The organism is Microbacterium indicum DSM 19969 (genome assembly GCF_000422385.1).
In the GTDB taxonomy this organism is placed as follows: Bacteria; Actinomycetota; Actinomycetes; order Actinomycetales; family Microbacteriaceae; genus Microbacterium; species Microbacterium indicum.
In genome coordinates this window covers 399,853-456,021 of the sequence record NZ_AULR01000001.1, presented here as the reverse complement: position 1 = coordinate 456,021, position 56,169 = coordinate 399,853, and the positions used below count along the sequence as shown (strand labels likewise).

52 protein-coding genes and 2 riboswitches (1 of these 54 only partly in view) are annotated in these 56,169 nt (G+C 72.2%); of the genes, 38 read left to right on the top strand and 14 right to left on the bottom strand.

The features are described from left to right. Window positions 1-218: 218 nt before the first annotated feature. Together H576_RS0102110 and H576_RS0102105 are read right to left on the bottom strand one after the other, a co-directional pair. Complete coding sequence (locus tag H576_RS0102110) at window positions 219-1,964, bottom strand: glycoside hydrolase family 3 protein (protein WP_036318664.1); 1,746 nt, start codon at window positions 1,962-1,964, stop codon at window positions 219-221. Further along, window positions 1,964-3,262: an MFS transporter gene (locus H576_RS0102105; protein ID WP_211215757.1), complete on the bottom strand. Its 1,299-nt coding sequence runs from the start codon at window positions 3,260-3,262 to the stop codon at window positions 1,964-1,966. Before H576_RS0102105 ends, H576_RS0102110 begins: the two co-directional genes overlap by 1 nt. A 115-nt stretch (window positions 3,263-3,377) precedes the next feature. Here H576_RS0102105 and H576_RS14025 point away from each other — a divergent pair, with 115 nt between their 5' ends. Genes H576_RS14025 through ccsB form a run of 5 tightly spaced genes read left to right on the top strand, consistent with a single transcriptional unit; the run spans window position 3,378 to window position 8,053 of the window. After that, window positions 3,378-4,019: a TetR/AcrR family transcriptional regulator gene (locus H576_RS14025; protein WP_051172037.1), complete on the top strand. Its 642-nt coding sequence runs from the start codon at window positions 3,378-3,380 to the stop codon at window positions 4,017-4,019. A 4-nt stretch (window positions 4,020-4,023) separates the two neighbouring features. Next, on the top strand, window positions 4,024-4,632 hold the full coding sequence (locus tag H576_RS0102095) for a TlpA family protein disulfide reductase (RefSeq protein WP_029149541.1): 609 nt from the start codon (window positions 4,024-4,026) through the stop codon (window positions 4,630-4,632). Then, a complete protein-coding gene (locus H576_RS0102090; RefSeq protein WP_029149540.1) occupies window positions 4,629-5,381 on the top strand; it encodes a cytochrome c biogenesis CcdA family protein in 753 nt (250 codons plus the stop codon). The genes H576_RS0102095 and H576_RS0102090 overlap by 4 nt, the downstream gene beginning before the upstream one ends. Further along, complete coding sequence (gene resB / locus H576_RS14020; RefSeq protein WP_036318659.1) at window positions 5,362-7,035, top strand: cytochrome c biogenesis protein ResB; 1,674 nt, start codon at window positions 5,362-5,364, stop codon at window positions 7,033-7,035. The genes H576_RS0102090 and resB overlap by 20 nt, the downstream gene beginning before the upstream one ends. 25 nt (window positions 7,036-7,060) lie before the next feature. Continuing rightward, on the top strand, window positions 7,061-8,053 hold the full coding sequence (gene ccsB / locus H576_RS0102080) for a c-type cytochrome biogenesis protein CcsB (protein ID WP_029149539.1): 993 nt from the start codon (window positions 7,061-7,063) through the stop codon (window positions 8,051-8,053). Between the two features lie 9 nt (window positions 8,054-8,062). Here ccsB and H576_RS14015 read toward each other — a convergent pair whose 3' ends face one another. Beyond that, a complete protein-coding gene (locus tag H576_RS14015) occupies window positions 8,063-9,424 on the bottom strand; it encodes an HNH endonuclease (protein WP_051172035.1) in 1,362 nt (453 codons plus the stop codon). A gap of 240 nt (window positions 9,425-9,664) precedes the next feature. Between H576_RS14015 and H576_RS0102070 the strand changes: the two genes are divergently transcribed. After that, a complete protein-coding gene (locus H576_RS0102070) occupies window positions 9,665-10,291 on the top strand; it encodes a superoxide dismutase (protein ID WP_029149538.1) in 627 nt (208 codons plus the stop codon). A gap of 611 nt (window positions 10,292-10,902) precedes the next feature. On the opposite strand, the gene H576_RS14010 is transcribed toward H576_RS0102070, so the two are convergent. Together H576_RS14010 and H576_RS14005 are read right to left on the bottom strand one after the other, a co-directional pair. Beyond that, the gene (locus H576_RS14010) at window positions 10,903-13,647 is read right to left on the bottom strand and encodes a YhgE/Pip domain-containing protein (RefSeq protein WP_036318655.1); all 2,745 of its coding nucleotides are present in this window, start codon (window positions 13,645-13,647) and stop codon (window positions 10,903-10,905) included. After that, window positions 13,644-16,385 (bottom strand): MMPL family transporter, encoded by a 2,742-nt coding sequence (locus H576_RS14005; protein WP_051172032.1) that lies wholly within the window; start codon window positions 16,383-16,385, stop codon window positions 13,644-13,646. The genes H576_RS14010 and H576_RS14005 overlap by 4 nt, the downstream gene beginning before the upstream one ends. 71 nt (window positions 16,386-16,456) lie before the next feature. On the opposite strand from H576_RS14005, the gene H576_RS0102055 reads away from it, so the two are divergent. After that, window positions 16,457-17,095, top strand: coding sequence for a TetR family transcriptional regulator (locus tag H576_RS0102055; RefSeq protein ID WP_029149537.1), 639 nt, complete (start codon window positions 16,457-16,459; stop codon window positions 17,093-17,095). 88 nt (window positions 17,096-17,183) lie between these two features. Next, on the top strand, window positions 17,184-17,693 hold the full coding sequence (locus H576_RS0102050) for a hypothetical protein (protein WP_029149536.1): 510 nt from the start codon (window positions 17,184-17,186) through the stop codon (window positions 17,691-17,693). Here H576_RS0102050 and H576_RS0102045 read toward each other — a convergent pair. Both H576_RS0102045 and H576_RS0102035 read right to left on the bottom strand, forming a co-directional pair. Next, the gene (locus tag H576_RS0102045; RefSeq protein ID WP_029149535.1) at window positions 17,673-17,894 is read right to left on the bottom strand and encodes a hypothetical protein; all 222 of its coding nucleotides are present in this window, start codon (window positions 17,892-17,894) and stop codon (window positions 17,673-17,675) included. The genes H576_RS0102050 and H576_RS0102045 overlap by 21 nt on opposite strands. 139 nt (window positions 17,895-18,033) lie before the next feature. Beyond that, window positions 18,034-19,014: an o-succinylbenzoate synthase gene (locus H576_RS0102035; RefSeq protein ID WP_029149534.1), complete on the bottom strand. Its 981-nt coding sequence runs from the start codon at window positions 19,012-19,014 to the stop codon at window positions 18,034-18,036. 66 nt (window positions 19,015-19,080) lie between these two features. Between H576_RS0102035 and H576_RS0102030 the strand changes: the two genes are divergently transcribed. From H576_RS0102030 to H576_RS0102005, 6 genes are all read left to right on the top strand, one after another. Then, a complete protein-coding gene (locus H576_RS0102030) occupies window positions 19,081-19,875 on the top strand; it encodes an LLM class F420-dependent oxidoreductase (RefSeq protein WP_029149533.1) in 795 nt (264 codons plus the stop codon). Window positions 19,876-19,945: 70 nt separating this feature from the next. Then, window positions 19,946-20,857, top strand: a complete 912-nt coding sequence (locus H576_RS0102025; RefSeq protein ID WP_029149532.1) for a 1,4-dihydroxy-2-naphthoyl-CoA synthase — start codon at window positions 19,946-19,948, stop codon at window positions 20,855-20,857. A gap of 52 nt (window positions 20,858-20,909) precedes the next feature. Then, a complete protein-coding gene (locus H576_RS0102020) occupies window positions 20,910-22,865 on the top strand; it encodes a UvrD-helicase domain-containing protein (protein WP_169564289.1) in 1,956 nt (651 codons plus the stop codon). Continuing rightward, a complete protein-coding gene (locus H576_RS0102015) occupies window positions 22,862-23,989 on the top strand; it encodes an AMP-binding protein (RefSeq protein ID WP_029149530.1) in 1,128 nt (375 codons plus the stop codon). The genes H576_RS0102020 and H576_RS0102015 overlap by 4 nt, the downstream gene beginning before the upstream one ends. 24 nt (window positions 23,990-24,013) lie before the next feature. Beyond that, on the top strand, window positions 24,014-24,973 hold the full coding sequence (locus H576_RS0102010) for a 1,4-dihydroxy-2-naphthoate polyprenyltransferase (protein ID WP_029149529.1): 960 nt from the start codon (window positions 24,014-24,016) through the stop codon (window positions 24,971-24,973). Between the two features lie 32 nt (window positions 24,974-25,005). After that, window positions 25,006-25,806, top strand: a complete 801-nt coding sequence (locus tag H576_RS0102005; RefSeq protein ID WP_029149528.1) for a siderophore-interacting protein — start codon at window positions 25,006-25,008, stop codon at window positions 25,804-25,806. 9 nt (window positions 25,807-25,815) lie between these two features. On the opposite strand, the gene H576_RS0102000 is transcribed toward H576_RS0102005, so the two are convergent. Then, on the bottom strand, window positions 25,816-26,124 hold the full coding sequence (locus tag H576_RS0102000; RefSeq protein WP_029149527.1) for a DUF4229 domain-containing protein: 309 nt from the start codon (window positions 26,122-26,124) through the stop codon (window positions 25,816-25,818). 49 nt (window positions 26,125-26,173) lie between these two features. On the opposite strand from H576_RS0102000, the gene H576_RS0101995 reads away from it, so the two are divergent. The 4 genes from H576_RS0101995 (at window position 26,174) to H576_RS0101975 (ending at window position 31,197) form a co-directional block, all read left to right on the top strand. After that, window positions 26,174-26,569 carry a PLD nuclease N-terminal domain-containing protein gene (locus tag H576_RS0101995; protein ID WP_029149526.1) on the top strand — a complete coding sequence of 132 codons (396 nt, stop codon included), beginning with the start codon at window positions 26,174-26,176 and terminating at the stop codon, window positions 26,567-26,569. After that, entirely contained in the window at window positions 26,566-28,245 is a 1,680-nt protein-coding gene (gene menD / locus H576_RS0101990) for a 2-succinyl-5-enolpyruvyl-6-hydroxy-3-cyclohexene-1-carboxylic-acid synthase (RefSeq protein WP_029149525.1), read from the top strand. Before H576_RS0101995 ends, menD begins: the two co-directional genes overlap by 4 nt. Window positions 28,246-29,212: 967 nt before the next feature. After that, window positions 29,213-30,085 (top strand): polyphosphate kinase 2 family protein, encoded by an 873-nt coding sequence (locus tag H576_RS14000; RefSeq protein ID WP_036318650.1) that lies wholly within the window; start codon window positions 29,213-29,215, stop codon window positions 30,083-30,085. After that, a complete protein-coding gene (locus H576_RS0101975; protein WP_036318647.1) occupies window positions 30,082-31,197 on the top strand; it encodes a glycerate kinase in 1,116 nt (371 codons plus the stop codon). The genes H576_RS14000 and H576_RS0101975 overlap by 4 nt, the downstream gene beginning before the upstream one ends. On the opposite strand, the gene H576_RS16035 is transcribed toward H576_RS0101975, so the two are convergent. Then, entirely contained in the window at window positions 31,194-31,730 is a 537-nt protein-coding gene (locus H576_RS16035) for a TetR/AcrR family transcriptional regulator (protein WP_029149522.1), read from the bottom strand. The two genes, H576_RS0101975 and H576_RS16035, sit on opposite strands and share 4 nt — an antisense overlap. A gap of 74 nt (window positions 31,731-31,804) precedes the next feature. Between H576_RS16035 and H576_RS0101965 the strand changes: the two genes are divergently transcribed. Next, window positions 31,805-33,304: an MFS transporter gene (locus H576_RS0101965; protein WP_029149521.1), complete on the top strand. Its 1,500-nt coding sequence runs from the start codon at window positions 31,805-31,807 to the stop codon at window positions 33,302-33,304. Here the strand turns inward: H576_RS0101965 and H576_RS0101960 are convergent, their stop codons facing one another. Both H576_RS0101960 and H576_RS0101955 read right to left on the bottom strand, forming a co-directional pair. Next, the gene (locus tag H576_RS0101960; RefSeq protein WP_211215756.1) at window positions 33,305-33,940 is read right to left on the bottom strand and encodes a YitT family protein; all 636 of its coding nucleotides are present in this window, start codon (window positions 33,938-33,940) and stop codon (window positions 33,305-33,307) included. An 86-nt stretch (window positions 33,941-34,026) separates the two neighbouring features. Then, complete coding sequence (locus H576_RS0101955; RefSeq protein WP_029149519.1) at window positions 34,027-34,578, bottom strand: DUF402 domain-containing protein; 552 nt, start codon at window positions 34,576-34,578, stop codon at window positions 34,027-34,029. A gap of 67 nt (window positions 34,579-34,645) precedes the next feature. Here H576_RS0101955 and H576_RS0101950 point away from each other — a divergent pair, with 67 nt between their 5' ends. From H576_RS0101950 to H576_RS0101935, 4 genes are all read left to right on the top strand, one after another. Continuing rightward, window positions 34,646-35,902, top strand: a complete 1,257-nt coding sequence (locus H576_RS0101950; RefSeq protein ID WP_245559091.1) for an isochorismate synthase — start codon at window positions 34,646-34,648, stop codon at window positions 35,900-35,902. A gap of 28 nt (window positions 35,903-35,930) precedes the next feature. After that, complete coding sequence (locus H576_RS0101945; RefSeq protein WP_029149517.1) at window positions 35,931-36,641, top strand: class I SAM-dependent methyltransferase; 711 nt, start codon at window positions 35,931-35,933, stop codon at window positions 36,639-36,641. Between the two features lie 49 nt (window positions 36,642-36,690). Beyond that, on the top strand, window positions 36,691-37,749 hold the full coding sequence (locus tag H576_RS0101940; protein ID WP_029149516.1) for a polyprenyl synthetase family protein: 1,059 nt from the start codon (window positions 36,691-36,693) through the stop codon (window positions 37,747-37,749). 62 nt (window positions 37,750-37,811) lie between these two features. After that, complete coding sequence (locus H576_RS0101935; protein ID WP_029149515.1) at window positions 37,812-39,188, top strand: FAD-dependent oxidoreductase; 1,377 nt, start codon at window positions 37,812-37,814, stop codon at window positions 39,186-39,188. 133 nt (window positions 39,189-39,321) lie between these two features. Here the strand turns inward: H576_RS0101935 and H576_RS13990 are convergent, their stop codons facing one another. Both H576_RS13990 and H576_RS0101925 read right to left on the bottom strand, forming a co-directional pair. Then, window positions 39,322-40,791, bottom strand: a complete 1,470-nt coding sequence (locus H576_RS13990) for a DEAD/DEAH box helicase (RefSeq protein WP_051172029.1) — start codon at window positions 40,789-40,791, stop codon at window positions 39,322-39,324. Window positions 40,792-40,976: 185 nt separating this feature from the next. Further along, a complete protein-coding gene (locus tag H576_RS0101925) occupies window positions 40,977-41,465 on the bottom strand; it encodes an FBP domain-containing protein (RefSeq protein WP_029149514.1) in 489 nt (162 codons plus the stop codon). Between the two features lie 31 nt (window positions 41,466-41,496). Here H576_RS0101925 and H576_RS0101920 point away from each other — a divergent pair, with 31 nt between their 5' ends. From H576_RS0101920 to H576_RS0101865, 12 genes are all read left to right on the top strand, one after another. Next, window positions 41,497-41,994, top strand: a complete 498-nt coding sequence (locus H576_RS0101920; protein ID WP_029149513.1) for a YajQ family cyclic di-GMP-binding protein — start codon at window positions 41,497-41,499, stop codon at window positions 41,992-41,994. A gap of 107 nt (window positions 41,995-42,101) precedes the next feature. Next, window positions 42,102-42,728, top strand: a complete 627-nt coding sequence (locus H576_RS16030; RefSeq protein ID WP_051172027.1) for a hypothetical protein — start codon at window positions 42,102-42,104, stop codon at window positions 42,726-42,728. A 96-nt stretch (window positions 42,729-42,824) separates the two neighbouring features. Further along, a complete protein-coding gene (locus H576_RS13980) occupies window positions 42,825-43,523 on the top strand; it encodes an HAD family hydrolase (RefSeq protein WP_051172025.1) in 699 nt (232 codons plus the stop codon). An 8-nt stretch (window positions 43,524-43,531) separates the two neighbouring features. Beyond that, window positions 43,532-44,539, top strand: a complete 1,008-nt coding sequence (locus tag H576_RS0101905; protein ID WP_029149512.1) for a phosphate/phosphite/phosphonate ABC transporter substrate-binding protein — start codon at window positions 43,532-43,534, stop codon at window positions 44,537-44,539. A gap of 22 nt (window positions 44,540-44,561) precedes the next feature. Further along, window positions 44,562-45,392, top strand: coding sequence for a phosphonate ABC transporter ATP-binding protein (gene phnC / locus H576_RS0101900; RefSeq protein WP_029149511.1), 831 nt, complete (start codon window positions 44,562-44,564; stop codon window positions 45,390-45,392). Beyond that, a complete protein-coding gene (gene phnE, locus H576_RS0101895) occupies window positions 45,389-46,186 on the top strand; it encodes a phosphonate ABC transporter, permease protein PhnE (protein ID WP_029149510.1) in 798 nt (265 codons plus the stop codon). Before phnC ends, phnE (H576_RS0101895) begins: the two co-directional genes overlap by 4 nt. After that, window positions 46,183-47,016, top strand: a complete 834-nt coding sequence (gene phnE, locus H576_RS0101890) for a phosphonate ABC transporter, permease protein PhnE (protein WP_029149509.1) — start codon at window positions 46,183-46,185, stop codon at window positions 47,014-47,016. Before phnE (H576_RS0101895) ends, phnE (H576_RS0101890) begins: the two co-directional genes overlap by 4 nt. Then, complete coding sequence (locus H576_RS0101885; RefSeq protein ID WP_029149508.1) at window positions 46,994-47,857, top strand: MurR/RpiR family transcriptional regulator; 864 nt, start codon at window positions 46,994-46,996, stop codon at window positions 47,855-47,857. The genes phnE (H576_RS0101890) and H576_RS0101885 overlap by 23 nt, the downstream gene beginning before the upstream one ends. 82 nt (window positions 47,858-47,939) lie before the next feature. Further along, window positions 47,940-48,031, top strand: a riboswitch (glycine riboswitch). Window position 48,032: 1 nt separating this feature from the next. Then, a riboswitch (glycine riboswitch) is annotated at window positions 48,033-48,117 on the top strand. A gap of 41 nt (window positions 48,118-48,158) precedes the next feature. Next, entirely contained in the window at window positions 48,159-49,262 is a 1,104-nt protein-coding gene (gene gcvT / locus H576_RS0101880) for a glycine cleavage system aminomethyltransferase GcvT (protein ID WP_029149507.1), read from the top strand. Continuing rightward, on the top strand, window positions 49,259-49,636 hold the full coding sequence (gene gcvH / locus H576_RS0101875; RefSeq protein ID WP_029149506.1) for a glycine cleavage system protein GcvH: 378 nt from the start codon (window positions 49,259-49,261) through the stop codon (window positions 49,634-49,636). Before gcvT ends, gcvH begins: the two co-directional genes overlap by 4 nt. After that, the gene (gene gcvP, locus H576_RS0101870; protein ID WP_029149505.1) at window positions 49,633-52,458 is read left to right on the top strand and encodes an aminomethyl-transferring glycine dehydrogenase; all 2,826 of its coding nucleotides are present in this window, start codon (window positions 49,633-49,635) and stop codon (window positions 52,456-52,458) included. Before gcvH ends, gcvP begins: the two co-directional genes overlap by 4 nt. A gap of 42 nt (window positions 52,459-52,500) precedes the next feature. Continuing rightward, a complete protein-coding gene (locus H576_RS0101865; RefSeq protein WP_156888090.1) occupies window positions 52,501-53,532 on the top strand; it encodes a type IV toxin-antitoxin system AbiEi family antitoxin domain-containing protein in 1,032 nt (343 codons plus the stop codon). Between the two features lie 59 nt (window positions 53,533-53,591). Here H576_RS0101865 and H576_RS0101860 read toward each other — a convergent pair whose 3' ends face one another. Beyond that, window positions 53,592-55,049 carry a SulP family inorganic anion transporter gene (locus tag H576_RS0101860; protein WP_051172023.1) on the bottom strand — a complete coding sequence of 486 codons (1,458 nt, stop codon included), beginning with the start codon at window positions 55,047-55,049 and terminating at the stop codon, window positions 53,592-53,594. A 58-nt stretch (window positions 55,050-55,107) separates the two neighbouring features. Here H576_RS0101860 and H576_RS0101855 point away from each other — a divergent pair, with 58 nt between their 5' ends. From H576_RS0101855 to mtnN, 3 genes are all read left to right on the top strand, one after another. Continuing rightward, complete coding sequence (locus H576_RS0101855) at window positions 55,108-55,485, top strand: MerR family transcriptional regulator (RefSeq protein WP_084502333.1); 378 nt, start codon at window positions 55,108-55,110, stop codon at window positions 55,483-55,485. Window positions 55,486-55,574: 89 nt separating this feature from the next. After that, window positions 55,575-56,042 (top strand): S-ribosylhomocysteine lyase, encoded by a 468-nt coding sequence (locus tag H576_RS0101850; protein WP_029149501.1) that lies wholly within the window; start codon window positions 55,575-55,577, stop codon window positions 56,040-56,042. Continuing rightward, on the top strand, window positions 56,039-56,169 hold the beginning of the coding sequence (gene mtnN, locus H576_RS0101845; protein ID WP_051172021.1) for a 5'-methylthioadenosine/S-adenosylhomocysteine nucleosidase. Its footprint extends 568 nt past the window's final position; the window shows 131 of its 699 coding nt (coding positions 1-131); its start codon is at window positions 56,039-56,041; its stop codon lies off the right edge, out of view. Before H576_RS0101850 ends, mtnN begins: the two co-directional genes overlap by 4 nt.

Here is a 56,169-nt window from a genome sequence, read left to right as displayed (position 1 = left end):
CCAGTCCTGCTGATGAGGCGTGCCCGCGCGAGGGCCGTCCTTCGCGCGGGGATCTGCCCCCCGCGCGGCCGATCTTCGGCCGAATGGCCGCTGGGCGGCGTGTGGCCGCGGGGCGGATCCGTTCGCGCGGCCGGACATGCGCGAACGACCCCCGGAAGGACGAATGGCCGCGCGAAGGGGATCCCTCGCGCGGCCATTCGCCGTCGTGCGGCGTGGAGTCAGTACTCGAGGCCGGCGCCGAAGCGGTAGAGCGGATCCTCCGTCGCGAAGGGCGCGTCGCTCGGGCTCGCGACGACGGCCTGCATCGAACGCGGCAGGTCGAACGGCAGCCGGCCGTGCGGCGCGGCGGCGCCGGTCAGCACGTCGAGGATCGCGGCGTCCGACGCGCCGAACTCCACCACGAGGCCCGCGGCGACCTCGTCGATCGGGGCGAGGATCGCGGGTCGGTCGAAGTAGACCACCACGACGGTCGGGACCTGCGCCGACACCGCGCGCACGTGCTCCAGGACCTCGGGGGCGAAGTCGAGGGATCCGGCGTGGAACATGCTCTCGAAGCGCCCCGGCCGCGGGTCGAACGGCGCGCGCAGGCGCAGGATCGCGACGTCGGCCTCGGCGGGCGTCGCGGCGACCTCTCCGTACGAAGACGCGCCCTCGAGGCCCTCGACGTACAGCTTCCGCGCCTGCGTCGGCAGGACGGATCCGTCGTTGCGCAGCATCGTGAGCGCTGCGCGCTGTGCGGCCTCGCCCTCGGCGACGAACTCGGCGCTGCCGACGATGCGCACGGCCTCGTCGACGTCGACATACGGCTTCTCGAACAGCCCGAGGCGGAACTTCTCGCGCAGCAGGCGGCGCACCGACTGGTCGATGCGCTCCTCCGAGACGCGGCCCACGCGCACGAGCTCGACGACGAGCTCGGGGCGTGCCTCCCCGCCGAACTGGTCGCAGCCCGCGTCGATGATCCGCTCGACGCGGGTCAGCTCGTCGAGATCCTCGGCGCCCCAGGCGCGAGCGACGGCGGGCTCTCCCATCAGCAGGCCGTCGGTGATCAGGCCCCAGTCGGTGCACACGACGCCGTCGAAGCCGAGCTCCTCGCGCAGCAGACCCGTGATGACCTGCTTGTTGAACGCGAACGCGACCTCCTCGAGGTCGGTCCCGACGGGCATGCCGTAATAGGGCATGATCTGCGAGGCGCCCGCCGCGAGCGCCTTGCGGAACGGCTCGAGGTGGTACTCGAAGCGTCCGGCGGGGTAGACCTGCTCGCGGCCGTACGGGAAGTGCGGGTCCTCGCCGTCGAGCTGTGGCCCGCCGCCCGGGAAGTGCTTCGTCATGGTCGCGACCGACTCGGGGCCCAGATGGGATCCCTCGAATCCCCGGATGTACGCGGCGACGAGATCGCCGGTCAGATCCGCGTCCTCGCCGAATGTGCCGCTGATGCGCGCCCAGCGCGGCTCGGTCGCGAGGTCGATCTGCGGGTGCAGGGCCGAGCGCAGGCCGACCGCGAGGTATTCGCGACGGGCGATGTCGGCGAACCGCTCGACGAGCTCGGGGGAGCGCAGCGCCGCGAGCCCGAGCGTCTCGGGCCACTGCGAGAACGAGCCGGCGGCGGCCGCCGTGCCGAGGTTCTCGGTGAAGTGGTGGCGCGGATCCGTCGAGAACGTCACGGGGATCCCCAGGCGCGTCGCCGCCGCGCGCTCCTGCACGAGGTTCTGCCAGCGTGCGAGGACGGCAGGCTCGGGCGACGGGCCGAGCAGGTTGAAGTGGGTCATGTGCAGCTCGTCGATGGCCTCGGCGGTGCCGGGCAGGTCCATCTCGGCGCTGCGCTCGGCGAGCCCGCCGTCCTCGCCGATGACGATCATGTGCTGGAACATGAGGCCGGCCTTCTCCTCGAGCGTCATGCGCGAGGTGAGGTCGTCGACGCGGTCCTCGAGCGGCGCCTCGGCGTCGCGGTAGAGCGGTTCGGTCATCAGCGGACTCCCTTGATGCGGTAGACGAGGACGGATCCGATCGCCGCGACGACCGCTCCGAGGAGGAACCAGGTCGAGTACCCGCCGATCGGCAGGGCCGACCCGAAGGCGAGGACGGCGGGGGCGATCGCCGGGGCGACGGACTGGGGGAGCGCGTTCGCGATGTTGAGGACGCCGAGGTCCTTCGCGCGATCCGCCTCGTTGGGAAGGACGGAGGTCGCGAGGGCGAGATCGACGGCGAGGTAGGAGCCGAAGCCGAGCCCGACGACGAGCTGCGCCGCGTAGACGACGCCGAGCGACGGGGCGAACGCGAGGACCAGCAGGCCGACGACCATGATGAGGCCCGCGATCGTGACGAACGGGCGGCGCATGTGGAACCGGTCGCTGAGCCAGCCGCCGAGCATGCTCGCGACGACCATCCCCGCGACGCTGAAGACGTTGGCGACGAGCATGACATTCGCGAGCTGGTCGCCCGCGACGCCGAAGTCGTCGGTGAGGTAGTACGCGAGGTAGGTGTTGATGCCCGTGTAGCCGAAGAACATCAGGAAGCGGTTGATCCAGTTCCACCCGAAGTCGGGGTTCCTGCGGGGGTTGAAGACGAAGGATCCGAAGAACTCGCGCCACGTGAACGGCGTGCCCTCGTTCGACTGGGCGCGGCGATCCCGGAGCAGGAGCGCGAAGATCGCGCAGCCCACGAGGGCGACGATCGCCGGGACGCCGAAGCGCAGGAGGTCGGTAGGCAGCAGGGCGACGGCGGTCGATCCGACGAGGATCGCGAGGGGCGTCCCGACGCCGATGATGCCCGACGCGCGGCCGCGCTGGGCGTCGGGGACCTGATCGGGGACCGTCGCCGTGATGGCGGCGAGCGCGGCGTTGAAGCCGGCCTGGGCGAGGCACCAGGCGATCAGCACCATCCACACCTCGGTCGCGAGCCCGATGCCGATGAGTGCGACGAAGCCGACGGCGGCGCCGCCGATGATCCACGGGCGACGGCGCCCGAACCGCGAGCGGGTGCGGTCGGACAGGCGGCCCGCGACGGGGTTCACGACGAGGGCGAAGAGGGCGCCGACCGACGCGACGAGGCTGAGCGCCGTCGCGGCGCCGTCCCCCGCGATGGAGAGGAGCTTGAGCTGCAGGCCGACCAGGGCCGGGGTGAGGGTCGCGAGATAGATCGCGAACGCGCCGATGCCGAGGGAGGGAAGGTATCCGCGGGGCGTCTTCTCGACCGTGCGCGAGACCGTCGTGGTCGCGGCGTCGTAGAGGGGCGCGGGCTTGCGTTGCGGCGGGGTAGCAGTCATCGATGACTCCATTGACTTCGGGTGGGGGATCCGCGTCGTCGGCGGACGCCCTCATGCTACGCCGGTTTTGACCAGATGGTAAATTCTCTCGCAGACAACGGAAGTCTGGTGATCGATGACTGATCAGAACGAGCCCGCATACGGTGCGAAGGGCGCCGCCCGGCGGGCGCACATCCTCGAGACGGCGTCGCGCCTGTTCGGCGAGCACGGGTACGCGGGCGTCTCGCTGCGCGACATCGCGCGCGCGGCCGGCGTGACGCACCCGCTGCTCGTGCACTACTTCGGCGGCAAAGAGGATCTGCTGCGCGCCGTGACCGCCACCTGGATGGAGCGCGCGCAGGGCCTCGGCCTCCTCGACGACGAGCACGAGGAGAACAGGCCCGCCCAGATCGTCCGCCTCGCGGAGGAGAACCTCACGGTGCCGGGATACCTCGAGCTCTTCACCAAGACGGTCGCCGACGCGACGTCGGAGTCGCATCCGCTCCACGAGGAGTTCGTCGACCGCTACGCGATGGTCCCCGCGAACCTCACGCGCACGTTCGAGCGGCTGCGCGCGAGCGGGCTCCTGCGCGAGGGAGTGGATCCCGAGGTCGCGGCGCGCTCCGTCATCGCGCTCGAGGACGGTGCCCAGCTGCAGTGGGTCTACCACCCCGATGAGGTCGACATCCCGCGGCTCGTGAGGGCGTATCTCGATCAGATCCTCGTGCGTCCCGTGGACCTCTCTCCCAGCCCGGACAAAGGCCCCGACGTAGGATGAGCGGGTGCTCTCGACCCCCCTCTTCCGGCGCGCGGCCGCCGGCGTCGCGGCCCTTCTGACGGTCGCCACGCTCGCGTCCTGCAGCCAGGACGCGACCACTCAGCAGTACCTCGAGGGCGACAACAAGGGGTACATCTCGGGCGATTTCCGGGTCGACGAGATCGCCGCCGCCGACCGCGGCGAGCCCGTCGCCTGGGCCGGGTCGACCGAGGACGGCGACGCGCTCTCGAGCGACGACACCGCGGGCGACGTGACGGTCGTGAACTTCTGGTACGCCTCGTGCGGCCCGTGCATCGTGGAGGCCCCCGACCTCGAGCAGGTCTGGGAGGAGTACCAGGATCAGGGCGTGCAGTTCGTGGGCGTCAACATCTACGACAGCGCCGAGACCGCGCAGTCCTTCGCGAAGGACAACGACGTCACGTACCCGAGCATCATCGACGTGAACTCGGGATCCGTGAAGCTCGCGTTCGCCGCCGCGACCCCGATCAGCGCGACGCCGACGACGCTCGTGCTCGACAAGGAGGGGCGCATCGCGGCGCGCATCATCGGCCGCCTCGAGGACGCGTCGATCCTCTCGACCCTCGTGGGTGACGCCCTCGACGAGACCGCGTGAACGTCGAGCAGATCGTCGGCGGCGGGGCCCTCTGGGCGGCGCTGCCGATCGCGCTCGCCGCGGGTCTCCTCTCCTTCCTCTCGCCCTGCGTGCTGCCGCTCGTGCCGGGATACCTCGGGTTCATCTCGGGTGCCGTGTCGCCGAAGGGCATGCCGACCGGCGGTCTCGCGCCGCGCGGGCGCCTCGCCGGCGGGGTGCTGCTCTTCATCGCGGGCTTCACGGTCGTGTTCATGGCGATGAACGTGTTCTCGGGCACGGCCGGCGTCTTCTTCCTGCGCTTCAACGACGTCATCACCCGCGTGATGGGCGCCGTGATCATCCTCCTCGGGCTCGTGTTCCTCGGGTTCTTCGGGCTCATGCAGCGCGAGGTGCGCCCCGAGACGCGCGGCAACCTCGGCCTCGTGGGCGCGCCGCTGCTCGGCGTCGCCCTCGGAATCGGCTGGGCGCCGTGCATCGGCCCGACCCTCGCCGTGATCCTCAGCCTCTCCTACGGCACGGGCGACCCGTGGCGCGGCGCCCTCCTGGGCCTCGTCTACTCGCTCGGCCTCGGGATCCCCTTCCTTCTCGTCGCGCTCGGCTTCGGCTGGGCGACGCGGTCCATCGCGTTCCTCCGGAGGCACATCCGCACGATCAACATCATCGGCGGCGTGCTGCTGATCCTGTTGGGCGTGCTCATGCTGTCGGGCGTGTGGGGTCGCATCATGTCGCAACTACAGGTGGTGATCGGCGGTGTCGTACTCCCGCTCTGACCTCGACGGAACCGACCCGAAGCGGCCGTCCGACCACATCGACGCTGACGAGCGCGGTGAGATCACCTCGCCGAAGCTCGGCGTCGTGGGCTGGCTGCGCTGGGGGTGGCGGCAGCTGACGAGCATGCGCACGGCGATCGTGCTGCTGCTTCTCCTCGCGATCGCGGCGATCCCCGGCTCGATCTTCCCGCAGCGCATGGCGAACCCCAACGGGGTCACGCAGTGGAAGAGCGACAACCCGGATCTGTACCCGCTCGTCGACAACCTCCAGCTGTTCGACGTGTACCAGTCGGTGTGGTTCTCGGCGATCTACCTCCTGCTGTTCGTCTCGCTCATCGGCTGCATCATCCCGCGCATCAAGCACCACGCGAAGGCACTGCGCACGCTCCCGCCGCGGACGCCGGTGCGGCTCAGCAGGCTCGCCGACTACCGCGACGAGCACGTCGCGGAGGGCGATGCCGAGGCCGCCGTCGACGCCGCGCAGGCGCAACTCAAGAAGCAGGGCTATCGCGTGACCCGCTACGACGGGCGGGGCGCGTTCTCGGTCTCGGCGGAGCGCGGTTATGCGCGCGAGACCGGCAATCTCCTCTTCCATATCTCCCTCGTGGGTGTCCTCCTCTCGGTGGGCCTCGGGAACCAGTTCGCCTACACGGGGCAGGCGGTGATCACCGAGGGCGAGACCTTCGTGAACTCCCTCCTCAACTACTCGTCCATGAACCAGGGGCGGCTCGTCGGCGACGATGCGCTCGCGCCGTACGCGATGACGCTCGACTCCTTCGACGTGAATTACGTGCCGTACGGCGAGGCCGGAACGGGTCAGGCGGGCGACTTCTCGGCGAACGTCACGATCACCGAGCCCGACGGATCCACGTCGGAGGACTCGGTGCGCGTCAACCACCCGCTGCACGTGCACAACGATTCGGTCTACCTGCTCGGGAACGGATACGCGCCCAAGATCACGGTCCGCAACGCCGACGGAGACGTGGTCTACAGCCAGGCCGTGCCCTTCCTGCCGCAGGACAGCAACCTCACCTCGCTCGGCGTCGTGAAGGTCACCGACGGCATGCCCGAGCAGCTCGGCATGGTCGGCTTCTTCTACCCGACGCAGAGCGAGCTCGACACGGGCGCGATGACGTCGATCTTCGGCGACCTGCTGAACCCCGTGCTGACGCTCAACGTGTACGAGGGCGACCTCGGCATCGACGACGGCACCCCGCGCTCGGTGTACACGCTCGACCCGACCGGCATGGATCAGCTGACGGGCGGCGACACGGGCATCGACTCGCTCGAGCTCTCGCCCGGCGACACGGTCGACCTGCCGAACGGCCTCGGCACCGTCACGTTCGACGACGTCACGCCGGACGACGCCGACCCGAGCACCGTCGGCTACACCGAATCGGTCGCCCGATTCGCGTCGCTGCAGGTGCACCACGACGTCTCGGCGCTGTGGGTCCTGACCTTCGCCGTGCTCGGCGTCCTCGGGCTCGCCTCGGCGTTCTTCATCCCGCGCCGTCGCATGTGGGTCAAGGCGACCCCCGACGGATCCGGTGGCGTCCGCCTCGAGTACGCGGGCCTCGCGCGCGGGGAGGATCCCGCGATCCGAGACGTCGTCGACAAGCTCGCCGACTCCCATCTCTCATCCCTGTCGCACTGACTTTTACGAATCGTAGAATCGCCTTATGTCCGCGGAAGACACCGTCACCTTCGCCACCTGGTCGCTGATCATGCTGTGGACCGCCATCGCGGTCTACGTTCTGGCGTTCATCTCCTATGCCGTCGACCTCGCGAACCGCTCGCAGGCGTCGGCGAAGGCGAAGGACCGCGAGGCGGCGCTCGTCGGCGCCACGGGTTCGGGATCCGTCGCGGTCGCCGAACGGCCGACCGAGTCCGAGGTGCCGCAGCGCTTCGTCATGGCGCGGATCGGAACGACCCTCACCTGGATCGCGTTCCTCCTGCACCTCGGCGCCGTGATCCTGCGTGGCATCGGAGCGGGCCGCGTGCCGTGGTCGAACATGTTCGAGTTCGCGATGACGTCGACCCTGCTCTTCACCGCGGTGTACCTCGGTGCGCTGTTCTGGAAGGACCTGCGCTACATCGGCGCCTTCATGACGGGCCTCGTGACGGTGCTGCTCGGCGCGGGCGCCATGCCCTCGATCTACGTCGACATCACCCCGCTCTCGGATCCGCTGAAGTCGGTCTGGCTCGTGATCCACGTGTTCGTCGCCTCCCTTGCGACCGGGTTCCTCGCACTCTCGTTCGCGCTGAGCGTCGCGCAGCTCCTGCAGACGCGGCGCGAGCACCGGATCCGCGAAGACGAGTCGCGCGCGAGCAAGCGCAGCATCCTGCGCACGCTGCCGTCGGCCGAGAACCTCGAGGGCCTCGCGTACCGCTTCGCGATCATCGGCTTCATCTTCTGGACCTTCACGCTCATCGCGGGCGCCATCTGGGCGAACGACGCCTGGGGCCGCTACTGGGGCTTCGACACCAAGGAAGTGTGGACGTTCATCATCTGGGTGCTCTACGCGGGTTACATCCACGCCCGCGCGACCCGGGGATGGCGCGGGAACAGGTCGGCCTGGCTGTCGATCGTCGGCTTCGTCGCGGTGCTGTTCAACTTCTCGATCGTCAACATCTTCTTCCAGGGCCTGCACGCGTACAGCGGCCTGGAGTGATCCGAGCCCTCATGCCGCAGGCCTGACGCGGTCGCGCGCTGCGGGGCGCGAGGAGCGGTCGCCGCTCCACCATTCGGGTGGGGTGAACCACACGCGGTCGCCGGCCTCGACGTCGATGCGCCAGCCGTCGTCATGGACCCGGTGGTGACAGGCGGTGCACAGCAGGACGCCGTTGGCGAGGTCGGTCGATCCGCCGTGGGACCACCAGCGGATGTGATGGACGACGGTGCGGCCCGGCGGCGCCCCGCAGAATGCGCAGCCGCCGTCGCGTTGGACGAGTGCGAGCTTCTGCGATCGGGTGAACAGGCGCTCGCGCCGACCGAGATCGATCGTCGCGCTCGATCTGCCGAGCACCTGGGGGATCGCCTCGGCGTCGGCCGCCAGGCGGCGGAGCGCGCCCACCGGGAGCGGGGCCTCGACGCCGTCGATGCGCACGACGGTCTGGCCGGTGCTGATGAGCTCTTCGCCGGTGAGGTTCGCGCCGTCGAGGAGCTGGTCGAGCGTCATGCGCACGACCAACGTGGTCGTGGGCTTGGTGGGGACGGCATCGCACCCGAGAGCGTGCGCCGCGAAGGTGGCCAGCGCGTCGGCGCGGATCTGACCCGGCGTGCGTTCGTCGCGCAGGAGGTCGTCGTCCTGATGCTCGTTCGAGCGGATCACCCGCGTGACCTCGGCCTCGAGGAGCGTGATGATCGGGGCGGCGGTCTCCGCATCGAGCCGTGCGTCGATGCGGGTCATGCCGTCGGCGTCCTGGCGGATGGCGAGTGCGCGGGCGGCGCGGTTGCGTTCGTGGCGTTCGGCGACCGACTCAGGGCGCAGCGCCGCCTCGGTCTCGGTCAGGAGCCGACGCGCGTCTCGAGAGGTGAGCCCGGGGATCCGTGCGGCGAGGTCGCGCTCGGCGCGCTCGAGCCGATCCGGTGGGACGTCGCGCTCGTGGGCGCCCAGGAGGTCGATGATCGACCGGGCCTGCTCGGCCGTCAGTGCGCCGTCGGCGAGCGCGGCCGCCACGTGCGGGTGCCTGGCGGGCTGGGGATCACCGGAGAGATCGGTGCGCGGCGCCGTCGCCCTGCCGACCTCGACGAGCGTCGCGGCCTCGCGCGGGGTCGTGCCGCCGACCGTCGAGATGAACGCGTTGGGGTTCGCGAAGCCGCGCCTGCGGGCGAGGGACTCCCGCCCCGCGCCTCGCGACGATCGGCCGTCGACCTCGGCTGCGATGACCGATCCGAGCGCGTCGAGCGCCTTGCGCGCGCGGCCGACCGCGTAGAGGACGGAGGTCAGCTCTTCGCCGGACATGGACGCGGCGTCGGCCTGCGCACGCGCATCGCCGAACAGGCCGGTCGCCTGGTCGAGGAGGTCGCGCGTCGTGGTCATGGACCCATTCCATCGGGGATCTCTGACAGACGAAGGCCCGGTCAGAAGGTGATCCGAAATCTGTGGACAGATCGTCGGAACCGGTATCTGTGGACGCGCTGACCCCGGGACCGACACGCCCGACTCCGGTCTCGCGTCGTGCGATCGGCGCGTCGAGACGACCGATTCCGACACACCTTGACCTCAACCCTTCTTGAGGTTCTACGGTAGGGAGTACACCCTCACGAAAGGACGCCTTCGATGGCTGTGTACTCTCTCCCCGACCTTCCCTACGACTACTCGGCGCTCGAGCCGCACATCAGCGGCAAGATCATGGAGCTGCACCACGACAAGCACCACGCGACCTACGTGGCGGGTGCCAACACGGCGCTCGAGCAGCTCGAGGCGGCTCGAGCGAACAGCGACTTCGCGAACATCAACAAGCTCGAGAAGGACCTCGCGTTCCACGTCGGCGGCCACACCAACCACACCGTCTTCTGGAACAACCTGTCGCCGGAGGGCGGCGGAGAGCCCGAGGGCGAGCTCGCCGCCGCGATCGCCGACCAGTTCGGTTCCTTCGCCGCGTTCCAGGGCCAGTTCGGCGCCACGGCGAACGGGATCCAGGGCTCCGGCTGGTCGGTCCTCTCGTGGGACTCGATCGCCCAGCGCCTCTCGATCTTCCAGCTGTTCGACCAGCAGGCCAACGTGCCCGTCGGCCAGACGCCCCTCCTCATGCTCGACATGTGGGAGCACGCCTTCTACCTCGACTACCTCAACGTGAAGGCCGAGTACGTCAAGGCGTTCTGGAACATCGCCAACTGGCAGGACGTCGCGGCTCGCTTCGACCGCGCGCGCACGCAGACCCCGGGTCTGATCGTCGCGGCCTGACGCAGGCTTCTCCGAAGGCCGGTGGGATCCGATCCGATCCCGCCGGCCTTCGTCGTGCCTGCGGGTGGTCGCGCGGGGGATGGCCGCGTGGTGGATCCGCTTCGCGCGGGGAAACGGGCAGGAAGCCGCGTGAGGGGTGGCGTTCGCGCGGGGATCGGCGTTCGTGCGGTCGAGTACGCGCGATGGGGCCGCGGGAAGGGCGAGTGGCCGCGCGAGGGTTCCGCTGGCGCGGTGGGGGGTGTAGGGCCGCACCAGGGTGTCTCTGGCGCGGGGATCCAACTGATTAGCCGTGTGATGGATCCGCTCGCGCGGTGAAACGGGCAGGAAGCCGCGTGAGGGGTGGCGTTCGCGCGGGGATCGGCGTTCGTGCGGTCGAACACGCGCGATGGGGCCGCGGGAAGGGCGAATGGCCGCGTGGGGGAGCGCTTCGCGCGGTGAATTTGGCGAATGGCCGCGCGAGGGATCCGCTCGCGCGGTGGGGCGGGTGTAGGGCCGCGCGAGGGTTCCGCTTGCGCGGTGGGGCGGGTGTAGGGCCGCAGGACGGATCCGCTCGCGCGGTGAAACGGGCAGCTGGCCGCGCCGGCAGTCGAACCCCGGCGCGGCCGCTCGGGTCATGCGACGGCGAGGACCGCCTTCGCCGAGGTGGTGCGGCGGGCCTGCGTCGCGACGATCGTGACGATGAACGCGACGACCGCCCACACCAGCATGGCGACGATCGCTCCGCCGACGGATCCGGATCCCGTGATCGCGCCGAGCATCGCCGTGATCGCGGGGGACGTGGGCATCAGGTCCGACGCCCCGAGGATGATCCCCGGCACGGTCGAGACGATGCCCGCCGCGAGCGTGAGGGTTCCGGCGATCGCCGCGATCCACCTGCCGATGCCGCCGAGAGCCGTGATCAGCGCCTGGTGCACGGCCGCGAACGCGATGCCCGCGATCGCCGCGACGCCGATGATCGCGAGCGAGACCTCGGCCTCGTACCCGCCGATCCACGTCGTGATGAGTCCGACGAGGACGCCCTGGATCGCTCCGACGACGGCACCGGGCAGGAGTCCGAAGAACGCGAGGGCGGCCGACGAGCGGCGCGACGTGAGCGTCCGCGTCGTGACGGGGCGCAGCGCGACGAAGGTCGCGAGCCCGCCGAACCAGAGCACGATCGCCGCGAGGAGCGGCAGCGCGATGTCGCCGAAGACCGCGAGGCCGTCGGAGTCGGACGTGACGGGATCCGTGATCGTCGAGGCGAGGGTCTTCGCCTCGTCGTCGGTGAACGACGGCAGCTGGTCGACCGCGGTGTCGAGCCCGTCGCCGAGCTGCGTCGCGCCGTCGCCGAGCTGGCCGATCCCGTCGCCGAGATCGCCCGCACCGTCCTGCAGCTTCACGGCGCCGTCGGAGAGCTGGGCCGTGCCGTCCGCGGCCTCGGCCGCGCCGGTCGACAGGCTGCCGAGCCCGCTCGCGAGCGAGTACGCGCCGACAGCGGCCTGATCCGCCCCCGCGCCGAGCTGCGTCGCGCCGTCGCCGAGCTGCGTCGCCCCGCCCGCGAGCTGGGTCGCGCCGTCGACGAGCGCGGGCGCGTTCGATCCGAGCTGCGCGATCCCGCCCGAGACCTGCGCGGCGCCGGCCGTGAGCTCCGACGTGCCGTCGGCGAGCTGCGAGGATCCCGACGCGAGCTGCGCGGCGCCGGGGGAGAGCTGCTCGAGGCCGTCGCCGACCTGCGAGAGGCCGTCCGAGAGCTGCGTCGCGCCCGCGGAGAGCTGCGTGACGGCGCCCGAGAGGCCGGGGTTCGCGTCGGTTCCGTCGCCCGCGACCCCGAGGAGGACTTGGTTCGCGCCGTCGGCGACGCCGTGCGCGCCGGTCGCGAGCGGATCGATGCCCGCCGACAGGCTCTGCGCGCCGGACGAGAGCTGCTGCGCGCCCTCGTCGACCGTCGACGCGGCGCCCGCGAGTTCGGTCGCGCCGTCGGTCACCTGTCCGGCGCCGGCCTGGAGCTCGGCGATCTGGGCGCAGAGCGCCTCGGTCCCGCCGAGCGCGGCGCAGTTCTCGGCGAGCTGCTGCAGCCCCGTGGACACCTGCGTCGCGCCGGAGACGAGCCCCTCGTCGCCCGAGAGGCCGGCCGAGATCCCGGCGGTCCCCGTCGCGACGCCCGCGGCGCCCTGGACGAGCGCGTCCGAGCCCGACGCCAGCTCGTCGACCCCGTCGGCGACCTGCGTCGCCCCGGAGACGAGGCCCTGATCCCCCTCGAGCCCCGCCTGCAGCTGCTGCACGCCCTGCGCGAGGCCGGCCTGGTCGTCGGTGCCGGAGATCCCCGCCGCCAGCGCCGCCGCGCCCTCCTCGAGGGTGCTCCCGGATCCGTCGGCGACGACTCCGGCGGTCAGCTGCGCGATCCCGTCCGACAGGTCGGACGCCCCGCTCGCGAGCGACTTCTGGTTCTCGCTGACGGTCGCGAGGCCGTCCGACACCTGCGCGGCGCCGTCGACGAGGCCCGCCTGCGAGGAGGTGCCGTTGAGCCCCGCGTCGACCTGCGACAGCCCGCCGGCGAGCGTCGTCGCGCCGTCGGACAGGGTCGATGCGCCGTCGGCGAGCGAGTACGCGCCGTCCGACAGCGCCGCCGTCCCGGAGCCGAGCTCCGTCGCGCCGCTCTGCGCGGATCCCGCGCCCGTCGCGAGCTGAGCGATCCCGTCGCCGAGCGTGATGATCCCGTCGTCGAGCTGCCCTGCGCCGTCGGCCAGCGACGAGGCGCCGTCCTCGGCCGAGGTCGCGCCGTCGGCGAGCTGGGTCGCCCCGTCCGCGGCATCGCCGAGCTGGTCGCCGAGGTCGCTGAAGCTGAGGAACACGTTCTGCAGCGTCGATTCGGACAGCGTCTGGCCCATCGTCGTCGCGGCGATCGACGAGATCTGCTGCGTGATGACGCCGTCGATGACCTTCGCGTCGTCGGCCGCCTGCACCGAGATCGTCGCCTGCGTCGGGTCGTCGTCGCCCTGGATCGCGTTCGCCGACGACATCGCGGCTTCGCTGAACGACGAGGGGATCGTGACGACGGCGTCGTACGTCCCGTCCTCGAGCCCGCTCTTCGCGTCGTCCTCGTTCGAGATCACCCAGTCGACGTTGCTGTCGAACTCGTCGGATCCCTCGACGAGGCCCGCGGCCAGCTGGCGGCCGAGCGGCACCTGCTGCCCGTCGATCTCGGTGCCGTCGTCGTCGTTCACGATCGCGGCGGTCATCTCGTCGAGCCGCGCCGTGGGGTCGTGGAAGGCGCCCACGAGGATCCCCCCGAGAAGGGCCGGCAGGGCGACGATCCCGAGCAGCGTCACCCAGGTGACGGGGCGCCGGGTCGATGCGCGTTCGATGCGCTTGGTCATGCGATCACCTCGCGGGTCGTGGCGGGCGTGACGTCGAGCACGGCGGGGGAGGCCCACCCGGCGTCGGAGAGGAGGGAGAGGGCGTCGGGCGCGTCGGCCGCCGACGCGACGACCGTGAGCGGATCGGATCCGCCCCGCGCCTCGCGGAGCAGGCGCGCGATGTCGTCGCGGGCGTGCGGCGCGACCGAGTCGACGCCGTCGAGGAGGACGAGCCGGGTGTCGCGGCCGAGCGCGTCGCGGGCGGCGGCGACGGGGTCGTCGGCCTCGCGCAGCAGCGCGACGCCCGCGTGCGAGCGCACCCAGGCGGCGTGGCCGGGCAGCAGGCGCCCGCCGACGCGCAGGCGCCCGTCGCCGTCGTCCGGCGTCACGCGCCCGCCGAACGCGAGGAGCAGGGCGCGGGCGGCGTGCGCGTCGTCCGACGACACGACGAGCGCCTCGCCGGGATCCACGCGAGCGTCCACCCGCGAGACGACGGGCTCGCCGTCGACCGTGATGGACAGATCCTGGGCCGCGATCTGCGCCGTGGTGTCGGGCTCGGGCCAGGAGGCGAGCTGCTCCTCGCGCTCGACGGCGGCGCCCTCGATGTCGAGGTGGGGGAGGATCCGGTCGAGCCAGCGCGGCATCCACCAGGCCTTCGTCCCGAGCAGCGCCATGACGGCGGGGACGAGCGTCATGCGCACGAGGAACGCGTCGACCGCGATGCCGACCGCGAGCGCGAGCGCGATGGGCTTGATGTTCGTGTCTCCCTCGGGAACGAACGCCGCGAACACCGCGAACATGATGACGGCCGCGGCCGTGACCACGCGGGCCGACGCCGCGTACCCCGAGCGGATCGAGTCGATCGCGACCTCGTGCGAGGCGCCGCGGGCGCGGGATCCGTGCACGTAGTCCTCGCGCATGCGCGAGACGAGGAAGACCTCGTAGTCCATCGCGAGGCCGAAGAGCACGCCCATGACGACGATCGGCATGAACGCGATCACGGGCCCCGTCCGACCGACGTTGAGGAGATCGGCGCCCCAGCCCATCTCGAACACCATCGCGACGACGCCGAACGCGGCGAGGATCGACAGCAGGTATCCGAGCGCCGCCTTGAGCGGGACCCAGATCGACCGGAACACGATCATGAGCAGGACGAACGACAGGCCCACGACGAAGATCCCGAACGGCAGGAGCGCGTCGCCGAGCTGGTCGGTGATGTCGATCGACACGGCCGTGAAGCCCGTGACCGAGAAGTCGACGCCGAACTCGTCGAGCCACTCGTCGTGGTGCGCGCGCAGCTCGCGGACGAGGTCGGCTGTCGCGGGATCCGAGGGGCCCGTCTCGGGGATGATCTGGACGATGCCGGTGTCGGCCGTCTCGTTGGGCGTCGCGAGGGCGATGCTCGCGACGCCGGGGATCTTCTCGACGGCGTCCTTCACGTCATCCATGAGCCCCAGCGGGTCGTCGGACGTGATGATCGTGCCGGTCAGGATCAGGGGGCCGTTGGTGCCCTCGCCGAAGTACTCGCCCATCAGGTCGTATGCCTGGCGCGCCTCGTTGTCCTCGGGCAGCACGCCGGCGTTGGGGAGCGCGAGCTGGAGCTGCGTCGCGGGGATCGCGACGGCGCCGAGCCCGATCACGACCACGAGCGTCGTGACGACCGGGTGCTTCGTGACGAGGCCGACCCAGCGCTGCGAGAACCCGCGGGTCGACGCGGGCTTCGGCTTTCGGGGCGCGCGTCCCGCGGCGCGGCCCTTCACGAACCCGAGGAACGCGGGGGTGAGCGTCAGTGCGATGAGGACGGCGACGGCCACGGCGACGGCGGCGGCGATGCCCATCGTCGTGAGGAACGGGATGTTCGCGAAGCCGAGGCCGATGAGGGCGATGAGGACGGTGACGCCCGCGAAGACGACGGCGGACCCCGACGTGCCGACGGCGCGCGCCGTCGAGTCCTCGGGATCCATCCCGGCCCGCACCTGATCCTGGTGGCGCGAGGCGATGAAGAGCGCGTAGTCGATCCCGACGGCGAGCCCGAGCATGAGAGCGAGGAGGGGCGTCGTCGAGCTGACCGTCGTGAAGAAGGTCGCCGACACGATGCCGAGCATCGATACGCCGACGCCGAGGAGTGCGACGCCGAGCGGCACTCCGGCCATCGCGACCGAGCGGAAGGCGATGATGAGCACGATGAGGGCGACGAGCACGCCGAACGCCTCGGTGACCGAGATCGCGGGCAGCTCGGTCGCGAAGATCTCGCCGCCGAGACGGGTCTCGGATCCGTCGGGCAGGTCGCCCGCGAGAGCGTGCACGCGGTCGGTGATCGCGTCCTTCGTCGCGTCGCTGATGTCGGTCTGCGACCCGGAGAGCTGGATCTGCGTGAGCGCCGCGTCGTCGTCGTCCGAGATCGTGCCCGCGACCGTGCCGTCGTAGGGGGAGGTGACGGCCTCGACGCCGTCGATGTCGCCGATGTCGTCGACGGCCTGCTCGATCGCGTCCTGATAGGCGCTCGTCTCGACGCTGTCGCCGTCGGCTGCGACGACGATGAACTGCGCGGAGGATCCCGAGACCTGCGGGAAGGTCCGCGCGAGCTGCTCGAGGCCCTTCTGGGACTCGGTGCCGGGGATCTCGAAGGAGTTGTCGAACCCCTTGTTGAGGCCGGCCGCACCGGCGCCCATGACGAGGAGGATCAGGATCCACGAGCCGAGGACCCGCCAGGGGTGGCGGTAGGACCAGCGGCCGAGTGAGGACAGGAGAGTGGACACGCAGGTGCCTCCGTGGTCAGGACAGGGACGATACGAGACTGTATCCGATACATGTGTGTATCCTGAAACGCGTGAGTGAACTTTCGTCCCCCGACGGCGACGCGCACCCCCTGTCGCGGCGCCGGGAGGCCACCCGCACCCGCCTGCTCGACGCGGCGGCCGAGGTGTTCGCGGAGGTCGGCGTCGCCGGCGCGTCTGTCGAGGCGGTGTCGGAGCGCGCGGGCTTCACGCGCGGGGCGTTCTACTCGAACTTCGCGTCGAAGGAGGAGATGTTCCTCGAGCTCGTCGCGCGCTTCTCGAACGCCCGCGTCGAGTCGGTGCGCGAGCGGCTCGCGGCGCTCGACGAGCCGATCGACGTCCGCGAGGTCGACCGCTTCATCCGCGTGATCGGCGGCGACTTCGCCGACGACGGGGTCGGGTTGCGCCTGCTCGCCGAGATCCGGATCCAGGCGATGCGCGACCCCGAGCTCGCGGAGTCGCTGCGGGCCGAGGACGACCGCATGTGCGCCCAGGTGGCCCGGATCATCGACGAGGTCGTGGAGCGCGGCGAGATCTCGCTGCGGGTCGACACGGCAGACGCCGCCCGCATGGTCCTGTCGGTGTGGGGCGACGCGACGCAGCGCGGGCTGCTCGCGCGGCTCCCCGCCGAGGAGCTCGCGTCCGAGTGCTCGGGCGAGGTCGCGCAGCTCATCCGCCTGCTCGTGGCGTGATCCCCGGGGTGATTGGCGGGTGATTCCGCCATCCCCGCCGCGTGTCGCGGGGGCGCGGGGGGCCTTGCGCGCGCGAGGGTGGACGCCGATGATCACCGAGGCCGTCCCCGAGCGCCTGCGCGCCGTTCCGCTCACGGCCCGCCTCGGCGACGTCGTCGCGTTGGGCGGCGTCTTCGTGTTCTTCTCGGTCGTCACGGTCGTCGACCTCTTCGTGGGGGTCGTCCCGCGCCGCATCACGGCCGGCGAGCACGTGTCGGTCCTCAACCCCGTGCTGTGGCCCGTCGGGCTCGGACTGGGGCTCGCGGGGATCCTCGCGGTCGCCGCGATCGCCCTCGCGGCGTGGCGGGCGGGCGGCTGGTCGCGCCGCCGCGCCGCCGCCTTCGCGTGGGTCGCGATGGCGACGAGCACGGTGTCGGCCATGGCTCTCTCGGCGGGCGTCGTCATCAACCCGGCCTTCGTCACCGCGGCGCTCCCCGGCCTCGACCACATCGCCCTGCGGCTGTGGGGGATCGCGATCGGTGCGGCGATCCTGCTGGGCGGCGTCGCGGTCGCGGCGCTTCCCTTCATGCGCCTCGTCTCAGCCGAACGGGTGCGCTAGCAGCAGCTCGACGTTGCGGTCGCCCGCGGATCCGATCCGGTCGGCGTCGGCGTGCAGGTCGTTGGCCGCGAGCTCGCGGTAGAGCGACGCGAGTCCCGCGGGGCTCAGGTCGTCGTAGGACGCGCGGGCGGGTGCGTCCGACTCGATCATGGTCGTGAAGATCGACAGCGTCCCGTCGCGGTTGTCGGCGATCTCGATCACGCGCGCGAGCTGCGGGAAGTCGATGTGCGACGCCGTCGTGATCTCCCAGAACGACTCGCGGCCCGTCGCGCCGCGGCGGGCCGCGGCGGCGTTGCGGTGGGTGTGACCGTTGACCCAGGCGACGACGCCCGCGGAAACGTCAGGCGGACATCACAGAAAAGCAGGCGCGGATCCGCTCGGCCCACCACGTGCGCCGCTCGGCACTCGCCGCGTGCGCGCCCGCGAGATCCGGATCCACGCGGCGCACCGCGATCGAGCCCGATCGGGGGAGGAACGGGTCGCTCGTCACATCGGCTGTGAGGAGCGCCGCCGTCCCGAGGCCGCAGTCGTGATCGAGGCCCGGAAGGCACGCGGCGAGGTGCGCGCCCTGTGCGAGCCCGACCGAGGTGTCGATCGCCGACGAGACGACGGCGGGCAGGCCCGCGCGTTCGACGATGTCGAGCGCCCGGCGCACGCCGCCGAGCGGCTGCGCCTTGACGATGAGGACGTCGGCGGCCTCGGCGCGGGCGACGGCGAGGGGATCCGCCGCCTTCCGCACCGACTCGTCGGCGGCGATGGGGATCCCCCAGTCGCGCACGCGCCGGCGGATCTCGGCGAGCTCCTCGACGGTCGCGCAGGGCTGCTCGGCGTACTCGATGTCGAACTCGGCGAGGGCGTGGAGCGCGCGTTCGGCCTCGTCGACGTTCCATCCCATGTTGGCGTCGATGCGCACGCGGCCTGCGGATCCCATCGCCTCGCGCGCCGCGGCGACGCGGGCGACGTCGTCGTCGAGCGTCTGGCCGCGCTCGGCGACCTTGACCTTCACGGTGCGGCACCCGTCGTAGCGCGCGAGGATCTCGGCCACGCGATCGGCGGGCACGGCGGGCAGGGTCGCGTTGACCCCGATCTCGGTGCGGTGCGGCGCGGGCTGCGGGGAGAAGGCGAAGTCGATCGCGGCGGCGAGCCACGTCGCGGCCTCCGCGTCGTCGTACTCGAGGAAGGGCGAGAACTCGGCCCAGCCCTCGGGCCCCTCGAAGAGCGCGGCCTCGCGGTGCTCGACGCCGCGGAAGCGCGTGGCGAGGGGCAGGGTCACGACCTGCAGCGTGTCGAGGATCTCGTCGAGCGTCGCGAGGGGCTTCATGGATCCATTGTGAGGGGCACCCGCAGGCCCCCGCTCGGCATGCCCACGCGGGTATATGTTGGCGCCATGCCTCGTACAGACATTCCGGCGCGCCTCGGCGTGCAGCTGCAGCCCCAGCAGTGGGCTTCGTACTCGCTCGTCCGCGACGCCGTGCTGAAGCTCGAGGAGCTCGGCGTCGACGTCCTCTTCAACTGGGATCACTTCTACCCCCTGCACGGCGAGCCCGACGGCGAGCACTTCGAGTCGTGGACCGAACTCGCGGCCTGGGCCGAGCAGACCGAGCGCGTCGAGTTCGGCGCCCTCGTGAACTGCAACGCGTACCGCAACCCCGACCTGCAGGCCGACATGGCCCGCACGATCGACCACATCTCGGCGAAGGGCGGCGAGGGCCGCTTCATCTTCGGCACCGGATCGGGCTGGTTCGAGCGCGACTTCGATGAGTACGGCTACGAGTTCGGCACCGTCGGCTCGCGCCTCGACGCCCTGGGCGAGGCGCTCCCGCGCATCGAGGCGCGCTGGGCGAAGCTCAACCCGGCGCCGACCCGGCGGATCCCCGTTCTCATCGGCGGCGCCGGCGAGAAGAAGACGCTGCGCTACGTCGCGCGTCACGCCGACTACTGGCACTCCTTCGTCTCGCCCGAGGAGCTCGTGCGCAAGCTCGACGTCATCAAGAAGTGGGGCGACGTCGACGGCCACGACGTCTCCGACCTGATCCTTTCGACCGACGTCAAGGGCGACACGGAGACGGCCGACGCGCTGTTCGACGCGGGCACGCGCCTCTTCACGCTGGGCGTCGACGCGAACTCGATCGACTACGACGTCATCCAGGGCTGGCTCGACTGGCGCGACAGCAAGAACTGAGCCGCGCGTCGCGAGGGGCGGGCCGGTCTGCGGATCGGGCCGCCCCTCGTCGCGTCCTACCCTGGAACCCATGACCGAGCGCTTCGTCTCCGACATCTTCGACCCGTCGATCTGGACGGAGGCGCCCGGATCCGAGGGGTACCGCGACATCACGTCGCACGTGTCGCTCGACGGCCGCATCGCCCGCGTCGCGTTCGACCGCCCCGAGGTGCGCAACGCGTTCCGCCCGGGAACCGTCGATGAGCTGTATCGCGCGCTCGAGATCGCGCGCACGGATCCGAAGATCGGCGTCGTCCTCCTGACGGGCAACGGGCCGAGCCCCAAGGACGGCGGCTGGGCGTTCTGCTCGGGCGGCGACCAGCGGATCCGCGGACGCGACGGGTACAAGTACTCCGAGGACGAGGCCTCCGTCGACGATCCCGCCCGCGCGGGGCGCCTCCACATCCTCGAGGTTCAGCGGCTGATCCGCTTCATGCCGAAGGTCGTCATCGCCGTCGTCCCCGGCTGGGCCGCGGGCGGCGGGCACTCGCTGCACGCCGTCGCCGACCTGACGATCGCGTCGCGGGAGCACGGCCGGTTCAAGCAGACCGATGCCGACGTGGGGTCCTTCGACGCGGGGTACGGATCCGCGTACTACGCGAAGCAGATCGGCCAGAAGCTCGCCCGCGAGGTGTTCTTCCTCGCAGAGGAGTACTCGGCCGAGCGCGCCTACGAGATGGGCGCCGTCAACCGCGTCGTCGCGCACGCCGACCTCGAGGCCGAGGCGGTCGCGATGGCGCGCACGATCCTGGGCAAGTCGCCGACCGCGATCCGCATGCTCAAGTACGCGTTCAACGCGGCCGACGACGGCATGGTCGGCCTCCAGCTCTTCGCCGGCGAGACGACCCGCCTCGCCTACGGCACGGACGAGGCCGTCGAGGGCCGCGACGCCTTCCTCGAGAAGCGCGACCCCGACTTCGGGCGGTTCCCGTATCACTACTGATCGGCCGGTCTTGCGCCCTCCGCTCCCAGCCGCCGGGGGCAGGATGGATCCGGTGCCTGCTCAAGAAGGATCCCGACGTCTCGGATCGCCCCTGATGCGCGAGGCGGGCCCCTCTCGATGGGCGCGGATCCTCGCGCGGCCGCAGGACTGGGCGGTGCACGTCGATCGCGACGGCATCGCGATGCGGGTCGGCGAGCGGGTTATCCGGCGATCGATCGCCCCCGTCGACCTCGCGTTCGAAACGCGCGGGCTGTGGCACGAGATCGTCGTCCCCGAGACGGGGGAGAACCTGCGCGGCCTGTCGCGCCGCGACCGCGACGAGCTCGAGCGCGCCATCGGAGCGAGCGTCCTCGAGCGCATGTGCGTCGACTGGCTCGGCGCGTTCGGCCGCGCCGTCATCGCCGAGGCCGAGGCGGGGAGGTGGATCCCCGAGCGCTTCGTCGCGGAATGGGACGGGATCCGCGCGGCCGTCGTCGCCGGCAAGGCCCCCGAGTTCGCGCGGCTCGTCGCGGAGGCGCGGCGCGGTGGGCTCGACGACGTCGGGCGCGACGCGGTGCTCGCGGTCGACGCGCAGGGATCCGTCCGCGAGGCGGTCGCCGCCGAGAACGAGCGGACCTTCGCGCGCCTGAAGAAGGCGGAACGGGAGTTCTTCCGGTCGATCGAGGCGCTGCCGCTGACCGACGAACAGCAGCGCGCGGTCGTGGCCTTCGACGACAGGGTCCTCCTCGTCGCGGCGGCCGGATCGGGCAAGACGTCGACGATGATCGCGAAGGCCGCGTGGGCCGTGCACCGGGGCATCGCGGATCCCGACCGGATCCTCATGCTCGCCTTCAACCAGGCCGCGGCGGGCGAGCTGCAGGAGCGCGCCGACGACCGCTTCGAGCGCGCCGGGATCCCCGCGGGCGTCGAGGCGCAGACCTTCCACGCCTTCGGCCTGCGCGTCATCACCGAGGCGACGGGATCCCGCCCCGAGGTCGCCGAGATGGACGACGAGGTCCTCGGCGACGTCGACGGCTTCGACCGCGAGCTCGTCCGCACCGCCGTCGCCCACGCGCGGGCGGGCAGGCTCACGAAGACCGAGCTGTGGCGGCGCGCGAAGGAGGCTGAGGATCCGGATCGCGCCCGCGCGTTCGCCGGGGTCGTCATCCGCGTGCGCGACGCGTGGGACGCGCACCTGAAGGCCACGGGGTCCGTCGACTTCGAGGAGATGCTCGCACGGGCCGCCGACCTCATCGAGCGGGGGAGATGGGCCTCGCCGTACCGCGTGGTCCTCGTCGATGAGTTCCAGGACGCGTCGCGCTCGCGCGCCCGCCTCGTCGCGGCTCTGCAGGGCGACGACACCTTCCTCACGGCCGTCGGCGACGACTGGCAGTCGATCTACCGCTTCGCGGGCAGCGACCTCACGGCCATGACCCGCTTCGACGAGACCTTCGGGCGCGCCGAGACGCTGCGGCTCACCCGCACCTTCCGCGGAGGGCGCGAGCTCGCCCGCATCGCCGGCTGCTTCGTCCAGCGCAACCCCGGCCAGCTGCGCAAGAGCGTGCGCTCGCAGAACAGCCACCCGGATCCCGTGTCGCTCGTCCGCACCGACGACCCGCGGGCGGCGGTGGCCGAGCGGCTCGCGGAGATCGCCCGCGCGGGCGAGCGGCGGAGCGTCGTCGTCATCGGGCGGTTCCGCCGCGACGAGCGGATCGTCCCGGCGCAGATGCCCGAGAACCTCGACGTCTCGTTCCGCACGGCCCACGCGGCGAAGGGCCTCGAGGCCGACCACGCGATCATCGCGAGCGACGGCTTCGGGGCGGGCCGCGGCGACGATCCGCTCCTTTCGCTCGTGCTGCCGGAGGCGGATCCCTTTCCCCTCGCCGAGGAGCGGCGCCTGTTCTACGTCGCCCTCACGCGGGCCCGCCGGGACGTCACGCTCGTGGCGGGCGCGTCGCCCTCGCCGTTCGTCGACGAGCTCGTCGCCGATGGTGCGGTGTCGGATGATCGTGCGATGGTGGCGTCATGAGGCTCGAGCGCGCGACGTCGACAGATCCGCGCGACCTGCTGCGCGCCCTGCGCGGTGCGGTGCTCGGGGCGGGTCCCGCGATCGCGCTCGGCGACGCCGAGGTTCCGGAAGAGGTCCCCGCCGGCACTGCCGTCGTCCTGACGACCTCCGGATCGACCGGGGTGCCGAAGTCGGTCGTCCTCTCGCGCTCGGCCCTCACGGCGTCGGCCCTTGCGACGGCCGAGCAGATCGGCGAGGGGCACTGGCTGCTGCCGCTCGCGGGCGGATACATCGCGGGCGTACAGGTCATGGTGCGCGCCCTCGTCGCGGGCCGCGACCCCGCGATCCTCGCGGGCCGGTTCACGGCCGAGTCCTTCGCGCATGCCGCGGGCGGCATGAACTCCTACGCCGACGGATCCCGCGTGCCCCGGCTCACCTCGCTCGTGCCGGCCCAGCTGCAGACGCTGGTCGACGCGGGCGAGCGAGACCCGCTCATCGCCCGCGCGCTCGCGGGCTTCGACACGATACTCGTCGGCGGGCAGCGCCTGCCCGAAGCGCTGCGCGAACGGGCGATCGCCCTCGGTGCGCGCGTCGTCCGCACCTACGGATCCACCGAGACGAGCGGCGGCTGCGTCTACGACGGGGTCCCGCTCGGCGGCGTGACGGTGCGGTCGGTCGACGGCGAGCTGCGGATCACGGGGCCGAACCTCGCCGACGGCTATCTCGGGGATCCGTCCCGCACGGCTGATGTATTCCCCGAGGAGAATGGGGTGCGCTGGTACCGCACGGGCGACGCCGGGGCCGTCGCCGGAGGCGTCGTCTCGGTCACAGGCCGCATCGACAACGTCATCGTGTCGGGCGGGGTCAACGTGTCGCTCGACCGCGTCGAGGCCGCCGTCCGCGAGATCCCGGGGCTCGGCGACGCGGTCGTCGTGCCGGGCGCGCACGAGCGGTGGGGCCAGACGCCCGTCATCGTCACGACGGGCGCGCCGGATCTGCTCACCGCGGCCCGAGCCGCCGTCGAGCGCGAGATCGGCAAGCCCGCCCGCCCCGACCGCCTCGTCACGATCGCCGAGATCCCGCGCCTCGCGAGCGGCAAGCCCGACAGGCGCGCGCTTCGGGAGCTCGTCTCGGCGAACGCATGACCGGCCCCGATACGATCGACGCTCGTGGCGAAGACCAAGCAGCTCAAGCACGTCAGCGGCAACCCGGCGAAGCGGGGTGGACCGGGCGGCGCGCAGCCGATGAAGAAGATCACCCTCGGCGACTGGATCGGCGCCGCGCGCCTGCGCACCCTGCCCCTCTCGATCACCCCGGTCCTCGTGGGCACGGGCGCCGCGATCTCGGGTGACGAGCAGCACCTCTTCCACTGGGTCATCGCCCTCGCGTGCCTCGTCGTCGCCGTCGCGCTGCAGATCGGCGTGAACTTCGCGAACGACTACTCCGACGGCGTCAAGGGCACCGACGACTTCCGCGTCGGCCCCGCTCGCCTCACGGCATCGGGGCGCGTCTCGTCGCGCTCGGTCCTCGTCGTCGCCCTCGTCTTCTTCGCGATCGCCGCCGTCGCGGGCCTCGCGATCGTGATCCGCACGCAGCAGTGGTGGATGCTCATCGCCGGCGCCGCGTGCATCGTCGCGGCCTGGTTCTACACGGGCGGCAAGCGCCCCTACGGCTACAACGCGCTCGGCGAGGTCTTCGTCTTCGTCTTCTTCGGGCTCGTCGCGACGCTCGGGACCATGTGGGCCCAGGTGCAGTTCCTCACGCAGGAGGGCTGGTTCGGCGCGATCGCCACGGGATTCCTCGCCTGCGCCGTGCTCCTCGCGAACAACCTGCGCGACATCCCCCAGGACCGCCAGGCCGGCAAGCGCACCCTGAGCGTCGTCGTCGGACCGCTCGCGACGAAGATCCTCTACACGGTGTTCGTCGGCCTCGCGTTCGCGATCGCGGCGTGGGTCGCGCTCTTCTACCCGATCGCGTGGCTCGTGTTCTTCGCGCTGGTCCTCGCGGGGCCCGCGATCCTCATCGTCTGGATGGCGAAGACGCCGCGCGAGCTCATCACGGCGCTCGCTCTCACCTCGTTCGCGAGCCCCGTGTTCGGGATCTTCTTCGCCTGGGCGCTGATCGGCTAGGTTAGGGTCTCCTTATCTGAGCGAGGAGTCCCATGAGCAACATCACCGTCACGCACGCCGATTCCGGGCTCGTGCAGGCCGAGGCGCTGCGCCGCGAGCGCGTCACGCCGCACATGATCCGCGTGACGATCGGGGGCGACGACCTCGCGCGCTTCGCGTATCGCGGCTTCGACCAGTGGTTCCGGCTCGCGCTCCCCGTGCACGGCGAAGGCGGGCTCGACCGCATGCCCCAGCGCTTCGGAGTCGGCGGCTACCTGAAGTACCTGCGGGTGCCCAAGGGATCCCGTCCCGTCGTGCGCAACTACACGGTGCGGGCCTTCCGCGCCGAGGAGCGCGAGCTCGACATCGACTTCGTCGTGCACGGCGACGACGGCATCGCCGGCCCCTGGGCCGCGCGCGTCGAACCGGGCGAGCGCGTCGCGTTCATCGACCAGGGCTGCGGCTGGGCGCCGGTGCCCGAGGCGTCGCGCCACCTCATCGTCGCCGACGAGAGCGGCCTGCCTGCCGCGCTCGGCATCCTCCGCGACATGCCGCGCGACAGCGTCGGCGACGCCGTCATCGAGCTCTTCGACGAGCGCGACCGGCAGGACGTCGACGCGCCCGACGGCGTCGCGGTGCACTGGCTCGTCAGGCCGGCCGGATCCGTCCCCGGCGCCGCCGCGCTGCCGCTCACGCGCGCCCTGGAGGTCGATCCCGAGGGCCTCTACGGCTTCGCGGTCGGCGAGCAGGCCCTCGCGTCCGGTGTGCGCCGCCACCTCGTGGGCGAGCGCGGCGTGCCGAAGAAGTCGGTCACCTTCTCGGGCTACTGGCGCCTCGGCCGCAGCGCGCCCTGACCCGGCGGGTCAGTCGATCTTCTCGCCCTGGATCCGCTCGTTGGCGTCGTTCTCGACGTCCTCGTCGAGCTCGCGCGCCGTCTTCGCGTGCGGCTTCTTCGTCTTCTTGGTCCGGCGGCGGTCGTAGATCCCCTCCGAGACCTGCCCGAGCGGGCGCTGGAGCACGAGGATCGACAGGCTCACGCCGATGAGCGCCGCGAAGATCACGGCGAGCCACCACAGCGACTGGAAGACGGGGAAGACCAGCAGGATCGCGAGCGGCACCACGAAGAACAGGATGCGCAGGACCGAGTAGAGGATGACGGAGCGGATCTTCACGCCTCCATCGTAGGAAGAGACCCTGGCCACCGGCTCGTAAGATGGAGACGTGGCCCGACTTCTCATCCTCCTCGCCGTGGCCGCGGCGGTCTTCACCGTGTTCTGCATCGTCGACTGCGCGGTCCAGCCCGAGTCGCGCCATCGCGGGGCGCCGAAGGGCGTGTGGGTCGTCATCACCCTCGTGCCCGTGATCGGCGGCATCCTCTGGCTCACGATCGGCCGCTCGCGCGGCGGCCAGGCGCAGCAGCCCGCCTCGCCGGTGCTCGCGCCCGACGACGACCCGTCGTTCCTCGCTGCCTCCGACGAGCGGATCCGCCGCCTCGAGGAGGAGATCGCGATGCTCGACGCCGAGGAGCGCTTCCAGAGCGAGTCGTTCGACCCCGAGAAGCCGAGCGGCGACGAGCCCGACGACGAGGGCGACGGCCCGCGCGGCGTCGGCGCATGACCTCACCCGCGACCGAGGCGTCCGCGGCCCTGCTGGACGCCCTCGTGGCACTCGGGGTGCGCGACGTCGTCGTGAGCCCCGGATCCCGGTCGCAGGCGCTCGCGCTCGCGGCGGCCGAGCTCGAGAGGCAGGGTCGGATCGCGCTGCACGTGCGCATCGACGAGCGCGGGGCGGGGTTCACGGCGCTCGGCATCGGCCGCGAGACGCGCGTGCCCGCCGCCGTGATCTGCACCTCCGGAACCGCCGTCGCGAACCTCCTTCCGGCCGCGCTCGAGGCGCACCACGCGGGCGTCCCGATGATCCTGCTCACCGCCGACCGGCCGCCCGAGCTGCGCGGCGTCGGCGCCAACCAGGCCACCCGCCAGCCGGGGATCTTCGGATCCGCGGCGCGCTTCGCCGAGGACGCCGCGACTCCCGACGGACACGACGGCGAGGCGGGGGAGTTCCGTCGCCTCGCGGCGCGCGCCTTCGTCGCGTCGGCCGCCGAGAGCGTGCAGGGCGTCGCGCACCTCAACCTTCCGTTCCGGGAGCCGCTCGCGGGCGAGCTGCCCGCGTGGTTCCGCGACGGATCCGCCTCCGACACCGTCGCGTACGCGCAGACGCTGATCCCGGATCCGCCCGAGCCGACGGTCCTCGAGCGCGGGCCGCGCACGGTCGTCGTCGCGGGCGCCGACGCGGGGGAAGACGCCGAGATCGTCGCGGCGCAGGGAGCATGGCCGCTGCTGGCCGAGATCGTCAGCGGGTCGCGCTACGGGCGCCACGCCGTGAACGGGTTCCGGGCGGCGCTGCGCGACGAGTCGCTCGGCGGACGGATCGAGCGGGTCGTCGTCGTGGGGCACCCCACGCTGCACCGCGAGATCACGGCGCTCCTGAAGCGCGGCGACCTCGACGTCGTGGCGCTCACGGCGACCGACGAGCCGCTCGACCTCAACGGGCGCACCCGCGCGGCCGACGCCGTCGCCATCGCGCCGGGCGACGCGGATCGCGCCTGGATGCGGGCGTGGAGCGACTGGTCGCACGCGCACGCCGTCGATCTCGAGCCCGCCGCTCCCGACAGCGACGGGCTCGCGTCGCGGGATCCGAAGCTCCGCCTCGCCGCCGTGAAGGCCGAGATGGCGGCTGTGCGGACGCCGCTCGACCGCGAGCAGCTCGTCGCCGGCGTCTGGCGCGCGACGTGGCCGCACGACCGCCTCGTCTTCGCGTCGAGCCGGCTCGTGCGCGTCGCGGACGACGTCCTCGTGGGGAAGAAGGTGCCCGTGCACGCGAACCGCGGGCTCGCGGGGATCGACGGCACGATCGCGACGGCGATCGGCATCGCCGCGGCGAGCCAGCGTGGCGGCCGGCCCGGCGTCACGCGCGTGCTCATCGGCGACCTCGCGCTGCTGCACGACGCGGGATCCCTCCTGCTCCCGCCGGGCGAGACGGCGCCGCGGATCCAGCTCGTCGTCGGCAACGACGGCGGGGGCACGATCTTCGACGGCCTCGAGGTGGCATCGGTCGCGGGGGCCGACGCGATGGACCGCGTGCAGTTCACTCCGCACGCCGTCGACATCGCGCAGCTCGCGGCGGCGTACGGGTGGCAGCACATCCGCGCCACGACCCGGTCCGAGCTCGACGTCGCCCTGACGTCGCCCGTCGCGGGCCCGCAGATCGTCGAGATCCCACTCGCCCGCTGACCCGCCGCCCGTCCGTCTGTCCGCGCACCCGCGGCGCAGGACTACGGCAGATTCCGCCCGTCCGGCCTCCCACTCGGCGTGTCGGGGCCTCGCGGCTGGTTTCTGCCGTGGTCGTGCCCGCCCGCGGAGTGCTGTCCCGCGGCCGGGCCCTCCCGCGACGACGTGCTCTCCGCCGCCGCCCGGACGGCGGCGGCTGCTGCCACCCCGCGGTGCACGAATACGGCGGAAATCGCGCTCTCGGGGGCCGAGGTCGGCGTGTCGGGGGAGGGCGACGCGATCCTGCCGTCGTCGTGCCCGGGCGGTGCCTCGGGCGGCGGCTGCTCGGCGGGCGCGGCCGGCGGCGAAGGGCGCCGGCTGGGCCGGAATCCGGGGCGCCCGCGGTCCGGGTCAGCCGGGCGTCGTCGTGGCAGCCCCGGCCACGGCCCGCCGCCCACCCGGCTGCACGACTACGGCGGAAAGCCGCGGACTCCCGGGGACACGCCGCTCCGCGGCCCGTGGCGGCGAGATCTGCCGTCGTCGTGCGCAGGCGCGCGCGGTGCCGCCGCCCGGGGAGCTGTGTGTCGTGGTCGCGGGCCGCGGCATCGACGCCCGGACGACGGCGAGTGCACGACTACGGCGGAGATCGCACACCGCAGAGCCGAGGTCGGCGTGTCGGGGGTGGTCGGCGGGATCCTGCCGTAGTCGTGCTCGGCCGGCGGCGGCGGCGGCGGTCGGGCGGGGCTCCCGTGAGCGGTGCGCCGGCGGGCGGGGCTCCCGTGAGCGGTGCGCCGGCGGGCGGGGCTCTGCCGAGCTGGGCGCAGCCGAGCCGGGCCGGCGGGGCACGGCGGCCGGTGGCCGGGCGGGGCCGGCGCAGGACGACGGCAGATCCGGTGCTCCGGGGCGCGGAGGCGGCGTGTCGCGGGGCCTCGGGGACATTCCGCCGTCGTCATGCGCCGACGCCCGGCGCGGGATGCGGTTGACTGAGGACATGACCGCGAAGAGTCAGATGAAATGGGGCAAGGACGCCCTCGAAGCGCTGCGGGTCGGGCGCGGGTTCCAGCTGAGCGATGTCGACGCCCGCGCGACGCCCGGGTACGACGGCGACAAGGCCGACGGTGAGCGCGACCTCGCGCGCGGCCTCGACCAGCTCGCCGAGTACCAGGAGCGGCTCTTCGCCTCCGGCCACGCCGGAGGCGCGAAGGACTCGGTGCTGCTCGTGCTGCAGGCGATGGACTCGGCGGGCAAGGGCGGGATCGTCCGCCACGTCGTCGGCGGCGTGGATCCGCAGGGCGTCGAGCTCGCGGCGTTCAAGGCGCCGACGCCGGAGGAGCGCGAGCACGACTTCCTCTGGCGCATCGAGAAGCGCGTTCCGCGCCCGGGCTACATCGGCGTGTTCGACCGATCGCACTACGAGGACGTCCTCATCGGCCGTGTGCGCGAGCTGGCCCCGCGTGACGAGATCGAGCGCCGCTACGGCACGATCAACGACTTCGAGAAGCGCCTCGTCGACGGCGGCACCCGCGTCGTCAAGGTCATGCTGAACCTCTCGTACGCCGAGCAGGGCGAGCGGCTCATGGATCGCCTCGACCGCCCCGACAAGCACTGGAAGTTCAATCCGGGCGACGTCGACGAGCGCGCGCTCTGGCCCCAGTACCAGGAGGCGTACCAGGTCATGCTCGAGCGCACCTCGACCGACGTCGCGCCGTGGCACGTGATCCCCGCGGATCGCAAGTGGTTCGCCCGTCTCGCGGTGCAGGCGCTGCTGCTCGAGACGCTCGAGGGGATCGACCCGCAGTGGCCGGCCGCCGACTTCGACGTCGAGCACGAGAAGGCGCGCCTCGCCGAGACGATGGCGGCATGACCGCGCGCCGCATCGTCATCGCACCCGACAGCTTCAAGGGGTCCGCGGCTGCGGCCGACGTCGCGGTCGCGCTCGCCGAGGGATGGATCCGCTCGGCCCCCGCCGACAGCTTCGCGCTGCGCCCCATGGCCGACGGGGGCGAGGGGACCCTCGACGCGTTCGAGAAGGCGGTCGACGGATCCCAGCGCGTCCCCGTGCGCGTCACGGGCCCGACGGGCTTTCCGGTCGACGCGGCGTGGCTGCGCCTCCCCGCGACCGACGACCTCCCGGGCGGCACGGGCGTCGTGGAGCTCGCGAGCACCTCGGGCATCGAGCTGCTCGGCGACGAGCGCCGCGGGCTCACGGCGTCGACGCTGGGCTTCGGCCAGGCGATCGCCGCGGCGCTGACGGCTGGCGTCTCTCGCCTCGTCCTCGGGATCGGATCCAGCGCGTCGACCGACGGCGGCGTCGGGGCTCTCACGGCCCTCGGCGCCCGCTTCCTCGGCGGGTTCGGCGCCTCGATCGCGCCGGGCGCCGAGGGCCTCGACGAGGTCGCGACGGCCGACCTCTCGGGCCTCCGCCCGATGCCCGACGGCGGCGTCCTCGTCCTGAGCGACGTCACGAACACGCTCACGGGCCCGAACGGCGCCGCGGCTGTCTTCGGCCCGCAGAAGGGCCTCGACCCGGCGGGGATCGCCCGGGCCGACGCGGGCCTCGCGCGCCTCGCCGCCGTGCTGGAGCGGCAGGATCTCGCGGAGGCGGCGGGATCGGGCGCCGCGGGCGGCACGGGCTTCGGCCTCCTCGCGTGGGGAGCCGAGCTCGTCCCGGGCGCCGCCGAGATCGCCGAGCTCACGGGCCTCGCGGGCGACATCGCGGGCGCGGATCTGGTGGTCACGGGCGAGGGACGCTTCGACGGGCAGTCGGCCGCGGGCAAGGCCCCCGCGCACGTCGCCCAGCTGGCGCGCGCCGCGGGCGTCCCCGTCGCGCTCGCCGCGGGATCCATCGACGGCGACGCCGGTGCGTTCGCCGCGACGGCGTCGCTCACGGCTCTCGCGGGATCCGCGGAGCGGGCGATCGCGGATCCCCTCGGCTTCCTCCGCGACGCGGGCGAGATTCTGGCGCGCGGAGCCTAGCCCCGCGCCATGCGGGCCAGCTCGGCGAGGATCTCGTCGCGCTGGCCTGCGGGGTACGGGGCCTGCTGCATCGCCTCGTCGACCCAGATGCCGTCGGCGGCGGCGAGGGCGATCTGCTGGCCGCGGGTGAGGGTCGCGATGTCGCCGACCCACTTGTCGCGCAGGCTCAGCCAGATCTCGACGTAGCTCTCGTCGCGCATGACGTCGACGAGGGCGGAGAGCTCGCCGACCCCGTCGATCCCCGTGCCCGCCGTGGCGGACGAGAGGATGAACGCCACGATCCGATCCTCGCGCGAGGCCGACGCGTAGGGCTCGTCGAGGTACCGCTCGACGTCGTCGTCCCACTGGTCGATGATCTCCTGCACCGTCGCGCGGACGAGGTCGTCCTTGGTGGGGAAGTGGTAGATCACGCCGCCCTTCGTCACGCCCGCCTCCTCGGCGACGGCGTCGAAGGTCAGGGCGCCGAGGCCCGTGCGGGCGGCGACCCGGATCGCTCCGCGGACGATCGTGGTTCGCGCGCTCGGCCTGCTCATGTCGCCCCACGATACCCGGGCGATGCTCGGCTCCTGCCCAGTTTCTATACTGACCGGTCGGTATAGTTATCGGCATGGCGACAACGGAACTCACGGCCCGCCGCGCGGGCGCACGCGAATGGTCGGCGCTCGTCGTCCTGACTCTCGCGATCGTGCTGCTCGCGGTCGACGCGACGGTCCTGGCGCTCGCGGTGCCCGCGCTCACGCGGGCGCTCGAGCCGAGCGCGACCGAGGTCCTCTGGATCGGCGACATCTACTCGTTCGCGATCGCGGGCCTCCTCGTCACGATGGGCAACGTGTCGGACCGCGTGGGGCGCAGACGGATGCTGATCATCGGCGCCGCGTCCTTCGGGATCGCCTCGGTGCTCGCGGCGTTCGCCCCGACGTCGGGGATCCTCATCGCGGCCCGCGCCCTCCTCGGCCTCGCGGGCGCCGCGATCATGCCGTCGACGCTGTCGATCATCCGCGACATGTTCCGCGACGCGCAGCAGCGCACGCTCGCGATCTCGGTATGGTCGGTCGGCTTCACCGCCGGATCCGCGCTCGGCCCGCTCGTGGGCGGCGCGCTCCTCGAGCACTTCTGGTGGGGATCCGTCTTCCTCATCAACGTGCCCGTCATGGTCCTCGTCGTCGTGGGCGGCGCGATCCTCGTCCCCGAGTCGCGGAACCCGAACCCCATGCGGATCGATCTCGCGTCGGTCGTGCTCTCGTTCCTCGCGATCGTGCCGGTCGTCTACGGCATCAAGCAGCTCGCGCACGCCGACCTCGGCCCGGCGACGTGGGCCGGGATCCTCGTGGGCGGCGCGGCCGGATGGGGCTTCGTCAGGCGGCAGAGGCGGCTCGAGCAGCCGCTCGTCGACGTCGCGCTCTTCGCCAACCCGGCGTTCTCCGGCGCCATGGCGGCGAACGTCATCGCGATCTTCGCCGGCACGGGCCTGCTCTTCTTCTACTCGCAGTACCTGCAGCTCGTGCGGCGGTTCTCGCCGCTGCAGGCGGGCCTCGGCGAGCTCCCCATGGCGATCGGCGGCGTCGCGGTCGTCGCGGTGGTCGCGTGGATCGTGCGCCGCTGGGGCCGCGGGAACGCGCTCGGGATCGGCATGCTCGCGATGGCGCTGGGCCTCGCGGGGCTCGTCTTCGCCGAGGGCGCCGCGTCGTTCGCGTGGATGGCGTCGATCCTCGTCGTCATCGGCCTCGGCATGGGCCTCGCGGGGGCCGTCGCGACCGACGCGATCGTCGGAGCGGTCCCGCGCGAGCGCGCCGGCGCTGCGTCGTCGATCTCCGAGATGGGAAACGAGCTCGGCGCCGCCCTCGGGATCGCGATCCTCGGATCCGTCAACACGGCGATCTACCGCGCGTTCGTCGAGATCCCCGCGGGGACCGACGCGTCGGTCGCGCGGGCGGCGAACGAGTCGCTCGCCCAGCTCGCGAGCGTCGCGGGCGAGGGCGCGCTCCTCGAGTCGGGGCGCGAGGCGTTCACGCTCGCGATGCAGGGCACGTCGGCGATCGCCGCGGTGCTCGTCGCCGCGGCCGCGTACATCGCGTGGCGCCGGGTGCCGCGCGGCGACGTCGACTGATCAGCTCGCGACGTAGCGGCCGGGCCGGTGGTTGAGTGCGATCAGGAAGTTCATGACGATCGCGCCGATCGCCGACGCCAGGACCGTCGGCCAGGGGGAGACGAAGAACGACAGCGCCACGACGCACGTGTCGGCGCACATGAGGAGGTAGCCCGCGCGCCAGCCGAAGCGGTCCTGCAGGATCAGCGCGACGATGTTGAAGCCGCCGAGGCTCGATCCGTGGCGGAAGAGCACGAGGACGCCGACGCCCGCGAGGACGCTGCCCATGATCGCGGCGACGAACGGGTCGAGCTCGAGGTGGCCGAGGACCTGCGGCATCGCGTACACCGAGCTGAGCGCCGAGACCGCCGCGATCGAGAACCCGCTGCGGAGGATGAAGCCCCACCCGCGGCCGCGCACGGCGAAGAGGAAGAACGGCAGGTTCACGAGGACGAAGAGCGCCCCGAACGGCAGCGGCGTCGCGTAGCTCAGGAGCAGCGACAGCCCCGCGGTCCCTCCCGTGACGTCGCCGCCCGAGTGCAGGAGGAACAGGCCGAGCGAGACGACGACGATGCCCGTCGCGAGGCCGACCGCGTTCTCGACGTGCGAGTGGTGCAGGATGCGGTACTCGGGCGTGCGCTGCGCGGTGGTGGTCATTCCACCCATTGTCGGCGCGCTTCTCGATCCGCGCAATCGTTACAGAGCAGACTTGGCAGAGTGCTCAGATCGGCTGGGCAGCGGGCCTACAGATCGAGCTGTTCGAGAACGTCGAACCAGGGGCGGGTCGTCTCCTCGTTGAAGGGGGCCTCGCGCGCCGTCACCCGATCGAACAGATCCTTCGCGACGCCCTCGAGCCGGTTCACGACGTGGAGGGGGTATCCGTACTCGACGCGGTGCTCCTCCCACTCGTCCTCGTCGTCGATGTAGATGCCGCGCTGGTCGGTGCGGCGCACGACGTCGAGGTCCATGTCGATGGCTGTCGGCTCGTCGCCGTCCCAGCGGGCGTCCCACGCGACGTCGATGTAGATCCGCGTGCGCTGCGGGGGCGCGTTGACGGTGAGGACCCACTCGGCGCCGTGGTCGCTTCCGGGCGCATCGGGCAGCAGCATGACGCAGTTCGTCTTGAGGAGCGTGTCGCGTCCGGGGCGGTGGCTGCGCCACCCGGTGAGCTGCCCGAACCAGTGGCCCCACTCGTCGCGGCCGAGGTACACGACCTCGTGAACCCAGTGCGGCCCGCCGTCCCACTTGCGCCAGTTCACGTGCATCTTGGTGCCGGGGCGGGTCGAGGTGGTCATCTTCCGACGATAGGCCCTCGCCCGTCTCCCAGCCGTCATGAACGCGGGCGTCCATAGGATCGAGGGCGTGACGGATCCGATCTCCCTGCCGCGCCTCGTCGCCACGACGCGCGAGATCGCGCCCGACGACCTCCTGCTCTCCGCCGACCCCGCGAACCCGCTCACGTGGATCCGCCGGGGCGACGGCCTCGTCGCGGCCGGCCCCGACCTCCTGCACATCGACGTCGTCGAGGACGGCCGGCTCGAGGCGCTCGCCGACCTGTGGCGGGCGATCGCCCAGGCGACCGACGTCGACGACGCCGTCGGCCTGCCCGGAACGGGCCTCGTGGGCTTCGGGGCCTTCGCGTTCGACGAGTGCTCGGCGGCGCCGAGCACGCTCATCGTCCCGACCGTGGTCCTCGGGCGCCGCGCGGGCCGCGCGTGGGTCACCCGGATCCGCGTCGCCGACTCCGACGCCCCGGATCCGGCATTCGGCCCGACCCCCCTCGGCGCCGAGTGGTCGGCGGCCATCGGCCCGGGCGCGATGGATCCCGAGGCGCACGCCGCCGCGGTCGGCGAGGCGCTCGCCGCGATCGATGCCGGCGAGGTGTCGAAGGTCGTCGTCGCGCGCGACATCGTCGGGACGATCCCGGCCGGCGCCGACCTGCGCCGCCTCGTGCGCGCGCTCGCGACCGACTACCCCGACACGTGGGTCTACGCGGTCGACGGATCCGTCGGCGCGAGCCCCGAGACGCTCGTGACGGTGCGCGGGGGAGAGGTCACGGCCCGCGTCCTCGCCGGCACCCGGCCCCGCGGCGCCGACGCCGACGAGAACGACGAGGCGCCCTTCGCGCTCGCGGCGAGCGAGAAGGACCGCGCCGAGCACCGCTTCGCCGTCGAGAGCGTCGTCGAGGCGCTGCGCCCGCACACGAGCGAGCTCGAGGCGCCCGACGAACCGTTCACCCTCGAGCTCCCGAACCTGTGGCACCTCGCGACCGACGTCCGCGGCGCGCTCGCGAACGGGGCGAGCGCGCTCGACCTCGTGCGCGAGCTGCACCCGACGGCGGCGGTCGGCGGGACGCCGCAGAAGGCGGCGATCGAGCTGATCCGCCGCATCGAGAAGAGCGACCGCGGCCGCTACGCGGGGCCCGTCGGCTGGATCGACGGCGACGGCGACGGCGAGTGGGCCATCGCGCTGCGCGGCGCCCAGTTCGGCGCGGCCGACGGCGAGACCCGGTCGGTCACGGCCCACGCCGGAGGCGGGATCGTCGCGGGCTCGGTCGCCGAGACCGAGCTGCTCGAGACCCGCGTCAAGTTCCGCCCGATCGTCGACGCGCTGGCGTAGACCCACCGCACCGAGGAAGATGAGTCAGATGACCTCCCCGAACCGCGCCGATCTCGGCAAGGACCCGTCGCGCGTCAGCGGCATGTTCGACCAGGTGGCGAAGGGGTACGACGCCGCCAACGTCGCGATGACCTTCGGCCTCGACGCCGCCTGGCGCCGCGCGACGACGCAGGCCGTCGACCCCCAGCCCGGCGAGCGGATCCTCGACCTCGCCGCGGGCACCGCGAAGTCGTCGGCGTCCCTCGCGCGCCGGGGCGCCGAGGTGGTTGCGGCCGACTTCTCGCCCGGCATGCTCGCCGAGGGGCGCCGCAGCTTCGGCGACGTCCGCGGGCTGAGCTTCGTCGAGGCCGACGCGACCGACCTGCCGTTCGACGACGCCGAGTTCGACGCCGTCACGATCTCCTACGGCCTGCGCAACGTCGTGGATCCGCACGCCGCGCTCGCCGAGATGCACCGCGTGACGAAGCCAGGCGGGCGGATCGTCGTGAACGAGTTCTCGACGCCGCCGAACGCCGCCTTCCGCTCGCTCTACCGCTTCTACAACGACCGCGTGCTCCCGAAGGTGGCGAGCGTCGTCGGCTCGAACGGCGAGGCCTACGACTACCTGAACGAGTCGATCGCGGCCTGGCCCGACCAGCGCACGCTCGCGGGGTGGATGCGCGACGCGGGCTGGCGCGAGATCGCGTGGCGGAACCTCGTGTTCGGCATCGTCGCGCTGCACCGGGGAACGAAGCCGTGACCCCGTCATCCGCGGTCATCGCGCGGAACCGCGCCGGTAGGGTGGACGCGTGACGTCGAGCAGCGCATCGCCAGAGATCTCGCTGGCGAGCCGTTTCGGCCTGAGCGACCGCATCTTCGCGGGCCCGGGCGCGAAGAAGCTCGTCTCGGTGATCGAGAAGGGGCTCCTCGAGGTCGAGGAGTCGATGGCACGCGAGCTCGACACGGCCGACCCGCTCGTCGACGCCATGGCACGCTACCTCTTCGAGGCCGGCGGCAAGCGCGTGCGCCCGATGCTCGTGCTGCTCACGGCGCAGCTCGGCGGCGGGGCGACCCCCGCCGTGGTCGACGCCGCGGTCGCGCTCGAGCTCATGCACCTCGGATCGCTGTACCACGACGACGTCATGGACGGAGCCGACCGCCGCCGCGGCGTCCCCGCCGCGCACAAGGTGTGGGGCAACTCGACCGCGATCCTCGTCGGCGACCTGCTGCTCTCGCGCGCGAGCCGCGTCATGGGCCGCCGCGGCGACGACGCCGTCGAGCTGCAGACCGAGACCTTCGAGCGGCTCGTGATCGGACAGCTGCACGAGACCGTCGGCGCTGGCGAGGGCGACGACCCGATCGCGTTCTACATCCAGGTCCTCAGCGACAAGACCGGATCCCTCATCGCGGCGGCCGCGCAGGCGGGGGCGCATCTCTCGGGCGCCGACGCCGCCTACCGCCCCGCGCTGCGCGAGTTCGGCGAGAAGGTCGGCGTCGCGTTCCAGCTCGCCGACGACGTGATCGATCTCTCGCCCGGCGCCGACACGGGCAAGGTCGCGGGAACCGACCTGCGCGCCGGGGTCGTGACGATGCCGTATCTGCTGCTCAAGGCGAGCGAGGAGCCCGCCGACCGCGACCTCGCGGCGCGCATCGACGCGGGCGTCGAACGGATCCGCTCCGGCGAGGACGCCTCGATCATCGACGCCGAGATCGCCGAGCTGCGCGACAGCGCCGCGACGAGGCGCACGCACGAGCTCGCCCTGCGGTGGAGCGCCGAGGCGGTAGAGGCCCTCTCGGTCCTGCCGCGCGGCGCCGTGCGCGAGGCGCTCACGCGATTCGCGCGTCAGCTCGCCGACCGCTCGAGCTGACGCCGCCAGATCCTCCCCCGCGGCCCGAGGGCCGCCCGTCTCCCGAGTGAAGGAACCGCCGTATGACGACGAAGCTCCGTCTCGCCATCGTCGGTGCCGGCCCCGCCGGCATCTACGCAGCCGATCTGCTGCTCAAGGCAGAACGCGCGTTCGAGGTCTCGATCGACCTCTTCGAGCACCTTCCCGCGCCCTACGGCCTCGTGCGATACGGCGTCGCGCCCGATCACCCCCGCATCAAGGGCGTCATCAACGCGCTGCGCGACGTGCTCGACCGCGGCGACATCCGCATCTTCGGCAACGTGCGCTTCGGGTCCGACATCACGCTCGACGACCTCAAGAAGCACTACAACGCCGTGATCTTCGCGACGGGCGCGACGAAGGACGCCGACCTCGCGATCCCCGGCATCGACGCCGGCGAGAGCTACGGCGCGGCCGACTTCGTCAGCTGGTACGACGGCCACCCCGACGTGCCGCGCACCTGGCCGCTCACGGCGCAGTCGGTCGGCATGATCGGCAACGGAAACGTCGCGCTCGACGCGGCGCGGATCCTCGCGAAGCACGCCGAGGACCTCCTCCCGACCGAGATCCCCGCGAACGTGTACGACGTCCTCGCGGAGTCGCCCGTCACCGACGTGCACGTGTTCGGGCGCCGCGGCCCCGCGCAGGTCAAGTTCACCCCGCTCGAGCTGCGCGAGCTCGGCGAGCTGCGCGACGTCGACATGGTCGTCTACGACGAGGACTTCGACTACGACGAGGCCTCGAAGGAGGCCGTGCAGACGAACAAGCAGGTCAAGGTCATCGACCGCGTGCTGCAGTCGTGGCGCCAGCGCCCCGGCGCGAACGGCGTCGGCGGCGAGGCCTCGCGCCGGCTGCACCTGCACTTCTGGGCGAAGCCCGTCGAGGTGAAGAAGGACGCCGACGGCAACGTGGCGGCCCTCGTCTACGAGCGCACGAAGGCCGACGGCGCGGGCGGCGTCGTGGGAACGGGCGAGCTCCGCGAGATCCCGATGGGTCAGCTGTACCGCGCGATCGGGTACTTCGGGTCGCCGCTTGACGGAGTCCCGTACGACGCGCGCCACGGCGTGATCCCGAACCACGAGGGCCAGGCGCTCGCCGAGGACTCGAACGACATCATCCCGGGCGTCTACGCGACGGGCTGGATCAAGCGCGGGCCCGTCGGCCTCATCGGGCACACGAAGTCCGACGCGATGGAGACCGTCACGCACGTGATCAACGACCAGGGTTCGTGGTGGCGGCCCGAGGATCCCTCGGAGGAGGCGATCCCCGCTCTCCTCGAGAGCCGCGGCGTGAAGTGGACCGACCTCGAGGGCTGGCATCGCCTCGACGCGCACGAGGTCTCGCTCGGCGAGCCCGAGGGCCGCGAGCGCGTGAAGGTCGTCCCGCGCGACGAGATGATCCGGGTCTCGCGCGGCGAGTGAGTCGGACGCGAATGGCCGCGCGGGGGATCCCCTCGCGCGGCCATTCGCTTTTCCTGCGGCCGAATCGGCGTGATCCGGCCGCAGATGTGCGGATCCCCGCGGGGGCGTGAGCCTCCCGCGGGGATCCGTCTCCTCAGCCCTGCGCGCGGCGCGGGGTGCGCGGCTGCGACGAGCCCGGCGTCGAGGTCGAGTAGGTGCGGGGCTGCGACGAGCGCTGGCCCTGGCCCTGACCGGACCCGCCGCGGCGGCGGCGCGAGGATCCGGATCCCGCGCCCTGCTTCGGCTGGCGCGCCTCGCCCTGGCCGCCCTGGCCGCCCGCTCGCTGCTCGCGGGCGGCGCGCTTGCGGCGCGCGTTGGCGCCCTGCGACTGGCCCTTCGGCTGCTCGAGCGGGGCGTTGCCCGATCCGGGCCCGCCGGGAACCGGCTTGACCTTGGGGGCGATCTCGCCGATCAGGGCGACGACCTCGGGCGACGTCGCCGTGACGGCGACGGGGGTCGCCTTGATGCCGGCCTGGCGCAGCAGCTGGCGCGTGTCGCGGCGCTGCTCGGGCAGGACGAGGGTCACGACGTCGCCCGCGGCGCCCGCGCGCGCCGTGCGGCCCGAGCGGTGCAGGTACGACTTCGACTCGGTCGGCGGGTCGATGTGCACGACGAGGTCGATGCCGTCGACGTGCACGCCGCGCGCCGCGACATCGGTCGCGACGAGCACCTTGACCTCGCCCGACGAGAGCTGCGCGAGGTTCCGCTCGCGGGCGTTCTGCGAGAGATTGCCCTGCAGGTCGACGGCGGGGATCCCGGACGCCGTGAGCTGGCGCGCGAGGCGCTTCGCCTGGTGCTTCGTGCGTGTGAAGAAGATCCGCTTCGCCGTGCCCGAGGCGAGGGCCGCGACGACCGCGGTGCGCTCCTCGGCCGACGCGATGTCGAACACGTGGTGCGTCATCTGCGGGACGGGCGACTCGGCGGGGTCGATCGCGTGGCTCACGGGGTCGTGCAGGAAGCGCTTCGCGAGCTTGTCGATGCCGTTGTCGAGCGTGGCCGAGAAGAGCAGGCGCTGGCCCTTCTGCGGCGTCTGGTTCATGATGCGGGTGACGCCGGGCAGGAAGCCGAGGTCGGCCATGTGGTCGGCCTCGTCGAGCACCGTGATCGCGACCTCGTCGAGGCGCACGACCTTCTGGCCGATGAGGTCCTCGAGGCGGCCCGGGCAGGCGACGACGATGTCGACGCCGCGGCGGAACGCCGCCTCCTGCGGGCGCTGCGAGACGCCGCCGAAGACCGTCGTGACGCTCAGGCCGTCGGCCGCGGCGAGGGGCTCGATGACGCGGGCGATCTGCGTCGCGAGCTCGCGCGTCGGGGCGAGCACGAGGCCGGCGGGGGCGCCGGGCTTCGTGCGGCGCTTCATCTCGGCGATGCGGGCGACGAGCGGGATCGCGAAGGCGAGCGTCTTGCCGGATCCGGTCTTGCCGCGGCCGAGGACGTCGCTGCCCGCGAGCGTCGAGGGCAGCGTCTCGCGCTGGATGGGGAAGGGGGTGGGGCGGTCGACGGCCACGAGGGCGTCGACGAGCTCCGGGGGAACGCCGAGGTCGGCGAACGAGATGTCAGGCATGCCTGTCTTTCGGTGCGTGCCGGATCGCGGGCGCGGGAGATCGCGCGGATCCGAGAGGTGGGCGAAGGCGACGAACGTCGCATCCGGTTCGCCACGGGAATGCGGGCCGAGCGAGAGGCGCTCGGAACATCCGCGACGACGAGCGCGCTGGTGCGCTCAGCCTCCAGTCTACTGCGCCGAAGCTGTCAGTCGCCGTCGCGCACCCGGCGCACGAACTCGCGCATGCGGCGGGCCGTGTTGTCGATCCGGAAGTCGACGTCGGCGCGGTACTCGTTCGGCGCGAGAGGCAGGGCGAGGCGCACGTTCTGGTGGCACGACACGTCGGCGCACATGTATGTGCCGATGCTGTCGCCGCGCCGGCCCGCCTCGCCGCCCTTGCGTGCGCTGATCATCGTGACCTGATTGCCCGGCTGCATCGTGCGGCAGATGTTGCAGATGCCGTTGTAGGCGCGGGCGGGCTTCTGCAGCGCGCGGAGGACGATGCCGACGGGCTCGCCGTCGACCTCGGCCACGACGTAGCAGCGGCTCTTGTCGCTGCGGTCCTGCCAGGCGAGGAAGTCGAGGTGGTACCAGTCGGCGACGATGTGCTCGAGGGGGAGCTCGAGGATCTCGAGGTCGCGTTCGTCGGCGTTCGCGAACGAATCGCGGATCTGCGTCGCGGTCAGCTCCTGCATGATCCATCAAGTCTACGAATACTCTGGACCCATGGCATCGGACAGCAGCTTCGACATCGTCAGCGAGATCGACCGGCAGGAGGCGGACAACGCCCTCAACCAGGCGAAGAAGGAGGTGCAGCAGCGGTACGACTTCCGCGGCACCGACGCCTCGATCGAGTGGTCGGGCGAGCAGATCGTGATCGTCGCGAACACCGAGGACCGCGCCCTGGCCGTGCTCGACGTCTTCCAGTCGAAGCTCATCAAGCGGGGGATCTCGCTCAAGAGCCTCGAGTCGGGCGACCCGTACGAGAGCGGCAAGCAGGTGCGGATCGTCTCGACCCTCAAGGAGGGCATCGCGCAGGACGTCGCGAAGAGGATCGGCAAGATCGTCCGCGACGAGGGCCCCAAGGGCGTGAAGACGCAGATCCAGGGCGAGGAGATCCGCGTCTCCTCGAAGAGCCGCGACGACCTGCAGGCGATCATCGCGCTCCTGCGCGGCAAGGAGGACGACCTCGACGTCGCCCTCCAGTTCACGAACTACCGCTGAGGGGCGGATCGCGCCGCGATCGTGATGAGATGCGGCCGCGGCGCACAGCGTCGACTGCCTAGGATGAAGGCTGACCTTCCTCGGCATGGAATCGGGTAGCTGACGACGTGGATCTCTCCCCCTACGACCTCGCGCTGGCGGTGCACTGCATCGACGCGGATCGGCGCGCCGGTCGGCTGAACCTCTGGTGGTGGTCGACGGTCATCGACGAGAACGTCGGGCGCCCCGTGATCTCGACGCAGCTCTACCAGCGGCTCCACGAGGCGGGTGGGGTCGACGTCGTGTTCCCGATCGGCAACGCCGGCATCATCCACGTCTACGGCTACCAGTTCTCGACGGTCCAGACGCCGTACGGGCTCAAGAGCGACAGGTGGACCGATGGCCGGCTCGCGCGCATGCTCGATCGGCCGCCGTCGCACTTCCAGCTCGGCGACGACATGCACGAGACGCCGCTCCAGCGCGTGAGCGACGCCGCGATGCCGCTGCTGCTCGTCCCGCCGCGCGGATCCGCCGTGATCGAGAAGTCGGCCGACGGCGTGCGCACGCGGGCCGTCGTGACGCCCCCGGGCGCCGACGGTGCGGGCGTCCTCATCTCGGCGGTCGACGACGGCGACGGCTGGAGCCTCGTCACGCTCTTCCCCGTCGACGACGCCGCGCGGTTCGCGCGCGAGGCCGAGGAGGCCCCCGCGAAGCTGCGCTGGAACGCGGCGCTGCCCCCGCGACCGCGCCCCTGAGGGCGCGATGTCACCCGTTGTTCATCTGTGCGTGACGGGGCGTCCACAACTTGCCCTTACTCTGGACGCATCGTCCACAGCTGCCCAGGAGACCGCGTGACCTCGACCATCATCTTCGACTTCGACGGAACCGTCGCCGTCGGCAACGGCCCCGTCCTCGCCTACGCCCGCCAGATCGCGCGCACGGCGGGGGAGCGGTACCTGGCCGAGGTGACGGAGGCGCTCGAGGCGTTCGATGCGGGATCCGCGCCCTCCTATCGAGACGGCTACGACGTCGTCGGCGCGCTCGCCGAGCGCGCGGGCGTCGACGCCGAGACCCGCCAGGAGGCCTACCTCGCCAGCCGTGCCGAGCTCGGCACGGCGGAGGCGCCCGTCGACCCGGCGCCCGGCCTCGCCGAGCTGCTCGCGCGGATCCCCGCCGAGACGCGCGTGATCCTCGCGACGAACTCGCCCGACATCGGCGTCACGCAGGTGCTCGACTCGTGGGGCCTGCGCGACCGGTTCGACGAGGTGCTGCACGACATGGGCAAGCCGGCTGGCCTCGGCCCGCTCGTCGAGCGCGCCCTCGCCGACGGCCCCGTCCTGTCGGTCGGCGACATCGTCGAGAACGATCTCGCGCCGGCCGCGGCGCTCGGCGCCGACACCGCCCTCGTGGGCGCGACAGCCGCCGCATCTCCCGCTCAGGTCACCCTGCGCGGCGCAGCGCTCGCCGATATGGTCGACGGCATCGTCGCCTGGGCGAGCAGCGAGAAGACCCCCGTGCTTCCCGGCACGGCTACCCACCCGGAAAGGTGAACCCCCTCATGCGCAAGACCGCCCTGCTCGCGTCGGGTGCCGTCGCGGTGCTCGCCCTCGGACTGGCCGGCTGCGGCTCGTCCGACTCCTCGTCGGCCTCGGGAGACACCGAGTGGCCCGACGAGATCACGATCTCGCTCGTCCCCTCGACCGAGGGAGAGGACCTCGCCGAGGCCCTCGACCCGCTCACCGAGTACCTCTCCGACGGCCTGGGCATCGACGTCCACGGCGTCGTCGCCAACAACTACGCCGCGACGGTCGAGGCACTCGGCGCAGACCAGGCGCAGGTCATCATCTCCGACGCCGGTTCGCTCTACAACGCGATCCAGCAGTACGGCGCGAAGCTCATCGACCGCGACGTGCGCTTCGGCGCGACGACCTACTCGGCCGTCGCCTACACGAACGACCCCGACAAGTACTGCGACGACGACCCCGTGATGGCGACGTACGAGGCGAGCGGCATCGAGCTCTCGTACTGCAACGGCCTCGAGGAGGCGGGCGCCTCGGCGACCGGCGAGGGCCCCAAGGGCATCGAGCACCTCGCCGACGTCGCGGGCGCGAAGGTCGCGCTGCAGGCGGCGACGTCGCCCGCGGGCTACCAGTACCCGATCGTCGCGATGCAGGACGAGGGCATCGACACCGACAGCGACATCACGCAGATCCCCGTCGAGGGCAACAACAACGCGGTCCTCGCCGTCGCGAACGGCGACGCCGAGGTGGGCTTCGCGTACTGGGACGCGCGCACGACCGTGACCGACGAGGTCCCCGACATCGCCGACAAGGCCGTCGCCTTCGCCTACACCGAGCCGATCCCGAACGGCGGCGTCGCGGCGTCGAGCAGCCTCCCGAGCGACCTCACCGACAAGCTCGCGACGCTCCTCGCCGACTACGCCGAGTCGTCCGACGAGGCGGCCGGCGTGATGTTCGACCTCGTCGGCCTGTCCGACTGGACGACCGACACCAACGAGGACGACATCACCCGCTACGGCGAGATCCTCGAGAAGTTCTCCAACTGATCACCCCAGGAGCACGACGCGCATGACTTCCCCCGCGCAGGCACCGGAGGCCGGGCATCAGAGCCCGGCCTCCGGGTCGTGGCCGATCCGCCTCGACGGCGCGACGGTCACCTATCCCAACGGCACGCAGGCCCTCCGCGGCGTCTCGCTCGAGATCCCGGCGGGCGAGATGGTGTCGGTCGTCGGCCTCTCGGGGTCGGGCAAGTCGACCCTCATCCGGACGATCAACGGCCTCGTGCCGGTGACGTCGGGGACCGTGACGGTCGGCCCGCACACCGTGTCGGGCCTGCGCGGGCGGCAGCTGCGCGAGCTGCGCTCCGACGTCGGCATGATCTTCCAGGGCTTCAACCTGGCGGAGCGCGTCGACGTGTACCGCAACACCCTCGTCGGCCGCTTCGCGAGCGCCGGCTGGTTCCGCTCGCTCTTCGGCATCGCCTCGGCCGAGGACCGCGAGATCGCGCTGCGCGCCCTCGAGGGCGTCGGCATGATCGAGAAGGTCTGGACGCGCGCGGGATCCCTGTCGGGCGGCCAGAAGCAGCGCGTCGCGATCGCGCGCGCCCTCTCGCAGGAGCCCAAGGTCATGCTCGCCGACGAGCCCGTCGCGAGCCTCGACCCGCCGACGGCGCACGCCGTCATGGCCGAGCTCGAGCGGATCTCGACCCTGCGCGGGCTCACGGTCCTCACGAACCTGCACCTCATGGACCTCGCCCGCGACTACACGACGCGCATGATCGGCCTGCGCGCGGGCGAGCTCGTCTACGACGGACCGGCCGCCGACGCGACCGACGCCGACTTCGAGGCGATCTACGGCCGCCGCATCCAGCCGCAGGATCGCCTCGGGACTCCGCTGTGACGGCCCCCGTCCTGCCGCCGCGCCCGCGGCGGTGGGTGCGCACCGCGCTCATCGCGGCGGCGTTCGCGGCGTTCACGATCGCGACCTGCATCCCCGCGATCGGCGGCGTCGAGATCGACCTCGCCGCGATCGCGAACAATTGGCGCAACGGCGCGAACAAGCTCGCGCAGCTCCTCCAGCCCGACTTCGCGTTCTTCCCGCGCACGGTCCAGCCGATGCTCGAGACGCTCCAGATGGCGCTCATCGGCGCCGTCGCCGCGGCGATCGTCTCGGTCCCGCTGACGCTCTGGGCGGCGCGCCCGACGAGTCAGCACGCCTGGGTCCGCGGCGTCGTCCGCACCGTGATCAACGTCGTGCGCTCGGTCCCCGACCTCGTCTACGCGACGATCCTCGTCGCGATGGTCGGCGTCGGCGCCCTTCCCGGCCTCCTGACGCTCTTCCTCTTCGACCTCGGCGTCGTCGTGAAGCTCGTCTCCGAGGCGATCGACTCGACCGATCACCCCTACCTCGAGGCGGGCCGCGCGGCGGGCGCGACGCAGGGCCGGCTCAACCGCTCGCTCGCGATGCGCCAGACCCTGCCGCTCTTCGCGAACCAGTGGCTCTACGCGCTCGAACTCAACGTGCGCATCTCGGCGATCCTCGGCATCGTCGGCGCGGGCGGCATCGGCCGCCTCCTCAACGAGCGCTTCGGCTTCTACGCATACGACGACGTCTCGCTCATCGTCCTCGAGATCCTCGTCGTCGTGATCATCATCGAGGCGTTCTCGAACGTCCTGCGACGGAGACTCACATGACCGCCGTGACCGAGACCCGGATCGCGCTCCCGAAGCCGCCGTCGAAGGTGGGCCCGACGATCTGGTCGATCGTCGTGGGCCTCGTGATCGTCGCGGCCGCGTGGGGCCTCGGCGCCGACTGGGCGAAGCTCCTCGACCTGCCGCGCGCGGCGTGGGAGTACGCCGTCCTCATGTTCCAGAGCCCCGACTGGTCGCGCCTCCCGCGCGCGCTCTTCGAGACCTGGCGCTCGATCTCGATGGCGTGGCTCGGCGCGATCCTCTGCGTCGTCCTCTCGGTCCCGCTCGGCATGCTCGCCGCGCGGGGGACGGGCCCCGCGTGGCTGCGCTACCTCCTGCGCGGCCTGTTCGCCGTGATCCGGGCGTTCCCCGAGGTGATCATCGCCCTGATCCTCCTGACGGTCACGGGCCTCACCCCCTTCACGGGCATGCTCGCGCTCGGGATCGCCGGCATCGGCACCCAGGGCAAGTGGGTGTACGAGACGATCGAGTCGCTCGACGACGGATCGGCCGAGGCGGTCCAGGCGGCGGGAGGCGGACGCCTCGCGGTGCTCCGCTGGGCCCTGTGGCCCGCCGCCCTGCCGTCGCTCGCCTCGTTCGCCCTGTATCGTTTCGAGATCAACATCCGCACGTCGGCCGTCCTCGGCCTCGTGGGTGCGGGCGGCGTCGGCGAGATGCTCTCGAACTACACGAACTACCGGGAATGGTCGACGGTCGGCATGCTGCTCACCGTCGTGATCGTCGCGACGATGCTCGTGGATCTCGTGTCGGGCGCGCTGCGCCGGCGGATCATGGAGGGAGCCCAGGCCCGTGGAATGGACAGGAGCAGCTGACGCGCCGCCCACGGCCCGGATCGGCGCGCTCGCGCACGCCCTGAAGGCGGGGGAGAAGCGCGTCGCCGACGCGATCGCCGACGACCTCAGCGGCACGGTCGAGCGCACGGCCCAGGAGGTCGCCGACATCGTCGGCGTCGGGCGCGCGACCGTCGTGCGCACGGCGCAGGCGCTCGGGTTCGAGGGCTACCCGCAGCTGCGGGTCGCGATCGCGCGCGAGCTCGCGATGCACGCGCCGTCCGGAAGCCTCACGAGCGACGGCACCATGCTGGGCGCGATGCGGGCCGCCTCGGAGCGCTTCGCGTCGCGGCTCGCCCACACGCTCTCGGGCCTCACGGAGCAGGCGCTCGAGGAGTTCGTCCGGGCGCTCGACGACGCCGACCGCGTGCTCATCGTCGCCAACGGGCTCTCGTCGCCGCTCGGGCTCGACCTCGTGCTCCGGCTCAACGCCGCAGGCCGCCCAGCCGAGCTGCTGACCGACGGGCTCGCGCAGCGCATCGCGGCGCGCCAGCTCGGGGCGGGATCCGTGTGCCTCGTGGTGTCGGGATCCGGCGCGAACGAGGAGACCCTCGCGGTCGCGGACTCGGCGCGGCAGAGCGGATCGACCCTCCTCGCGATCACCTCGTTCGCCCGCTCGCCGATCGCGTCGGCCGCCGACACGGCGCTCGTCGTGCCGCCCGTCAACGACTCGTTCCGCGACGAGCTGCTGCACACGAGCCGCGCCGCGCTCATGCTCGTGACGGAGGCGATCGTCGACCTCCTGCTCGTGCGCCGCGGCGACCGGGGCGTCTCGGCCCGCGCCGCCGCCCTCGAGGTCCTGGGCGCCGCGATCCGCGAGTGACGCGCGTGTAAAAAGATCCGGACCCGGTCGCGGCGGCGGGCGCCGTGCGCCTACTCTGGCCTCGTAACAGAACACAGGCCCCACGACCGCCGCGGGAGAGCGTCGCCATCAGGCGCCCACCGAAGGAGCAAGCCTCCCCGCCAATCTCTCAGGTACAGCTACCGCGCCGGCCGGGCCGCTCTGGAAAGCGCAGCCGGATGCTGCCGCCGACGGTGAAAGACGCGCAGCGTCGAAGCTCTCAGGCCCATGACAGAGGGGGAGCTCGTAGCCGCCCGCCCGGGCGGTTCGAAGAGAGCTCCTCATGTCGTCACCGCCCCTCCGCGAGACCCCGCTCGGCGGCGAGCACGCCGCCCTCGGCGCGACGCTCACCGACTTCGGCGGCTGGAACATGCCCGTCCGCTACGCGTCGGATCTCGCAGAGCACCGAGCCGTGCGCGAGGCCGCCGGCGTCTTCGACGTCTCGCACATGGGGGAGATCCTCGTGTCCGGCCGCGGAGCCGCCGCGTACCTCGACCACGCGCTCGCGGGCCGGATCTCGTCCATGGCGCCCGGCCGCGCGAAGTACACGATGATCCTCGCCGAGGACGGCGGGATCGTCGACGACCTCATCGTCTACCGGCTCGCGGACGACCGCTTCCTCGTCGTCGCCAACGCCGGCAACCGCGAGCAGGTCGCCGCCGCGATGGCCGAGCGCGCGACGGGCGGCGTCGACGTCGAGGACGTGTCCGACTCCTACGCCCTCATAGCCCTGCAGGGGCCCGCCGCGGCCGAGATCCTCCCGCTCGTCGCGGGCGTCTCGGCGCTCGGCGAGCTCGGGGCGCTCCGGAACTACGCCTGGACCGACGCGCTCTTCCGCGGATCCCCGCTCCTCGTCGCCCGCACGGGCTACACGGGCGAGGACGGCTTCGAGCTCATGGTCGGAGCCGACGAGGCCGTGGCCCTCTGGCGGGCGGTGCTCGAGGCGGGGGCCGAACGCGGGCTCGTCCCCGCGGGGCTCGCGGCGCGCGACAGTCTGCGCCTCGAGGCGGGAATGCCGCTCTACGGCAGCGAGCTCTCGCGCGACGTGGTCCCCGCCCAGGCGGGCCTCGGCCGCGTGATCCCGGCCGACAAGACGGGCTTCGTCGGCGAGGCGGCGAAGGATCCGCGCCCCGGCGCCCGCGTGCTCGTCGGCCTCACGACCGAGGGGCGCCGGGCCGGCCGCGCCGGCTACCCCGTCCTGCGCGGCGACGCCGTCGTCGGCGCGATCACCTCGGGGGCGCTGAGCCCCACGCTCGGCCGCCCCATCGCGATGGCCTACGTCGACCCCGACGCCGCCTCCGCGCCCGATCTCGCGATCGACGTGCGCGGAACGCGCGTCCCCGCGACACCCGCAGACCTCCCCTTCTACCGACGGAGCACCCGATGACCGACCTCACCTCCCTCCTCTACACCGCCGAGCACGAGTGGGTCGCCTCGGAGGGCGACATCGCGACCGTCGGCGTCACCGACCACGCCGCCGAGCAGCTCGGCGACGTCGTCTACGTCGACCTCCCCGCCGTCGGATCCGCCGTCTCGGCGGGCGACGTCTTCGGCGAGATCGAGTCGACGAAGTCGGTCTCCGAGCTCTACGCCCCCGTGACGGGCGAGGTCGTCGAGGTCAACGAGGCCGTCGCGGACGACCCTGCCTCGATCAACGAGGACGCCTTCGCGGCGTGGCTCATCCGGGTGCGCGTCGCGGCGCCGGCCGAGGGCCTCCTCGACCGCGCCGCCTACGCGTCTCTCACGGGTCAGGCCGCGTGAGCGCCCCGTTCTCCGCCCGCCACATCGGGCCGAGCGCCGCGGAGCGCAGGCGCATGAACGCGGCTCTCCGCTCCGAGTCGGTCATCGACGAGGCGATCCCGGCGGGGATCCGCGGATCCGTCAGCGACGCGTTCCCCGCGGCCGGCGTCTCGGAGGCCGAGGCGCTCTCCGAGCTGCGCGCCCTCGCGGCCCGCAACCGCGTCCTCACGCCGATGATCGGGCTGGGCTACAGCGACGCCGTGACCCCCGCGGTGATCCAGCGGAACGTGTTCGAGAACCCGTCCTGGTACACCGCGTACACGCCGTACCAGCCCGAGATCTCGCAGGGCCGCCTCGAGGCGCTCCTGAACTTCCAGACCCTCGTGGGCGACCTCGCGGGGCTCCCCGTCGCGAACGCGTCGCTCCTCGACGAGGGAACCGCGGTCGTCGAGGCGATGCTGCTCGCGCGGCGCGCGTCGAAGCGGGTCGCGTCCGACGTCTTCGTCGTCGACGCCGACGTCCTCCCGCAGACGCTCGCGATCCTCCGGGTCCGGGCCCGCGCCGTCGGCATCGAGATCGCGGTGCGCGACCTCGCGGGCGGCGAGGAGCTTCCCGCCGAGTTCTTCGGCCTCGTCGCGCAGTACCCGGGGGCGTCGGGGCGCGTGTGGGATCCGTCGAGCGCCATCGACGCCGCGCACGCCGCGGGGGCGCAGGCGATCGTGGCCGCCGACGTCCTCGCCCTCGTGCTCCTGCGCTCGCCGGGATCCCTCGGCGCCGACGTCGTCGTGGGATCCACGCAGCGATTCGGGGTCCCCCTCGGCTTCGGCGGCCCGCACGCGGGGTACATGGCGGTGCGCCAGGGGCTCGAGCGTCAGCTGCCCGGCCGCCTCGTCGGGGTCTCGAAGGACGCCGACGGCGCGACGGCGTACCGCCTCGCGCTCCAGACGCGCGAGCAGCACATCCGCCGCGAGAAGGCAACGAGCAACATCTGCACGGCCCAGGTGCTCCTCGCCGTCATGGCGTCGATGTACGCCGTGTTCCACGGGCCCGAGGGGCTGCGCCGGATCGCGCTCGACGTCGCCGACGCGGCCCGACGGCTGCGCGACGACCTCGTCGCGGCGGGGCACGACGTCGTGCACGACCGGTTCTTCGACACCGTGCGCGTGCGGGTGCCGGGGAGGGCGGCCGAGATCGTCGCCGACGCCCGCGAGCGCGGCGTCCTGCTGCTCCTCGTCGACGGCGACACCGTCGGCATCTCGGTCGGCGAGGCGACGACTGACGACGACCTCCTCGCGGTCGGCGACGCCTTCGGGGTCCCGCGCCGCACGGAGTTCTTCGGGTTCGTGCCGCACGCGGCGATCGACCGGGAGATGCTGCGCGACGACGAGATCCTCGCGCACCCCGTGTTCCGCGAGCACCGCTCCGAGACCGCGATGATGCGCTACCTCAAGCGCCTCGCCGACAGCGACTACGCGCTCGACCGCGGCATGATCCCGCTCGGGTCGTGCACCATGAAGCTCAACCCCGCGGCCGCGATGCAGGCCGTGTCGTGGCCCGAGTTCAGCCGGATCCACCCCTTCGCGCCGCGCGACACCGTCGAGGGCTACCTCGAGCTCATCGGGCAGCTCGAGGCCTGGCTCGCCGACCTGACGGGCTACGACGCCGTGTCGCTGCAGCCGAACGCGGGGTCGCAGGGCGAGCTCGCGGGCCTCCTCGCGATCCGCGGCTACCACCTCTCGCGCGGCGAGGACGGGCGCGACGTCGTCCTCATCCCGTCGTCGGCGCACGGCACCAACGCGGCGTCGGCCGTCCTCGCGGGGCTGCGCGTCGTCGTCGTCGCGTGCGACGAGCGCGGCGACGTCGACGCGGGCGACCTCAGGGCGAAGATCGCGGCGCACGCCGGCGAGCTCGCCGGGCTCATGATCACGTATCCGTCGACGCACGGCGTCTTCGAGGCGGGGATCCGCGACATCACCGACGCCGTGCACGCGGCGGGCGGGCAGGTGTACATCGACGGCGCCAACCTCAACGCGCTCGTCGGCCACGCGCGCTTCGGCGACATGGGCGGCGACGTCTCGCACCTCAACCTGCACAAGACGTTCGCGATCCCGCACGGCGGGGGCGGACCCGGCGTCGGACCCGTCGCGGCGAAGGCGCACCTCGCGCCTTTCCTGCCCTCGCACGACGCGGCCCAGGATCCGCGGGAAGGCATCGGCCCCGTGTCGTCGGCGCCCTACGGCTCGCCGAGCATCCTGCCTATCACGTGGGCCTACATCCGCATGCTCGGCCTCGAGGGCCTCACCGAGGCGACCGAGGCGGCCGTCCTGAACGCCAACCACATCGCGGGCCGGCTTTCGGGCACCTTCCCGATCCTCTACACGGGCGCGGGAGGGCGCGTCGCGCACGAGTGCATCGTCGACGTCCGGCCGCTGACCGAGCGCACGGGAATCACGGTCGACGACGTCGCGAAGCGCCTCGTCGACTACGGGTTCCACGCCCCGACGATGTCGTTCCCCGTCGCGGGGACCCTCATGGTCGAGCCGACCGAGTCCGAGGACGTCGCCGAGCTCGACCGCTTCTGCGACGCGATGATCGCGATCGCCGCCGAGGCCGAGCGCGTCGCATCGGGGGAGTGGCCCGCGGACGACAACCCGCTCGCGAACGCGCCGCACACGGCGGCGGCCCTCGTCGCGGACTGGGATCACCCGTACTCCCGCGAGGAGGCGGTCTACCCCGCCGGGATCACGCCGGCGAAGTACTGGCCCCCCGTGCGCCGCATCGACCAGGCGTACGGCGACCGCAACCTGGTCTGCTCCTGCCCGCCGGTGGAGTCCTTCGCCTGACCCGCCAGAGGACATCTTCCTGCCTGTCGGACATCTAAATGGATGTCCATCCGGCAGGAAGATGTCCTCGCGGCGGCGGGATCCACAGGCATCTCCGCTACCCCCGGCGGATCCGGCACAGTCGGCGGCATGGATCCGCGCAGCCGAGCGACGCTCCTCGCCGAGGGGCTGTCCGATCAGGCGCTCGCGCGCGCCGTGCGCGACGGCGAGATGGCGCGGATCCGGCGCGGCGCATACGTTCCCGCCACCGAATGGACCGGGGAGCGGATCGCCGGCAGGCAGGTCGCGCTCGCGCGTGCGGCGGCGGAGGCGGCGGCGATCCCGCCGGTCTTCTCCCACCTGACCGCGGCCGCGATCCACGGCCTGCCGCTCTTCGACTGCCGCGATCCGCGCACGCACGTCATGTCGGCGAACCGCGGCCGCCGGACGGCCTCCGCCGCCGTCGTCCGCCACCGGGATCGCTGGGACGAAGATCCGGTGGCGGTCGGCGGCTTCCTCGTCACCTCGCTCGCCCGCACGGTGTTCGACGTGGCCCGCACGGCGGCCGGGACGACGGCGATCGGGTGCGCCGACGCCGCGCTGCGGCAGGCCGCGCGGATCCCCGGGACCCGCGACCTCGACCTCGACGCCGCGGGGTCGCTGCGCGACGATATCCTCGCGCTCATCGCCGAGCATCCCGGCGTGCACGGGCTCCCGCGGGCGCGGCTCGTCGCGGGCTTCGCGGATCCGCGCGCCGAGTCGGTGGGAGAGAGCGTCAGCCGCCTGCACCTCCACGACCTCGGCTACCGCAGGGTCGAGATCCAGCGCCGCGTCGAGCTGCCGGGCGGCCGCACCGCGTACGTCGACTTCGACGTCGACGGCGTGCTGTGCGAGTTCGACGGCATGGAGAAGTACCTCGACCGGACGATGCGGAACGGGCGGACGCCCGCCGAGGTCGTCTCGGACGAGAAGCGCCGCGAGGACGGGATCCGCTGGGCGGCGGACGCCCGGATGATCCGGTGGACGATGCGGGAGATCGCGAGCAGGGACCGCTTCGGCGCCTTCCTGAGGTCCCACGGCCTCTCGCCCCGCTGAAGGACATCTTCCTGCCTGCCGGACATCGAAACGGATGTCCATCCGGCAGGACGATGTCCTTACGGCAGCCGGCCGGTCAGGCGGCCGTGGAAGTCTCCCGACGCCGGGTTCATGCCCACGATCCGCACCTCGGCGCCGCGCCGCAGGTACTTCTGCTCGATGGCGTCGAGGGCGGCGACGCTCGACGCGTCCCACACGTGCGAGCGCGACATGTCGATCACGACGCGCGCCGGATCCTCGGCGTACGCGAACTGCGTCGTCAGGTCGTTCGAGGAGGCGAACAGCAACTGCCCCTCGACGACGTAGCGTGCCTCGGATCCGTCGTCCGACAGCGTGCGGGTCACGCGGGTCATGTGCGCGACGCGACGGACGAAGAGCACGGCGGCGGCGAGGATTCCCGCGCCGACCCCGATCGCGAGGTTCTCGGTCGCGACCGTGAGGACGACCGTGACGACCATGACGGCCGTCTCGCTCCGCGGCATGCGCCGGAGCGTCGAGGGCCGGATCGAGTGCCAGTCGAAGGCCGCGTAGGACACCATGAGCATGACCGCGACGAGCGCGGCCATGGGGATCGACGCCACGAAGTCGCCGAACACGATCACGAGGACGAGCAGGAAGACACCCGAGAGGAACGTCGAGATGCGCGTGCGTGCGCCCGAGATCTTGACGTTCATCATCGTCTGGCCGACGACCGCGCACCCGCCCATGCCGCCGAACAGCGCCGACGCGATCTGCGCGATCCCCTGGCCCGCGGACTCGCGCGTCTTCGAGGAGGGGGTGTCGGTGATGTCGTCGACGAGCTTCGACGTCATGAGCGACTCGACGAGCCCCACGACGGCGACGCCCGCCGCGTACGGCGCGATGATCCGCAGCGTCTCCCACGTGAGCGGGACGTCGGGCAGGCCGAAGGCGGGGAGCGCGTGGGGCAGCTCGCCCTGGTCGCCGACCGTCGCGACGTCGATCCCCGCCGCGAGCACGAGAACCGACACGACGACGACGCCGATGAGCGGGGCGGGGATCGACGTCGTGAGCCGCGGGAAGAGCGCGATCACGACGATCCCGAGCGCGACGAGCGGATAGGTGATCCAGGGGACGCCGATGAGGTGCGGCAGCTGCGACATCACGACGATGATCGCGAGCGCGTTGACGAAGCCCGTCATGACGCTGCGCGGGATGAAGCGCAGGAGCTTCGCGACGCCGAGGGCCGCGAGGATCAGCTGGAAGACGCCGCCCAGGATGATCGCGGCGACGAGGTACGAGGCGCCGTAGGTGGGCGCGAGGTCGGCGACGACGAGGGCGACGGCGCCCGTCGTCGCCGAGATGAGCGCGGCCCGGCCGCCGACGATCGAGGTCACGACCGCCATGACGAAGGAGCCGAAGAGCCCGACGCGCGGGTCGACCCCCGCGATGATCGAGAATGCGATCGCCTCGGGGATCAGCGCGAGACCCACGACGAGGCCGGCGAGCACCTCGCGGGTCAGCTGGCGCGGCGAGCGCAGGGCGTCGAGAACGGACATGGCTCGCTCCGGGAAGAATGGAAGGGGATCCCCCGACCCTACCGTTACGTGAGGTTTCATGTCCGCGAACGAAGAGCGACGCATGCACATCGGCGAGGTCGCCGAGCGCACCGAGCTGTCGCTGCGCACCCTCAGGCACTACGACGACGTCGGGCTGATCGTGCCGAGCGAGCGCACCGACGGCGGGTTCCGGCTGTACACCGAGCGCGACGTCGAGCGGCTGCTGCTGATCCGCCGCATGAAGCCGCTCGGCTTCTCGCTCGAGCAGATGGGGGAGGTCCTCGCCTCCCGCGACGCCCTCGAGCGGGATCCGCGGGATCCGGCCGCCCGCGCGGCGCTCGAGACCTTCGTCGAGGATGCCAGGTCGCGCCGCGAGAGGCTGGCGAGCCAGCTGTCGGCGGCCGACGAACTGCTGGAACGCCTCGCCACCGTCTGAAGGACATCTTCCTGCCTCGTGGACATCCATTTCGATGTCCTTCCGGCAGGAAGATGTCCTTCAGCGGGGCGGGCCGTAGCCTGGAAGGCGTGACCGAAGCGCGCATGAACGTCGAATCCTTCAACCTCGACCACACGAAGGTGAAGGCGCCCTACCTGCGTCTCGCCGACCGCAAGCAGCTGCCGGCGGGCGACGTGATCGTCAAGTACGACGTGCGCTTCGCGCAGCCCAACGTCTCGCACCTCGAGATGCCGGTCGTCCACTCGATCGAGCACCTCTTCGCCGAGAAGAGCCGCAACCACTCGTCGCAGGTCATCGACTTCTCGCCGATGGGCTGCCAGACGGGGTTCTACCTGATCCTCCAGGGCGAGCACTCGGTCGACGACGTCGCGGATCTCGTCGAGGCGACCCTGTCGGACGTCCTGACGGCGACCGAGGTCCCCGCCGCGAACGAGACGCAGTGCGGCTGGGGCGCGAACCACACGCTCGAGGGGGCCCAGGAGGCCGCCCGTGCGTTCCTCGCGCAGAAGGACGAGTGGCGCGAGGTCTTCGCGTGACCACCTACGTCGTCCAGGTCGCGATGCCCGAGGAGGCGCAGCCGTTCCTCGACGCCGCGACCGAGGCGTCGGATCCCGTGCGCATCGGCCGCGCCGAGCACCGCGGAATCGTGCTCGGCGGCCGCAC

Excerpts from the sequence above, each read along its gene's own strand:
- H576_RS0101925 (WP_029149514.1), bottom strand. The coding sequence starts at position 41,465 with ATGCAGGAGCTGACCGCGACGCAGATCCGCGATTCGTTCGCGAACGCC.
- H576_RS0102105 (WP_211215757.1), bottom strand. The coding sequence starts at position 3,262 with ATGACTGCTACCCCGCCGCAACGCAAGCCCGCGCCCCTCTACGACGCC.
- gcvH (WP_029149506.1), top strand. The coding sequence starts at position 49,259 with ATGACCGACCTCACCTCCCTCCTCTACACCGCCGAGCACGAGTGGGTC.
- ccsB (WP_029149539.1), top strand. The coding sequence starts at position 7,061 with ATGTCCGCGGAAGACACCGTCACCTTCGCCACCTGGTCGCTGATCATG.
- H576_RS0101965 (WP_029149521.1), top strand. The coding sequence starts at position 31,805 with ATGGCGACAACGGAACTCACGGCCCGCCGCGCGGGCGCACGCGAATGG.
- H576_RS0101935 (WP_029149515.1), top strand. The coding sequence starts at position 37,812 with ATGACGACGAAGCTCCGTCTCGCCATCGTCGGTGCCGGCCCCGCCGGC.
- H576_RS16035 (WP_029149522.1), bottom strand. The coding sequence starts at position 31,730 with ATGAGCAGGCCGAGCGCGCGAACCACGATCGTCCGCGGAGCGATCCGG.
- H576_RS13990 (WP_051172029.1), bottom strand. The coding sequence starts at position 40,791 with ATGCCTGACATCTCGTTCGCCGACCTCGGCGTTCCCCCGGAGCTCGTC.
- H576_RS0102070 (WP_029149538.1), top strand. The coding sequence starts at position 9,665 with ATGGCTGTGTACTCTCTCCCCGACCTTCCCTACGACTACTCGGCGCTC.
- H576_RS0101955 (WP_029149519.1), bottom strand. The coding sequence starts at position 34,578 with ATGACCACCTCGACCCGCCCCGGCACCAAGATGCACGTGAACTGGCGC.
- H576_RS0101855 (WP_084502333.1), top strand. The coding sequence starts at position 55,108 with ATGTCCGCGAACGAAGAGCGACGCATGCACATCGGCGAGGTCGCCGAG.
- phnE (WP_029149509.1), top strand. The coding sequence starts at position 46,183 with ATGACCGCCGTGACCGAGACCCGGATCGCGCTCCCGAAGCCGCCGTCG.
- H576_RS0102025 (WP_029149532.1), top strand. The coding sequence starts at position 19,946 with ATGACCGAGCGCTTCGTCTCCGACATCTTCGACCCGTCGATCTGGACG.
- H576_RS0102050 (WP_029149536.1), top strand. The coding sequence starts at position 17,184 with ATGATCACCGAGGCCGTCCCCGAGCGCCTGCGCGCCGTTCCGCTCACG.
- H576_RS14015 (WP_051172035.1), bottom strand. The coding sequence starts at position 9,424 with ATGACCACGACGCGCGACCTCCTCGACCAGGCGACCGGCCTGTTCGGC.
- H576_RS0101860 (WP_051172023.1), bottom strand. The coding sequence starts at position 55,049 with ATGTCCGTTCTCGACGCCCTGCGCTCGCCGCGCCAGCTGACCCGCGAG.
- H576_RS0101960 (WP_211215756.1), bottom strand. The coding sequence starts at position 33,940 with ATGACCACCACCGCGCAGCGCACGCCCGAGTACCGCATCCTGCACCAC.
- menD (WP_029149525.1), top strand. The coding sequence starts at position 26,566 with ATGACCTCACCCGCGACCGAGGCGTCCGCGGCCCTGCTGGACGCCCTC.
- H576_RS0101865 (WP_156888090.1), top strand. The coding sequence starts at position 52,501 with ATGTCCATCCGGCAGGAAGATGTCCTCGCGGCGGCGGGATCCACAGGC.
- H576_RS0101975 (WP_036318647.1), top strand. The coding sequence starts at position 30,082 with ATGACCGCGCGCCGCATCGTCATCGCACCCGACAGCTTCAAGGGGTCC.
- H576_RS0102015 (WP_029149530.1), top strand. The coding sequence starts at position 22,862 with ATGAGGCTCGAGCGCGCGACGTCGACAGATCCGCGCGACCTGCTGCGC.
- H576_RS0102110 (WP_036318664.1), bottom strand. The coding sequence starts at position 1,964 with ATGACCGAACCGCTCTACCGCGACGCCGAGGCGCCGCTCGAGGACCGC.
- phnC (WP_029149511.1), top strand. The coding sequence starts at position 44,562 with ATGACTTCCCCCGCGCAGGCACCGGAGGCCGGGCATCAGAGCCCGGCC.
- H576_RS14025 (WP_051172037.1), top strand. The coding sequence starts at position 3,378 with ATGACTGATCAGAACGAGCCCGCATACGGTGCGAAGGGCGCCGCCCGG.
- gcvT (WP_029149507.1), top strand. The coding sequence starts at position 48,159 with ATGTCGTCACCGCCCCTCCGCGAGACCCCGCTCGGCGGCGAGCACGCC.
- H576_RS0101905 (WP_029149512.1), top strand. The coding sequence starts at position 43,532 with ATGCGCAAGACCGCCCTGCTCGCGTCGGGTGCCGTCGCGGTGCTCGCC.
- H576_RS0101920 (WP_029149513.1), top strand. The coding sequence starts at position 41,497 with ATGGCATCGGACAGCAGCTTCGACATCGTCAGCGAGATCGACCGGCAG.
- H576_RS0102030 (WP_029149533.1), top strand. The coding sequence starts at position 19,081 with ATGCCTCGTACAGACATTCCGGCGCGCCTCGGCGTGCAGCTGCAGCCC.
- H576_RS0102035 (WP_029149534.1), bottom strand. The coding sequence starts at position 19,014 with ATGAAGCCCCTCGCGACGCTCGACGAGATCCTCGACACGCTGCAGGTC.
- H576_RS0101945 (WP_029149517.1), top strand. The coding sequence starts at position 35,931 with ATGACCTCCCCGAACCGCGCCGATCTCGGCAAGGACCCGTCGCGCGTC.
- H576_RS0102005 (WP_029149528.1), top strand. The coding sequence starts at position 25,006 with ATGAGCAACATCACCGTCACGCACGCCGATTCCGGGCTCGTGCAGGCC.
- H576_RS14000 (WP_036318650.1), top strand. The coding sequence starts at position 29,213 with ATGACCGCGAAGAGTCAGATGAAATGGGGCAAGGACGCCCTCGAAGCG.
- H576_RS14010 (WP_036318655.1), bottom strand. The coding sequence starts at position 13,647 with ATGACCAAGCGCATCGAACGCGCATCGACCCGGCGCCCCGTCACCTGG.